This window comes from Mesorhizobium sp. M0047, assembly GCF_040323315.1.
In the GTDB taxonomy this organism is placed as follows: Bacteria; Pseudomonadota; Alphaproteobacteria; order Rhizobiales; family Rhizobiaceae; genus Mesorhizobium.
In genome coordinates this window covers 1-56,563 of record NZ_JAMYUW010000037.1, presented here as the reverse complement: position 1 = coordinate 56,563, position 56,563 = coordinate 1, and the positions used below count along the sequence as shown (strand labels likewise).

The following is a 56,563-nucleotide window of genomic DNA, read 5'->3' as shown; positions in this document are numbered from 1 at the left end:
GAATTGACATTTTCGCGATGATCGCCCTAACCGCTGAATCGCGGCATAAAACAGGCGAATGGCGGATTTTGTTGAGCGGTAGCGGCTTTTGCGGAGACCGATTCCGGTTTTTGCGGGCAGATATGCCGGCCATATGTGGTGAAGGAATACGGCGATGTCCATACAGACGACCATGGAAGACAAGCTCAACAAGGCGTTTTCGCCGGACCGGCTGGTCATCATCAACGAGAGCCATCTCCATGCCGGCCACCATCACCACGGCTCCGACCATCATGGCGCCTATGACGGCACAGGAGAGACGCATTTTCGCGTGCGCGTCGTCTCATCCGCCTTTGCCGGCATGAGCCGCATCGACCGCCATCGCGCCGTCAACGAACTGCTTGCCGACGAGTTGAAGGCCGGCGTGCATGCGCTGGCAATCGAACCGGCGGCGCCCGGCGAAAAGACCCGCTGGTAGCTCGGTTCCGCCGCCCGCTTTTCGCCGCGCTCAGAGCCCACCTCGAACAGAAACGGTCCGGGTTGAGATAGCGCGCTGTCCAGCAATGCGCCGAGCCGTTCGCACGTGGTCTGATCCAGCAGCTAGTCTGACGCACGAGCCTCGATCAGCCGACCGTCGATTTCAGGAATGCCAGCGCGGCCGCGGTCAGCGCGTCGCCGTCCTCGCCGAAATCGCGATTGATCGACATGTGCGTATAGGCGCTGCCGTCGAACAGGGTGACCTCGGTGCCGGTGGCGCGCAGGCGTTCGGCAAAAGTCTTCGAGGCTTCGCCACGGCCTGGCGCTCGCGAATAGGCGATGAAGGTCGGCGGATGCTTGCGGCCGTCGACGTAGCTGGCCAGTGAAAGTGCGGCCCATTGCGAGGGGTCGGAAAAGACCCGAGCATAGGCCCGGACCATGCCGCCATTCCTGGCGAGCGCTGCAAGATCGTAGGCACGGGTGTCATCGAGAAGCAAGGCAGCGACGTCCGGCAACCCGCCGCGCATGCCGCTCAGTGCAATCAGATGACAGCCGGCCGAATGACCCATGCCGACAATGCGCTTGGGGTCGCCGCCATGCTGGGCGATGTTGGCTCTGATATAGGCATAGGCCTTTTCGACGTCACCGGCCTGGGCGGCGACACCGGCCTCAGGCAACATGCGGTAATCGATGGAAACGAAGCAGAAGCCATTGGCCAGCAGGAAAGCCGGCTTGGCGTTGACCTGGCTGCGTTTGCCGAATTGCCAGGTGCCGCCATGGGCGAAGAACACGACCGGCATGCCGGTGGCGTCATCAGGCGCATAGATGTCGAGCTTAGCTGGCCCGTAGTCGAAAGTTCTTGGCACCGGTTGGCGCAAGTGCCACACGGCCGATGCTCCCAATGGCAGCATCGCCGCCACAGAAGCCAGAATGAAGCTTCGTCGATCGATCATCGTGGTCTCCCGACCATGTCGACCAAGAGTGCCAGCGGGCGGCACAAGCGTCCAGTTGAGTATGGCACATGGATCCGGTTCGGCGATCGACCATCGATCCGAACCGCGAATGGGCTCTCAACCTTTTTGGACGCTCATCCGCTGTAGAGGAGACCAGATCGATCAGGCTCATCGAACCCGTATCGGGCCACAGGTCACGCCACACCAAATGCATTGCGCTCGCGGTTCAGTTCACGAAATCAATTTTTGTCCTTGACGCCTCAGCCGACCATCACCACCCTAAGTTGTTGGATACGCATTCCAATCACATCGGGTGCTGTTCGGGTGCTGTTCCGCGCCGATGCCAGGCGCACGTTCTCTCCTTCATGTGATGGGAACCACAACGCACTCCGATAGTTGAATAGATTGAGGAACCATCCGGCAGCCAGAACGGCTTTGAGGGCGGAATATCATGCGCGAGAATCAGTCCGACGTCTTCGACCTGTTTTCGGAGATTTATGCGAACGAGGGCCAGGAGGAAATCAGTCTCCAGCAGTACCTACTTGCCTGCCGGGAGGACAAATCGATGTATGCCTCGGCGCCTGAACGGATGGTCGAGGCAATCGGCGAGCCTAACCTGATCGACACCAGCAAGGACGAGCGACTAGGCCGCATTTTCTCGAACCGCACCGTCAAGATCTATCCATCCTTCTCCGACTTCTACGGCATGGAGGATACGATCGAGCGCATTGCCGGATATTTCCGCTATGCCTCCCAGGGACTCGAGGAGCGCAAACAGATCCTCTACCTCCTCGGCCCTGTCGGCGGCGGCAAATCCTCTCTGGCCGAACGGCTGAAGAGACTGATGGAGGAACGCCCGATCTACACGCTGAAGGCCGGCAACCAGGTCAGTCCGGTTTTCGAATCGCCACTCGGCCTTTTCAATCCCGATCGCATGGGCGACCTGCTGGAAGATAAATACGGGATAGCCCGGCGCCGTCTCAACGGGCTCATCTCACCCTGGGCGGCCAAGCGACTTGACGAATTGTCCGGCGACATTTCGAAATTCAGCGTGGTCAAGTTGAAGCCTTCGCGGCTGCGCCAGGTCGCCATCGCCAAGACGGAGCCTGGCGACGAGAACAATCAGGATGTCTCGGCCCTGGTCGGCAAAGTCGATATCAGGCAACTGGAAAATTTCAGCCAGTCCGATCCGGACGCCTATTCATACAGTGGGGGACTGAACCGAACCACCCAGGGCCTGCTCGAGTTCGTCGAAATGTTCAAGGCGCCCATCAAGGTCCTGCATCCGCTGCTGACCGCGACCCAGGAGGGCAGCTACAACGGTACCGAGAATTTCGGTGCCTTCCCCTATCAAGGCATCATCGTGGCCCATTCCAACGAGTCGGAATGGCAGCAGTTCAAGAACAACAAGAACAACGAGGCTTTCCTCGATCGCATCCTCGTGGTCAAGGTGCCGTATTGTCTGCGGATAACTGAAGAGAAACATATCTACGAAAAGCTGCTGCGGGAGAGTGAATTGGCCAACAGTTCCTGTGCCCCCGAGGTGCTGGACATTCTCAGCCGATTTACCGTCTCGACCCGCTTGGCCAAGCACGACAATTCGCCGCTCTACACCAAGATGCGCGCCTATGACGGCGAGAACCTCAAGGAAATCGACCCCAAGGCGAAACCGGTTCAGGAATATCGCGATGCCGCCGGCGTCGACGAGGGCATGGCCGGCGTCAGCACGCGTTTTGCCTTCAAGATCCTGTCGCAGACCTTCAACTATGACACCGAGGAGGTGGCTGCCGACCCCGTACATCTAATGTACATCCTCGAGGAGGCAATCAAACGCGAACAGTTTCCGAAGGAGACGGAAGCGGACTACCTGGAATTCATCAAGTCCGAGCTGGCGGCGCGGTATGCCGAGTTTATCGGCCACGAAATCCAGAAGGCCTATCTGGAATCGTACAGCGAGTACGGCCAGAACCTTTTCGATCGCTACATCGCCTATGCCGATGCCTGGATCGAGGATCAGGACTATAAGGATCCCGACACCGGTCAAATCCTCAATCGCGAGGTTCTGGACAATGAACTGTCGCAGGTCGAAAAACCGGCCGGCATCGCCAATCCCAAGGACTTCCGCAACGAGGTGGTGAAGTTCACATTGCGCGCCCGTGCAAGAAACCATGGCCGCAACCCGGCTTGGACAAGTTACGAAAAGCTGCGGGAAGTCATCGAGAAGCGCATGTTCGGCCAGGTCGAGGACCTTCTGCCGGTGATCAGCTTCGGCTCCAAGCAGGATAGCGTCACGGAAAAGCGGCACAATGAATTCGTGCAGCGCATGGTCGAGCGCGGCTACACCCAGCGGCAGGTGCGTCGCCTTGTGGACTGGTACATGCGGGTGAACAGGGCGGGTTGAGAGAGCCCGGGTGGTTCCATGCCGATCTTCATCGACCGTCGCCTGAACCCGAAGGACAAGAGCCTCGGCAATCGCCAGCGCTTTCTCAGGCGTGCGCGCGAGGAACTGAAGCGGAGCATACGCGATCAGATCCGCACCGGCAGGATCGCCGACGCCGATGCCGAGCACGCCGTGCCCATGCCGGAGAGCGGCACTGACGAACCGAGTTTCAACAACGCCCGCAACAGCGGCAGGCGCCAGCACATCCTGCCGGGCAACAGGCATTTCTCTCCTGGAGATCTGCTCCCTAAGCCCGGCGGCGGCGGCGCGGGAGGGGCGTCCGCGGGGAATACAGCGTCTGAAGACGACTTTCGTTTCGTGCTGTCGCGTGAAGAGGTGCTCGATCTTTTTTTCGAGGATCTCGAACTCCCAGATATGGTCAAGCTCAACCTCAAGGAGATCCTTGCATTCAAGTCGCGCCGGGCTGGCTTCGCCGCCACCGGCTCACCGACCAACATCAATGTTGTGCGCACCATGCGTAACAGCCACGGCCGCCGCATTGCGCTGAGGCGTCCTAAGCAGGAGGAGTTGGACGCGATCCTCAAGGAAATCGCCGCGCTTGAGTTGGTGCCATCCAGCGTGGCGGCGCGCCAGCGCATTGCGGCATTGAGGGAGGAGCTTGACCGGCTGGAGCGGCGGCGCAGGCGAATTGCCTATGTCGATCCGGTCGACATCCGCTTCAACCGCTTCGATCCCCGACCTGTGCCGAATGCCAATGCCGTCATGTTCTGCCTGATGGATGTGTCCGGCTCGATGGGTGAACGCGAAAAGGATCTGGCAAAGCGCTTCTTCGTACTGCTGCACCTGTTCTTGAAACGGCGCTACGAGCGCATCGAGATCGTCTTCATCCGCCACACGCATCTGGCCCAGGAGGTCGATGAGGAAACATTTTTCTACAACACGCAAAGTGGCGGCACTGTCGTTTCCACCGCGCTGGAGGAAATGCACCGAATTATTGATGCACGTTACCCCGCCCACGAGTGGAACATCTACGCCGCCCAGGCCTCCGACGGCGACAATTTCGGCGGCGATTCCGAGCGATGCATAGCATTGCTCAACGGCAAGCTCATGCGGTTGTGCCAGTATTTTGCCTATGTCGAGATCATCGACGAGCGTGAAGCCCATATCTTCGGCTCGACCGAAAACGGGACATCGCTATGGCGTGCCTATAGCGAAATCGACCTGAAATGGTCGAACTTCCAGATGAGCCGCATCGCCACGCCCGCGGATATCTACCCGGTTTTTCGCCAACTCTTCGGCAGACAGCCGGCTTCCCTCAAGGTTGCATGAGGGGATTCAATGGCCAGACAAGCCGGTAAATCCAGCCTGCTTTTTTCAGGGTCCGATTGGGATTTCAAGACATTGTCGAGGACCTATGACACGATCGAGGCAATCGCGATCGAAGAGCTTCATCTCGACACCTACCCGGTGCAGATGGAGATCATCTCGTCCCAGCAGATGCTCGACGCCTATTCATCGGTCGGCATGCCACTGATGTACCGTCACTGGTCTTTCGGCAAACATTTCCTCCACCACGACCTGCTCTATCGTAAGGGCGGTCGAGGGCTTGCCTATGAACTGGTCATCAATTCCAATCCGTGCATCGTCTATCTGATGGAGGAAAACACCATGGCCCTGCAGGCCTTGGTGACGGCCCATGCTGCGCTCGGGCATAATCATTTCTTCAAGAACAACCAGCTGTTCAAGCAGTGGACGGACGCCGGGGCGATCCTCAACTACCTGGATTTCGCCAAGGGCTACATTGTCCGTTGCGAGGAGCGGCATGGCCTCGCCGCCGTAGAGGCTGTCCTTGATTCCGCCCATGCTCTGATGGCACAGGGCGTGTTCCGCTATCACCGGCCGCCGAAGCTGTCGTCGGAACGGCAGCGTGAAGGACTTCGCGAGCGCCTCGAATACGAAGAGCAAACCTATAATGATCTGTGGCGTACGCTGCCACCGTCGCAGCAAAAGGCTAACGATAAGAGAGAGGACCCGGAGCGGAAGAAATCGCTCAACCTTCCCGAGGAAAACCTGCTTTACTTCCTGGAAAAGAACAGCCTGGTCCTGGAGCCCTGGCAGCGTGAGATCGTCAGGATCGTTCGCGTCATAGCACAATATTTCTACCCACAACGGCAAACGCAGGTGATGAACGAGGGCTGCGCCACTTTCGTCCACTATACGCTGATGAACATGCTGTACGATCGCGGCCAGATCAGTGAAGGCGCCATGCTGGAAATCCTGCGGAATCATTCCAACGTGGTCTTCCAGCCGGCCTACGACGATCCGCGGTTTTCGGGCATCAACCCTTACGCTCTCGGCCTCGATATGATGCAGGACATCAAGCGCATTTCGACCGAACCGACGGCCGAGGACCGCGATTGGTTTCCCGACTTCGCCGGCCGCGGCAACTGGCTAGAGGTCCTGCTCGACGCCTGGGCAGATCACCGCGACGAGTCCTTTATCCGCCAATATCTCAGTCCAAGTTTGATCCGGAAATGGCGGCTCTTCGTGCTCGGCGACGCTGCCGACCAACCGCATTTCGAGGTTGCCTCGATCCACAACGAACGCGGCTATGCCAAGGTCCGCGCCGCGCTTGCCCACAGCTACGAGATCGGAGCAAACCAACCGGACATCCAGGTGATGGATGTCGATCTGCTCGGTGACCGGCATTTGAGACTGCAGCACAAGGTCAATGACGGTATCCTTCTCGAGGAGGCCAGCCGTGACGCCACGCTTCGTCACATCCGCAGGCTTTGGGGTTACGAGGTCAGCTTGGCGGCCGTCGACGCCGAGACGGGCGCGGCGATCCACGAACGCTCGACGAGCCAGATCGCAGAATGAGGCTCCGTCGCGGGCTGGTTCTCATGGCGCCAAAAGTGCTCCGCGGTCCTGGGCGACATGCATGGTCACGGGACTTGAATCGCGTCGCTGTCGTCGTCTTCGTTTCGACGGGACGCGTTTTTAAGCGTCGCCGGCTGGCCTGATCCTCAGCCTGGCAATCCGGTTCTTGTCGCGCTTCATCACGGTGAAGCGCTTGCCGTGGAACGTGAAAGCCTGCTTCTCCTCGGGGATCGATTGCGTCTCGTGGATAACGAGGCCGGCAATGGTGGTCGCTTCCTCATCCGGCAGGTTCCAGTCGAGCGCCCGGTTCAGGTCGCGGATCGGCACCGTGCCATCGACGACGACGGAGCCGTCGGCCTCCTGCTTGACGCCTTGGATGTCGATATCGTGCTCGTCCGCGATCTCGCCGACGATCTCCTCGATGATGTCCTCCAGCGTCACCAGCCCTTCGACTTCGCCATATTCGTCGACGACGACGGCGAAATGCGCCTTGCGGCGCAGGAAGGCATTGAGCTGTTCCTGCAACGTCGTGGTGTCGGGCACGAACCAAGGTTTCGAGGCGATCTTCATCACGTCGATCCTGGAGAAGTCGTTGCCGACTTCGTTCAGGGCGCGCAACAGATCCTTGGCGTGCAGCACGCCGACGATGTTGTCGAGCGAGCCTTTCCACAACGGCATGCGGGTGTGCGGGCTCTGCAGCATCTCGCGCACCACCGCCTCCGGCGCGTTGTCGGCGTTGACCGAGCGCATGTTGGTGCGGTGGACCATGATGTCGGAGACTTCGAGCTCGGCGAGATCGAACAGCCCGCCGACACGATCACGGTCCTCGCGCACCATCTGGCCGTCGCGGCGGAAATCGTCGACCGCGCCGCGCAACTCATCGTGGGTGGAGCGCCGCGGCTCGATGCGCGACAGCTCATAGCCGAAGACGGCAAGCAGGCGCTTGCGCAAGGCAGCGGCCAGCAGGAGGAGGGCGGCAAGGACAGCGGCGACGATCCAGCCCGTCTCATTCATCTCCGAGTGCTTTCCTTCGGGCTCGGATGGTTCTCCCTGAGGAACGACAGAACCTCCGAAGCCGGCACGTCCTTGGCGATGAACGCCTTGCCGATGCCGCGCGTCAGGATGAAGGTCAGCGCGCCGCGCGACACCTTCTTGTCTTGGGTGATGAAGGCAAGCAGGGTTTCGGCGTCCGGCAAATCGCCCGGGATATCGGCCATGCGCCAAGGCAGGCCGACGGTGCGCAGATGCGCCTCGACGCGTGCGGCATCATCGGGACTGGCCAGGTTGAGCCGCGACGAGAACCGATGTGCAAGGGCCATGCCAATGGCGACGCCCTCGCCATGGACGAGGCGGGATCCGTCATACTGGGTGGCGGCTTCCAGTGCGTGGCCGAACGTGTGGCCGAGATTGAGCAGCGCGCGGTCGCCGGTCTCGAACTCGTCGCGCGCGACCACGTCGGCCTTGGCCCGGCAGGCTTCGGCAATGGCCTGCGCCCTCTCCGGTCCGCCGGCAAAAACCTGGCCCCAGTTCTCTTCCAGCCAGGCGAAAAACTCCGGCCGGTCGATGAGCCCATATTTGGCGAGTTCGGCATAGCCGGCGCGGAATTCGCGGATCGGCAGCGTATCGAGCACTCCAGTGTCGGCCAGCACCAGCTTCGGCTGATGGAAAACACCGACAAGGTTCTTGCCGCGCGCACTGTTGATGCCGGTCTTGCCGCCGACGGAGGAATCGACCTGCGCCAGCAGCGAGGTCGGGATCTGCACGAAATTCATGCCGCGGCGCACGATACCGGCGGCAAAGCCGGCAAGGTCGCCGATAACGCCGCCGCCCAAGGCGATGACAATGTCGCCGCGCTCCAGTTTCGCAGCCAGCACGCCGTCGACCACCTCCTCAAGATGGGCAAAGCTCTTGGTCTTCTCGCCGGGCGGCAGCGTGATGACGGCCGGCTCGATACCACCCGTTTCGAGGCCGCCCTTCAGCGCATCGAGATGCGCTGCCGCGACATTGGCGTCGGTGATCACAGCGGCGCGGGTGCCCGGCAGGCGGCGCGAAATCTCCGCGCCGGCGCGTGACAGCAGTCCCGAGCCGATCAGTATGTCATAGGTCCGTTCGCCGAGGCCGACTTGGACAATGACTGGCTGATCCAGGCTCATGATCTGACCTCGCCAGTCGCCGCAGTCTCATCGATGCCGAAATGCCGACACAGCGCCTCCACCACCTCGGTTGCGATGATCTCCTTGCGATCGTCGCGAGTCGGCACCGTGACATCGGATGTCGCATAGACCGGATAGCGCTCGCTCATCAGCCGCTCCAGCACGGCGCGGGGATCGGCACTTTTCAACAGCGGCCGGTTCTGCTTCTTGGAGACGCGGTCCATCAAAAGGTCGAGTTCGGCTTTCAGCCACACCGACACGCCGTGCGCAGCGATCGCCTCGCGCGTATGCGCGTTCATGAAGGCGCCTCCGCCCGTCGAAAGCACTTGTGGGCCATTTTCCAGCACGCGCAGGATGACGCGCTGCTCCAGTGCTCTGAATTCGGTCTCGCCGTAGCGCTCGAACAGCTCCGGAACGGTCATGCGCGAGACGCTTTCGATCTCCTGGTCGCTGTCGATGAAGGGCAGCGACAGCATCGTCGCCACCTTGCGGCCGATCGCCGTCTTGCCGGCGCCCATCAACCCGACAAAGACGATGGAACGGCTGCCCAGCCGACCGAGCAGCACGGCGTGGGTCTCGTCTGGAGGATTTGCTGGCAGCGCGTTCATCGGATGTATCGAGGGCCCTCTTTGCCGGCGTATCGATATGAAAAGCCCGTTTGCGTCAAGCGTGGCGAGCACCTTGAGCCCGATATGAGCTGACGGGGCTGCATCGGAAGTTCCTGACAGGCCTCAGCTTCTTCCTTGAATTGGTCTGATTGGCGTCCCATAAGGGGACAGGGTTTGGAAACGCAGAACAAGAAGACGGGCGAAAATTGATGCCGACACTGTTTCGCTTTGTCGTGATAATAGCGATTCTGGCCGGCATTGCCTATGGTACGATGTTCGCGCTGGTGATGTTCGTGGAGCCCAAGAAGGGTGAAATAAGCGTGCGCATCCCTCCGGAGAAGCTCAATCCCAAGAAAAGTTGAACGACCAGAAAAGTTGAATGAACAGCGCCGCCCGCATCGAAGCCTTTCTGGAAATGATGAGCGCCGAGCGGGGTGCGGCCGAGAACACGCTTTCTTCCTACCGCCGTGACCTCGAAGACGCCTCTGGCGAGATCGATGGCGGGCTCGCCGGCGCGACCGCCGCCGATATCCGCGCCTATCTCGACGACATCGCCGCGCGCGGCTTTGCCGCCACGTCGCAAGCGCGCAAACTGTCAGCGATCCGCCAGTTCTTCAAGTTCCTCTACGCCGAAGGCCTGCGCGGCGATGACCCGACCGGCACGCTGGACAGCCCGAAAAGGCGCCGTCCGCTGCCCAAGACGATGAGCGAGGCCGACACTGGCCGGCTGATCGACCGCGCGGCACTTGAGGCCGGCGATCCCAGTCTCGGCAACGGTGCCCGGTCCGGCAACAGCGAGTGGCTGGCGGCACTGCGGCTGCATGCGCTGGTCGAGGTGCTTTATGCCACCGGCCTGCGCGTTTCCGAGCTGGTCGGTCTGCCGGTGACGGTGGCGCAGCGCGACGACCGCTTCTTCATGGTGCGCGGCAAGGGCGACAAGGAGCGTATGGTCCCGCTCTCGCTCAAGGCGCGTGCGGCGATGAAGACGTGGCTTGCCGCCCGCGCCAAGGTTCCAGCCTTCGCCGACAGTCCGTTCCTGTTTCCCGCTGCGTCCGACAGCGGCTATCTCTCGCGCCAGGTCTTCGCTCGCGACCTGAAGGGGCTGGCGGCAAGAGCCGGCATAGCCTCGGCGAAGATCTCGCCGCATGTACTGCGCCATGCTTTCGCCAGCCACCTCCTGCAGAACGGCGCCGATCTCAGGGCCGTGCAGCAGTTGCTCGGCCATGCCGACATATCGACGACGCAGATTTACACCCATGTGCTGGAAGAGCGGCTGGTGCGGCTGGTCAACGATCATCATCCGCTTGCCGACTAGGCCTCATATCGCTATGTGAGGACGACGTTTCACCGCCCGGAGCCTTGGATTCAAGGCTTCCGACAGCCATTGCCTTCCGATGTACCGGTCCGCTCACGCATGTATAATTACCTCGATTTCGAAAAGCCGGTGCAGGACCTCGAGGGCAAGATCCTCGAGCTGAAGAAGCTCGCCGAGAATGGCGAAGCGGTCGATGTCGGCGACGAGATCAGCCGGCTCGAGAAGCGCTCCCGCGATGCGCTGCGTGACGCTTACAAGGCGCTGACGCCATGGCAGAAGGTGCAGGTCGCGCGCCATCCCGACAGGCCGCATTGCGTCGACTACATCAAGGGCCTGTTCAACGATTTCACGCCGCTGGCCGGCGACCGCAATTTCGGCGAGGACCAGGCGATCGTCGGCGGCTTCGCCCGCTTCCGCGGCGAGCCTGTCGCCATCATCGGCCAGGAAAAGGGTTCCGACACGACCAGCCGCCTGAAGCACAATTTCGGCTCGGTGCGGCCGGAAGGCTACCGCAAGGCGGTGCGGCTGATGGAACTCGCCGACCGGTTCAACATCCCGCTGCTGACGCTGGTCGACACCGCCGGTGCCTATCCCGGCGTCGGCGCCGAGGAGCGCGGCCAGGCGGAAGCCATTGCCCGTTCGACCTCCGCATGCCTTAGGCTCAGGGTGCCGTCGATCTCGGTTGTCATCGGCGAGGGCGGCTCAGGCGGCGCCATCGCCATCGCCACTGCCAATCGCGTCTACATGCTCGAACACTCCATCTATTCGGTGATTTCGCCGGAGGGCGCGGCCTCGATCCTGTGGCGCGACACGACGCGATCCAAGGACGCGGCGACGAACATGAAGATCACCGCGCAGGATCTTCTTGAGCTGAAGATCATCGACGCCATCATTCCCGAGCCGCTTGGCGGCGCGCATCGTGGCGCCGAAACCGTGATCGCCGCGACCGGCGACCTCATCGCCAGGACGATGAAGGAATTTGCCGGCGCCAACACTGATTTCCGCGAGCAGCGCCGCGAGAAATACCTGGCAATGGGCCGCAGCCTTTAGATCATGATCCGGTCCCGGCGCCACAATGTGGCGGCGCGGAGCATTTTCGCCACAAAAATGCCGCTGCATTCGGCTCAATGAGACTGCCGCTGGGGGATGCGTCGGCACTTGCGGTAAGGAATTTGTTAGGGTTAACGGGCTTAGGGTCCGTCCACGTTCAGTGCAGTAGCCGGGCATGAATTGCCCTCGCGCCAGAGAAAAGACGATATCCGCAGCCATGTTCGCCAAGCTTGCCCGCACCGGAATCCTGATAACCGCCCTCGGCGTTGCCGGCTGCAACAATTCGTCGATGAAGGATTTCGCGCCGGAGGCCAACAAGCCGCTGCCCGACAAGATCCTCGCCGACATGAGGGCCAAGGGCATGGTCCGCACCTCGTCGGTGATGGCCCGCATCTTCAAGGAAGAGGGCAAGCTCGAAATCTGGAAGGCCAAGACCAACGGCCGCTATGACATGGTCGCGAGCTACGACATCTGCAAATGGTCGGGCAAGCTCGGGCCGAAATACACCGAAGGCGACCGCCAGGCGCCGGAGGGCTTCTACACGGTGCGTCCGGCGCAGATGAACCCGCGCTCGAACTACCATCTGTCCTTCAACATCGGCTATCCCAACGCCTACGACCGCGCCAATGGCCGCACCGGCTCCAATTTGATGGTGCACGGCGCCTGTTCGTCGTCGGGCTGCTATTCGATGACCGACGCTCAGATCGAGCAGATCTATGCCTTCGGCCGCGACGCTTTCCAGGGCGGCCAGACCGAATTCCAGATCCAGGCGTTTCCGTTCCGCATGACCGCCGCCAACATGGCGCGCTACCGCAACGATCCGAATTACGAATTCTGGAAGATGCTGAAAGTCGGCTACGACAATTTCGAGATCACCAAGGTGCCGCCGAAGGTGGATGTCTGCGAGAAGCGCTATGTCTTCAACCAGGTTGCCGCCGACGGCCAGACATTCGATCCGACCGGTGCCTGCCCGGCGACGACGCAGCCTGATTCGCTGAAAAGCGCCTACAATTCCTACATGAGCACCTACGACGCGGCGTTCAGCGGCGCGGTCAAGGCCAGCGTGCCGGCGCCCAAGCCGACCATTGCTGGCGTCAAGGAAGCCAGCATCGTTTCCGACTGGTCCAAGCGCAGGGCGCGCGGCGAACGCGTGCCGATCGACCCGCCGTCGCTCAACACCGACGGCTCCGTCACCGAGACGACCCGCATGGGCCGTATCGATTCGCCGGCAGGCCGCAAGATGGCCGCACTCGACGCCGAAAAAGCCGCCAAGCAGAAGGCCGAGGAGCAAAGGCTGGCGGCCATAGAGGTGGCCAAGAAAGCCAAGGAAGCCGCCAGGGCGCAGGCTCTGGCTGAAAAGGAGGCCGAGAAGGCCGCCAAGGAAGCGCCTGTCGCCACCGCCACCGTCACACCCCCTTCCGAAGCCGCGCCAGTGGCAGAAACGCAAGCGGCGAGTGCCGACGAGAGCCGGGTGACAAAGCTGAAGAACAAGCTGCTCGGCATGTTCGGCGGCTGATTTCACTCGTGGCTGACCGCGCCGCTGTCTATGACCTCAGGGGGCTGAACTGTCCCCTGCCCGTGCTTAAGGCCAAGAAGCGTCTAGCCGGGATGCAACCGGGCAGCCGGCTTTGGTTAGAGACCACCGACCCGCTCGCCGTCATCGATATTCCGGCATTCTGCTCCGACAACGGCCACCAACTCATCGAAACGTCCGCGGTTTCGGGCGGCCATCGCTTCTTGGTCGAACGCGGCGAGCCGCAATCATAGAGTTCAACGCCCGGCAATTGCCAGCGGGTTGTTTTCCAGCGCCGCGCGGTCGGGTGTATCGATCGACGGCCGGTTGGTGAAGGCGGCGAACAGCCGGCGGATATAGTCTTCAGGCATGTCGAGCGTGATCAACACCAGCCGCATGCCACGCTGGCCATCGGGCCAGCCCGGCAATTGCACCGGCGGATGCAGGATTTTCTGCACACCATGGATAACCAGCGGCCGTGATGGATCCTCGCTGAGTTCGATGACGCCCTTCATGCGCAGCAAATGCTCGCCATGCGTCGAACGCAGCAGGTCGAGAAACATTTCGATGGCCGAAAACGGTACCGGGCCATCATGCACCAGCGAATAGGACCGCACACGCGAATCATGGCGATGGCCGTGATCGCGGCCATGCTCGTGATTATGCCCGTCATGATCATGATGGTGGTCGTGATCGTGCGCCGCTTCGTCGCCGAGCCAGCGCCGAACATCGGCGGATTTGGTGGAGGGATTATAGAGGCCGCAGTCGAACAGCGCCGCCACGCCTGTCCCCGTGTCGCCGGCGTCGAACAATTCGGCGCCCGGATTGATCTGCCGCAGTCGCGCCCGCAGCGTTTCCAGTTCATGCGGATCGGTGACCAAATCGGCTTTGCTGAGCACGATACGATCGGCGACGGCAACCTGCTTGACCGCCTCGACATGGGCATCGAGCGTCGCTTCCCCGTTGACGGCGTCGACCAAAGTGATGACGCCGTCGAGCCGGAAGGCCTGGATCAGCGCCGGGTGCGCCATGATCGACTGCAGCACCGGCGCCGGGTCGGCCAGCCCCGTGGTTTCGACGATGACACGGGCGAGCCGGGCGATGCGGCCGGTCTGTAGCCGGTCGACCAAGTCGGCCAGCGTGTCGACCAGTTCGCCGCGCACCGTGCAGCACAGGCAACCATCGGAAAGCTGGATGATGCCGTCGGAAGACTGCTCAACCAGCAAATGGTCGATCGCCACCTCGCCGAACTCGTTGATGATGACCGCCGTGTCGGCCAGCGCCGGATCCTTCAACAGCCGGTTGAGCAGCGTCGTCTTGCCGGCGCCGAGAAAACCGGTCAGCACCGAGACGGGGATCGGGAAGCCGCTCATTGGTCTCTATCTGTCTGTCTGAGCATGGTCTCTTCCGAAAACGTACCAAGTTTCGCTGTCACGGACCTTCGGTTCGGGATCGGGCTCTAGTTCGCGACCTTGACCGGCTGGTCGCCTTGCGCCGCGGAGCCGGCAATCTTCGGGCCCGGGCCGGCCGGTGCCGGTCTGTCGGGCCGCCAACTCGGAATAGGCACGTCGGCGTAGTCCTGGCCGCCCTGGTCGAGAATAGCTTTCGGCGCTGGACCCGTGGCGCCGCCAAGGCCGACGGCAACCAGCGTCGGCACATGGTCGAGCTTTTTCTGATAGGTCGATTTCGGCACGTTCTTGGCAGCAACTGGCGGCGCTTCGGACTGTTCCTGACGCGCCTTCTTCTTGCAGATCTCGTCATGCATGTCGTTGGGCGAGACCAGATCGCCGTAGGGCGCCAGCGTGGTGACGGTGTCCGAGCCGGCGGCAGGCGTGTCAAATCCCTGGTCCAGCAATCGCGCGGCGGTCTCGGCACGAGTGACCGCCGACTTTTCGCCAAGCACCACCGCGACCAGCGTGCGCCCGTTGCGGGTCGCCGACCCGATCATGTTGAAGCCGGAGGGGCAGACAAAGCCGGTCTTCATGCCGTCGGCGCCGGGATAACGGCCGATCAAGAGATTGTAGTTGGGAATAGCCTTCTTGCCGACGGCAAGTCCTTCTATCGAAAACCAGGACGCATATTCCGGGAACTCGCGCCGGATGGCCATCACCAGGACGGCGAGGTCGCGTGCCGTCGTGTACTGGTCGGGCGAATAGAGCCCGTTAGGATTGACGAAATGCGTGCCGTTCATGCCAAGCCGGGTCGCCTCGGCATTCATCCGATCGGCAAAGGCTGCCTGGGAACCGCCGACATTTTCGCCGACGGCCATGGCGATGTCGTTGGCCGATTTGACCAGCATCATCTTCAGCGCATTGTCGAGCCGCATCACGGACCCTGGCTTGAATCCCATCTTGCTTGGCGGCTCGGAGGCGGAGTGTTTCGTCACCGTGATCGGCGAATCGAGCTGAACCTCGCCGGCCGCGATCGCCCGAAAGGTCACATAGGCGGTCATCAGCTTGCTCAGCGACGCCGGATACCAGCGCTTGAATGCATCCTGATGCTGCAGGATCTTGCCGCTGCCGAGGTCGAACACAACAACCGGATTGGCCAGCGCCGGCCCGACCAGGACCGACAGCGCTATTGTGCCAGCCGAGAATAGCTTGAGGAAATGCCTGTGCCGCATGATCAAATCCGAAATCGCCTCTTGCCGTAGTCGCCCCTGGCTCCGTAAGATTTCGTTACGTGATCGCCAGCATATTGGTCCGACCCTCAAAAACCGGATCGCATTGATGCGGTGCTATTTACCCTATGTGACGCCAAGATGGCAAAGTGCCTGGCGATCACAATTGCAAGCAGCGGACAACACCGCCTGTCCCAACAGCGAGATGGAACCACCATGCCAATCCTGAACCGTGCCGCCGAAATGCAGGACGAAGTTGCCGGCTGGCGCCAGCATCTGCACCAGACGCCAGAACTCAACTTCGACGTCTTCAAGACCGCTGCCTTCGTCACCGAGAAGCTGAAAGCCTTCGGTTGCGACGATGTGGTCACCGGTCTCGGCAAGACCGGCGTCGTTGGCATCATCCGCGGCCGCCAGGGCGAAGGCCCCACCATCGGCCTGCGCGCCGACATGGACGCGCTGCCGCTCAACGAGATATCAGGCAAGCCCTACGCCTCCACCATCCCCGGCAAGATGCATGCCTGCGGCCATGACGGCCACACGGCAATGCTTTTGGGTGCCGCGAAATACCTCGCCGAGACCCGCAACTTCACCGGCTCCGTCGCGCTGATCTTCCAGCCGGCGGAGGAAGGTGGCGGCGGCGGCAACGAGATGGTCAAGGACGGCATGATGGACCGTTTCGACATTTCCAAAGTATTCGGCATGCACAATATGCCAGGCCTGCCTGTCGGGCAGTTCGCCATTCGCCCAGGCCCGATCATGGCCGCAACGGCCGAATTCACCATCACCGTGCGCGGCAAGGGCGGCCATGCGGCGATGCCGCACGGCACGATCGACCCAATCGTAATCACCAGCCAACTGGTCGGCGCCTTGCAGACGATCGCCTCGCGCAGCACCGACCCGGTCGAGGCCGTGGTGGTGTCGGTGACCAAGTTCCACGCCGGCGATGCCTACAACATCATCCCGGAAACCGCCGAAATCGCCGGTACGGTGCGCACCTTGCGCAAGGAAATCGCCAAAAAATCGGAAGAGCGCATCCGAACCATCTGTGCCGGGCTGGCGACCGCCTTTGGGGCCAGGATCGAGGTCGACTACCAGGCAAATTACCCCGTGACTTTCAACCACGCGGAAGAAACGATCTTTGCCAGCGATGTCGCAATCGGTGTCGCCGGTGACGCCTACGTCCACCGCGGCATCCAGCCGGTGATGGGCGGCGAGGATTTCTCCTATATGCTGGAAGCCCGCCCAGGCGCCTTCATCTTCATCGGCAATGGCGACACCGCCGGTCTCCACAACCCCGCCTACGATTTCAATGACGAGGCCATCCCGCACGGCATGAGCTATTGGGTGAAGCTGGCGGAAACGGCGCTGGCCGCTTGATTGTCTTCAGCGCAAACGGCTGGCCGAATTGCATTCGGACAGCCTCTTGGCGAAACGATCCGAAGCGGCTATGTGTCTGGCCGCGTGGTCCCGTAGCTCAGTAGGATAGAGCGGCAGATTCCTAATCTGTAGGTCACAGGTTCGATTCCTGTCGGGATCACCAATTCTTTCAAGGACTTAGCGAGAAACCCGCCGTATTTTTTTGCGAATTTTTTGCGAATTTGGTACGGCGAATTTCTTAGACCTTCAGACTCCTGGCAGGCCTACCCAAGAATCAAGGGCCTAAATCCGTGGCGAAGCGGGGAGGCACGATTGCGGAAGCTGCTATCGCAGTTGTGTGCGTCGAGTTCTGCAAAATGGCGTGGCAGTAGCTGTGACGTCGGCGTGTCCGCGGCGCAGCTCCCGTATTTAGTGGAGCGGCGGACACATGACGGTGCTCAGGCGGCCAATGCTCTCAGGCTCTCCTTCTTGCGCTCTCGCAGATGATCCATGTTGAGCTCCACCCTCGCCCTCTCGCTGGCGATCCTTCGCGTAGCGGCTGAGATCGCGATCACCCGATGAATTACCCGAGACTTTGACTGGCGAGGGCGTAGGTTACCGGTGCAACTGCACCGCGGACGGCAAAATCGGCGAGGCGTTTGCCCATCGACATGGTGAGCACCGTGTCGAAAACAGGCATTCCGCTGTGCGACAAAAAGGCAGCGAACTCGCCATGGTCCATGTGGGTGTCGATCCGCAGGAAAGACCCCGAATGGTCGGCAACGTGCGGCCGGACGATCACCACGGCGTCGGCGTCGCTTTCCGCCACGACCGGCCCCACGACGTGGCCACGTCCGAACGGCCGGCAGAGCGCGAATGCGCTCAGCCTGCCATCCTTGAAAAGACCGTAGCCGGCCGAGTGTGCGAAAAGCCTTTCGATGAGGGCCGCCCGCCTCACGCCAAATCCTGCAGCGTCGAGCGCTATTGCTGCGGGAATGTCCCTGGCTTCCAAAGTCCGGACATCACCTCGAATAGGCCTGTCCGTTGTTTGCAGGCGGGCGATGCCCTGGCAATGATAAACGGTCTTCTCTGGCTGGAAGTCGAGCGAGAGATAGAGTCGCCGTGCCGCCCTGGTCGCATTGAGGCGCAAGTCGCGGCCAACTACCCTGTCGAAGACCCGCTTCATCAGCCATTGCCCCGCCCCCAGCGTCTGGAGCCGCGGCGAGGTGATGACCATGCCCACGGTTGCGAAGTCGGTGCCGTGCGCGAACCACATGGCCGAGCCGAGAACCCGGCCGATCTCGTCGAGTGCCACGAACCCCTCTCCCGATTGGCGCAAGAACTGCCAATCCTCGGCGCGATGCGGCCATCCCACGGAGAGCGATAGCGCGTGCAAGCGATCCAACTCAACGCCTTGGATGTCGTCGATCCGCATCGAGAAGGTATCGATTTTCAAGCTCTCGGAAGGCTTCAAGTCCATGCCCCTGAAAGATTACCACGCCAGAGCGGCCACTCTCTGCCGCCACGCTAAACGAGCAGACCGGTAAGATTTGCTCAAATGCCGCGCAGCAACGCAAGATTCAACTGAAACATTTCAGCTTTCAGCACGCAATCGCGAAAGAATGCGCATCCTCTCTGGAAATCTAGCAGCATATGGTCGACGGCACCGATCCCGGCGAACCCGAAACGCTTTGAGGGCTGGAATGGACGTCTTCGACATCCTCGATCGTCTCGTCGCCTTTCCATCGGTCGCCGGCAAGCCGAACGCCGATATTGCCGGCTGGATCGAGGCCTATCTCGCGCAGCACAGCACGCGGGTCACTTTGCTGCCGGGACCGGAAGGCGATCGTTCCAATCTTTTCGCGACGATCGGCCCCGCCGATGTCCCGGGCCACATCCTGTCCGGCCATATGGACGTTGTTCCCGCCAGCGAGCCGCAATGGAGTTCGGCGCCTTTTGCGCTGCGCAAGGAGGGCGAACGGCTCTACGGACGTGGCACCACGGACATGAAGGGGTTTCTTGCCGCGGCACTCGCGGCCGTGCCCATGCTGGCGGGGCTGCGCCTCGCCAGGCCAATCCACCTCGCCTTCTCCTATGACGAGGAGGTGGGATGCCGCGGCGTGCCACACCTGATAGCCCGGCTTCCCGAGCTTTGCGCAAAACCACTCGGCGTCATCGTCGGCGAGCCGAGCGGCATGCGCGCCGTGCGCGGCCACAAGGGCAAGGCGGCCGCCCGTATAACCATCAAAGGGCGCCCCGGCCATTCTTCACGGCCTGATCTTGGGCTCAACGCCATTCATGCGATGTCCGAAGCGCTGACCGCGACTGTGAACGAAGCCGAGCGGCTGACGCACGGCCCGTTCAACTCCGCCTTCGAGCCGGCCTACTCCTCGTTGCAAGCGGGCGTGGTGGCGGGCGGACATCAGGTCAACATCATCCCCGACACCTGCACGCTGGACCTGGAGGCACGCGCCATACCTGGCGTCGACCCGGCAAGCCTGCTGGCGCCTGTAAGAGCGCGCGCAGAGGCCCTTGCGGCCAATGGCTTTCGCATCGAGTGGACACCGATGAGCGCCTATCCGGCGCTGTCGCTGCCGCAGGATGCGCCACTTGCGGGACTGCTGCGCGAATTGACCGGTGAGGTGCCGCTCGCCGCCGTCAGCTACGGCACAGAGGCCGGACTCTACCAGGCCGCGGGGTTCGAGGCGATCATCTGCGGCCCCGGCGACATAGACCGCGCCCACAAGCCGGACGAATACATTCTCGCCAGCGAACTCGCCGCCTGCCAGCGATTGATCGAGACACTGGGCGCCCGTTGCGCGACGTGAAGGGGCAGCCGGAATGACATTCCTGTTCAATTCGGATGCGCCCCGCGGGGCGATCTTCGCCGATGTCTTCGCGAGAGACCTGCCGGACGTCCCCTTCGCGACCAATGCCGCAACGGTCGATCCCGAGGCCGTGCGGTACCTGATCAGCTGGACCGTCCCGGACAAGCTCGCCCGCTACAGGAACCTGGAAATCCTGTTTTCCATCGGCGCCGGCGTCGATCAGTTTCGCCTCGATGCGGTGCCTGCGAACGTGAAGATCGTGCGCATGATGGAGGAAGGCATCGTGCGCATGATGCAGGAGTATGTAACGCTGGCCGTGCTTGCGCTGCATCGCAACCTGCCGGCCTATCTGGCGCAGCAGCGCGCCGGCGCATGGCACGATATCGCGCAACTTCAGGCCGGGTCACGCCGGCTCGGCGTGCTCGGCCTCGGGCACCTTGGCCAAGCCGTCCTCGACCGATTGAAGCCCTTCGGGTTCCCACTTGCCGGATGGAGCCGCTCGCCGCGGCAGATCGAGGGCGTGACCTGTTATCATGGCGAGCCTGGGCTGGAACAGATGCTCGCGGCCAGCGACATACTGGTCTGCCTGCTGCCGCTGACCGAGGAGACGCGGGGTTTCCTCGATGCCGACCTGTTTGCGAAGCTGCCCAAGGGGGCGGCGCTCGTCCACGCTGGCCGGGGGCCGCAGCTCGACCACGAGGCGCTTCTCGCCGCGCTCGACCGCGGCCAACTCTCGGCGGCGATGATCGACGTCACAGATCCCGAACCACTGCCGGCGGGCCATCCGTTCTGGTCGCATCCGAAGATCATTCTGACCCCGCATATCGCCAGCGTCACCCAGCCCGCCGGCGCCGCACAGGCCGTTGTCGAAAACATCAGGCGTTACCGCGCCGGTCTTGACCCCATCGGGCTCGTCGACCGGTCGCGCGGCTATTGAAGTTCAACATGAAAGGCCATCCCTTGTCCCTGCTCAAGACCGTCGATACCAGTCCTGCCTTCCAGCCGCGCGAATCCGGGGCGCTGCCCGAACGGCTGATTTCCGGCAACCCGGCCTTCAAGACCTGGGCGCAGGACGTCGCCAAGGGCGATCTCGTCCACACCGGCGTCTGGGAAGCGACGCCTGGGGAAACGCGCGCGATCAAGGGCGACACTTTCGAGTTCTGCCACATCCTCGCCGGCGTGATCGAAATCACGCCGGACGGCGGCAAGCCGGAGACCTACCGCGCCGGCGACAGCTTCGTGATGAAACCTGGCTTCACCGGGATTTGGAAGACCATCGAAACGGTGCGCAAGATCTACGCAACTGTAGGGTAACGGGAGCTGGCGAAGCGCCGGCCCTCCGCAACAGATTTTGCCGTCTGTCATCGCCGGCGCACAACAATCATCCGCGACCGATCGTCGAACGGTGCATGCTGCGCTCCTGCCTGCGCTAGGCTCCCGCGGAACATTCCAGAGTGGGTGCCATGGGCCTGAGCTTCGACCCGGATGCCGTTTCGCTTCCCGTTGGCCATTTCATCGGGGGAGAGCTGATCGCGGCCGAGGATGCGATCGAGATGCGCCGGCCGTCCGACGGCAAGGTGTATGCCGCCTGCCCAGTGGCCGGCGTCGATATTGTCGACCGTGCCGTGGAAAGCGCCAAGGCGGCGCTGAAGTCCAGCAACTGGGGTAGTGTTCGCCCGCGCGAACGGACGAAGGCACTCCAGACCTGGGCCGACCTGATCGAGGCGGAAGCCCAAACGCTGGCCAGGATCGAGGCGCTGTGCTCCACCCGGCCCATCGGCCAACTCGTTGCCGGCGACATCGCTGTCACCGCCGAGCAGATCCGCTTCTTTGCCGAATTCGCAGACAAGGAAGGCAGCGAGCTCGTACCGACCGACGACGCCAGTCTGGGCATGATCATGAGCGAGCCCTATGGCGTGGTCGGCGCGATCACGCCCTGGAATTTTCCCATCTCGATGGCGGGATGGAAGCTTGCGCCCGCATTGGCCGCGGGCAATGCGGTCATCCTCAAGCCGTCGGAAATGACGCCTTATTCGGCGGTCTTTATGGCGCAACTCGCCGTTAGAGCGGGCCTGCCGGCAGGACTCGTGAACGTGGTGCTGGGGGACGGTCCGACGACAGGCACGGCGCTGACCGGCCATCCCGAGATCGCCAAGATCTCCTTCACCGGCTCGACCCGCGCCGGATCGGCAATCATGGAGAATGTCGCCCGCACCGGCGTCAAGCCGATGACGCTGGAACTCGGCGGCAAGAGCCCGCAGATCGTTTTTGCCGATGCCGATCTGGACAAGGCCGCAATGGCCATCGCCGGCAGCGTCACCTTCAATGCCGGTCAGGCCTGCGTGGCCGGCACGCGCCTGATCGTCGAGAGGACCGTGGCCGCCAATTTGACGGCCGCCATCCTGGAGCGGATGAAAGCTGTGCGGCCCGGCCCGACCTGGGACGAGGCGACACAGTATTCGCCTGTCATCTCGGAGCGGCAGCGGGCGCGTATCGACGGCATCGTCAAGGCCGCGGTCGAGGCAGGCGCCGAATGCCTGACCGGCGGCAACGTCATTGACAATCCCGGCTATTTCTATGAGCCGACGCTGATCGCAAATGTCGACCACCCCAATCCGGCGATCGTCGAGGAGATCTTCGGCCCGGTCCTGACCATCCAGACCTTCGAGACCGAGGAGGAGGCGCTGGCGCTATCCACCCATCCAACCTACGGGCTGGCTTCCGGCCTGTTCACCTCCGACCTGTCCCGTACGATCCGCTTCGCGCGCAAGCTCGAAGCCGGCACTGTCTGGGTCAACCGCTACAGCCGCTCGCGCGACCATATCCTGCCGACCGGCGGCTACAAGCGCTCCGGCATCGGCAAGGATCTCGGCCGCGAGGCCTATCACGCCAACCGCAGGACCAAGAGCGTCCTGATCAGCCTGTAGAGAGATGTCGATGAAGTCCTATTCGATCGCCCTGATCCCCGGTGACGGCATCGGCAGCGATGTGACCGCCGCCGCCTGGACGGTGCTGGAGACCGCAGCCAAACGCGCGGGCTTTGCCTTGACCGGAACCGAATTCCCGTGGTCCTGCAAATTCTTCAAGGAAACCGGCCGTATGATGCCCGAGGACGGCATCGAGACCTTGCGCGGCTTCGACGCCATTCTTCTCGGCGCCGTCGGCTGGCCGGCGGAGGTGCCGGATTCCGTTTCGCTGCACGGTCTCCTGCTGCCGATTCGCAAGGCGTTCGTGCAATATGCAAACATCCGGCCGCACCGCCTGCTGCCGGGCGTGACCGGCCCGCTGCGCACTGAAAACTTCGACATATTGTGCATCCGCGAGAACACCGAAGGCGAATATTCCGGTGCCGGCGGGCGCGTGCATCAAGGCACGCCGGACGAGGTCGCCGTGGAGACCTCGATCTTCACCCGCGCCGGCGTCGAGCGCATCCTGCGCTTCGGCTTCGAGCAGGCGCGGTCGCGTCGGGGCAAGGTGGCCTCGGTCACGAAGTCCAACGCGCAGAAATACTCGATGGTGTTCTGGGACGAGATCACGCGAAAGGTGGCTGCGGACTATCCTGATGTCGAAGTCACCAGCTATCATGTCGATGCGCTCGCAGCGCGCATGATCATGGCGCCGGAGAGCCTCGACGTGGTCGTCGCCTCCAACCTCTTCGGCGACATCCTGACCGATATCGGCGCGGCGATCCAGGGCGGGCTCGGCTACGCCGCCTCGGCCAACATCAATCCCGGCCGCTCGGCGCCGTCCATGTTCGAGCCGGTACACGGCTCGGCGCCCGACATCGCCCATCTCGGCATCGCCAATCCGATAGCCGCCATCTGGTCCGGCGCCATGATGCTCGATCATCTCGGTGAAAAGACTGCGGCCGACCGCGTTGTGAAAGCGGTCGAAGCCGCAACCGCCAGGGGCATAGGCACCATCCCCGGCAAGGACCGGACGGAGGCCATTACGGCCGCCATCGTCGCTTCCCTCACCTGATTGCAAGGTCGTTTTTCGATGAAAAACCTGAAGGACAAAAGTCTCTTCCGCGAAGCCGGCCTGATTGGCGGCCAGTGGGTCGCAGCCGGCTCCGGCAGGACGGTCGACGTCATCGATCCGGCGGCCCAGGCGGCGATCGGCACGGTGCCCGACATGGCCGGTCCGGACGCCCGCGCGGCCATAGAGGCCGCGGCTTCCGCCTATCGCGATTGGAGAAAGAAAACCAACGCCGAGCGCGCAGTCCTCCTGGAGGCCTGGCATGGGCTGATGCTGGCGCACCTGGACGATCTGGCGTTGATCCTGACGACTGAACAGGGCAAGCCGCTGGACGAGGCCAGGGGCGAGATCCGTTACGGCGCTTCTTTCGTCAAATGGTTCGCGGAGGAGGCGCGCCGCATCAATGGCCACACAATCCCCTCGCCCACGTCCGACCGCCGCATCATCGTCCTGAAGGAACCGGTAGGCGTTTGCGGTATCATCACACCATGGAACTTTCCCAATGCGATGATCACCCGCAAGGTCGCGCCGGCGCTGGCCGCCGGCTGCACGGTGGTCATCAAGCCGTCAGAGTTCACGCCCTATTCGGCGCTGGCGCTCGGCGTGCTTGCCGAGCGCGCCGGCATCCCCGCCGGTGTCATCAACATCGTCACCGGCATGCCCACAGAGATCGGCAACGAGATCATGGCGAACGAGGCCGTGCGCAAGATCTCCTTCACCGGCTCGACGCGTGTCGGTTCGCTGCTGATGCGCGGTGCGGCCGATAGCGTGAAGCGGCTCAGCCTCGAACTCGGCGGCAACGCGCCCTTCATCGTCTTCGACGACGCCGACCTCGATCTCGCCATCGAGGGCGCGCTGGTCTCCAAGTTCCGCAATGGCGGCCAGACCTGCGTCTGCGCCAATCGCATCCTCGTCCAGGCCGGTGTCTATGAAGCCTTCGCCGAGAGGCTTTCCGCCCGCGTCAACGCCATGACGGTGGGACCGGGCACGCAGCCCGGCGTCGCTATCGGGCCGATGATCAACATGGCGGCGGTCGAGAAGATCAACCGCCATGTCGAGGACGCGCTCGCCAAAGGTGCTGCGATCATCACCGCGAGGCCGGCGTTGCCCGACGGCCCTCAGTATGTCGCGCCGCTGGTGCTGACCGGCGCCACAAAAGAGATGCAGCTTGCCGGTGAGGAAACGTTCGGCCCGGTCGCGCCACTTTTCCGCTTCGAGACGGAAGAGGAAGCGATCACGCTGGCCAACGGAACGCCCTACGGGCTTGCTTCCTACTTCTACACCGAAAACCTCAAACGCGCCTGGCGCGTCGGCGAGGCGCTGGAGTTCGGCATGGTGGGGCTCAACACCGGCTCCGTGTCGATGGAAGTGGCCCCCTTCGGCGGCGTCAAGCAGTCCGGCCTCGGGCGTGAAGGGGCGCAGGCCGGCATCGAGGAATATCTCGAGATGAAGAGCTTCCACATCGGTGGGCTGGGCTGAGGCAATTTGGCTGAAGCCCCGGATCGACGATCACTGAATCCGGTCGAGCATTTTGTAGTAGAGGCCGACCATCGGCAGGAACCAGGGCTTGCCGGAATAGCCGGGAATGGACAGCCACTCGAGCCCCTTCAGCGGATTGCGGTCCTCGCGGCCGAGCATGGCATCGGCCATGATCATGCCAAGATGCGTGGACAGCTGCGCGCCGTGGCCGGAATAGCCCATCGCGTACCAGACGCCGTCATGGTAACCGGCCCGCGGAAAGCGGTCCTTGGTCATGTCGACCAGCCCACCCCAGCAATAGTCGATCTCGACCTTGGCGAGCTGCGGAAAGATCGCCGCGAGGCCTGCCCGCAAGATCTGTCCGCTCCTGGCATCGGAGCGCTGGTCCGATGTCGCAGAGAAGCGTGCGCGGCCGCCGAAGATCAGGCGCTTGTCAGGCGAGAGCCGGAAGTAGTTGCCGATGTTCATCGAGGTCACGCATGTCCTGTTGCCCGGCATCGTCGCGGCGATCTCGGCGTCGCTCAGCGGGCGCGTGGCGATGATGAAGCTGCCAACGGAGATGATCCTGCGGCGGAAATAATCGAAATTGGGTGTGGTGTAGGCGCCGGTCGCCACCAGCACATTGTCGGCGCTGATCTGGCCTCGGGAAGTGGTCAGCTCATGCCGCTTGCCAGCCTGCTTGCGGTCGGTCACCGCCGCATTCTCGTGGATGGCGGCGCCGTGGCGGGCGGCTGCAGTGGCAAGACCCGCCACATAGCGGCCCATATGCATCATGGCGCTCTTCTTCGACAGCATCGCGCCGTGGAAGGGCGAAGCGATCTCGGACTTGAGATCAGCCGCCGACAGCAGCGCCGTATCCGGATCCACCTCGGCATGGAGGGCTTCGAAGTTGCGGGCGATCGCATCAAAATGCTGCGGCTTGGAGGCGAGCTTCAGCTTGCCGGCGCGGCGGAAATTGCAATCGATGCCTTCCTCCGCGACCAGCGCCTCTATGGTGTCGACGGAATCGTCCAGTGCCCGGTAAAGCGCGATTGCGCGATCCTTGCCGAGTTCCGCCTTGGCGGAGAGGTAGCTGTGGGCGAGGCCGTTGTTGAGGTGCCCGCCGTTGCGCCCGGATGCGCCCCAGCCCACCCGCTCCGCCTCCAGCACGATCACCTTCGCGCCGGCCTTTGCCAGTCGGTGTGCGGCGGCAAGGCCGGTGAAGCCGCCGCCGATGATGGCGGCATCGTAGTGTCCCTCGACCGGGCCTTGCGCCCCGCCGGAAAAGACTGGGGCGGTGTCGTGCCAGTAGGAGACGAACTTCATTGGCAATCCGCCTGTTTCAGAGACCGACCACGCCTGCAAGACCCGAAATGTCCGATATCTCGACATAGCCATAGTACGGGTTGGCCGGTTCGTGGCCACGGTTGACCCATACCTTGTTTTTGATGCCGAGATCATGTGCCGACATCAGGTCGTAGCGGAACGAAGACGAGCAGTGAAGAACATCCTGCGGGCCGCAGCCCAGCCTGTCGAACATGTATTCGAAGGCCTTGAAACGGGGCTTGTAGGCCTGCGCTTGCTCAGCCGTGTAGACGGCATGGAACGGCGCACCGAGCTTATCGACATTGGACATGATCTGCGCATCCATCGCATTGGACAGGATGACCAGCGGAATCTCCCTGGCGACCTTCGCCAGGCCGGCCGGAACGTCGGCGTGAGGCCCCCAGGTCGGGACGCGCTCGTAGACCATCCTCGCGTCGTCGGCGTTGAAGGCAACACCGTTGCGCTTGCAGGTGCGCTCGAGCGCGTTGTGGATGACGTCGGCATACGGCTTCCAGTCGCCCATGATCTCGTCAAGCCGATAGGCCGAGAAGTTCTTGATGAACTCCTGCATGCGCGGTTCGTCGAGGCGGCTGCCGTAGAGGTCGCGCGCCGCTTCCGCCATCTGAAAAAAGGTCAACGTGCCATAGCAATCGAAGGTAATGTATTTGGGCCTGAAGGAAGCCATGTTCGTCGATCTCCGGTGGAAATACATCCGTGCAGGGATGTATTTCATCATAGGACGGCAGCCGGCGATCCACCTGACCGAAATCGCCCTCACGAAAGCAGAAAGTTCCGTATCCGCCATCTGGTTTGGCACGCTGTAGCATCTGGCTTGCCGATCGCGGCGCCGCGATCGGCGTGAAGCGCCTCCGCCGCGGACTGCGCCAGCACAAGATGCGGCACACCCCTCGCGCTACGGCGAAAGATACCGCCGAAGCCAGAGCCTTCAGATGATCTGAGGCGCGCCGATGGCCGAGACTTGGGCACTAGACGGAAGGATGCCTCATGCAGCAGGGCGACATCGAACTCCAGGCCTTCGGGCCCGACCATATCGAGGGAGCCGTAATGCTTTCTCGCCAGGAGAATTGGCCGCATCGCGCGCAGGATTGGCAGATGGCGCTGCAGCTCTCGAACGGTGCGGTCGCGCTTGACCATCAGGGCCGCGTCACCGGAACCATCCTGGTAACGCCCTACGGCACGGATTGCGCCATGATCAACATGGTGATCGTCGACAGGAATGTGCGGGGCAAGGGGGTCGGGCGCCGGCTCATGGAACAGGCCTTCGCCCTTGCCGAGGACCGCCCGCTACGGCTCGTCGCGACAGCGGACGGCATGCCTCTCTATGAAAAGCTCGGCTTCGTGCCGTCCGGTACGATCCGGCAACATCAGGGCAGCGTTGCCAGGCTTGGCGCGCCCGATGGCGTGGAAGCCGCAGGCATCGCCGATCTCCCGGAAATCAAGGCGCTGGACCGCGACGCCTACGGCGCCGACCGTGAAGCTTTGATCGATGCGCTGGCCGAGCGCGGGCAATTCGCCGTCATCCGCCGCGATGGCGCCATCGAGGCCTATGCCGCGATCCGCCCGTTCGGACGCGGCGAGGTGATCGGTCCGGTCATCGCGGGAAGCGCGGAGGCCGCCAAAGACCTGATCGGCTTCTTCGCCACGTCGCGTCTCGGCGCCTTCCTGCGCGTGGATACCGGCAGCGGGACCGGCATAGCCGGCTGGCTCGAGGAAATCGGCCTCGCCCATGTCGGCGGCGGCGTGGCCATGGACCGTCCGCCGAAGAATGACGTGGAACACGCCAGGCCAAAAGTTTACGCCCTCGCCAACCAGGCGCTAGGCTAGCCGGAGAACAACAATGCTCGCCAATTCCCTGATCGAACTCGATCGCGCTCATCTCATCCATCCGGTCTCTTCATACCGTGGTCATAAGGCGCTTGGCGTACGTGTGCTGAAATCAGCGAAGGGAGCGACCGTGACCGATGCCTCCGGCCGGCAGCTTCTCGACGGCTTCGCGGGGCTGTGGTGCGTCAATGCCGGCTACGGCCACGACAGCATCGTCGAGGCGGCGGCCAGGCAGATGCGCGAGCTTCCCTACGCCACCGCCTATTTCGACCTCGGTTCGGAGCCGGCCATTCGGCTCGCCTCGGAGCTGGCCGAGCGCGCGCCAGGCGACCTCAATCACGTCTTTTTCACGCTTGGCGGGTCGGACGCGGTCGACAGCACGATCCGTTTCGTCCGCTACTACTGGAATGCCAGGGGCGAGCCGCAACGCGACCAGTTCATTTCCATCGAGCAGGGTTATCACGGGTCGTCGGTGGTTGGCGCGGGCCTGACCGCCCTGCCTACCTTTCACGCCGGTTTTGGCATTCCCTTCGAATGGCAGCACAAGGTCCCCTCCCCCTATCCCTATCGCAACCCGGTGGGTGACAACGGGAGCGCGATCATCGCCGCATCGCTCGGCGCGCTGAAGGCGAAGATCGAGGCGATCGGTCCTGAGCGGGTTGCCGCCTTCTACGCCGAGCCGATCCAAGGTTCGGGCGGAGTAATCGTCCCGCCGAAAGGCTGGATCAAGGCGATGCGCGAGCTCTGCCGCGAGTATGGCATCCTGTTTATCGCCGACGAGGTCATCACTGGGTTCGGCCGCACCGGACCCCTGTTCGCCTGCACGGACGAAGAGATCATTCCCGACTTCATGACGACCGCGAAGGGGTTGACCTCGGGTTATGTTCCGATGGGCGCGGTATTCATGTCCGATCATGTCTATGACGTCATCGCCGATGCCGCGGGCAGCGCGACGGTCGGACATGGCTACACCTATTCCGCCCATCCCGTCAGCGCCGCAGTCGCACTCGAAGTCTTGAAACTCTACGAAGACGGCCTTCTGGAGAATGGTATCAAGGCCGGCGCCCGCCTGATGGCTGGACTGGCAAGCCTGAGCGACCATCCGTTGGTCGGCGAGGTACGCGGCCGCGGCATGCTTGCCGCGATCGAACTGGTGGTCGACAAACAGAAGAAGACACCGCTTCCGGCGTCGGCCATGCCGGCGCGGCGCATCTTCGACAGGGCCTGGGACAACGGCCTCATCATCCGTGCCTTTGCGCATGGGGTTCTCGGCTATGCACCGCCGCTCTGCTGCACCGACAGCGACATCGATGCGATCATCGAGCGCACGCGCCGGACCCTCGACCAGACGCTGGCCGATCCCGATGTCCGCCACGTGATGGCATGAAGGCGGCGAAATATGTCGTGTCTCGAAATATCGCCGGGGCAGACGATTTCGCAATTTTGTGCCGCCTCCTCACGCCTTTTCGGCGAATCCAGCGCGGGGGAAGTGCCAGACTGCTCATAAGACAAGGCCAGAAGGCCCGAATTTCAGAGCCTTCGAAAAAGACCGACGCCCCGGACAGCACGGAATTATGTTCTGTTCAACACATGCAATTCGGCCGCGCGCAGAGGAGAGCCAGGTTTGGCCAGGGACTTTAGCGAGTTCAAATACATGACCTTCGATGTCGTCGGCACGCTGATCGACTTCGAAGGCGGTATAACAACCTGCCTAGCCGCGATTGCCGCCGAAGCCGGCGTTTCCATCGATGGCGAAGCCGCACTGGCCTTGTATCGGCAGGCCCGCTACATGCCTGGTGCCGGGCTATTCCCCGACGATCTCGCACGTGTGTACATGCTCATTGCGCGGCGGCTCGGCCTGCCCGCCGAGGAAAAATATGGCGTACGGCTGCGGGATTCCGCCAGCATTTGGACAGGTTTCCCAGACAGCGCCGCAGCATTGGCGGACCTTGCGAAATCGCACAGATTGATCGCCATGACCAACGCCCGGCGCTGGGCGCTAGATCATTTTGAGAAACAACTGGGATCGCCCTTCTTCGCCACCTTCACGGCCGACGATACGGGCACGGAGAAACCAGACCCAGCATTTTTCCGGAAGGTCTTCGATTTCGTGGCCTCCAGGGGCGACAGCAAGGATGACATCCTGCATGTCGCGCAAAGCCAATATCACGATATCGGCATATCTCGCGCGCTTGGCTTGACCAATTGCTGGATCGAGCGTCGGCATGCCCAGAAGGGCTATGGCGGCACGATCGAGCCAGAGCGCTTCACCGTGCCCGACTACCACTTCACCTTGATGGCCGCGTTGGCGGCGGCCGTGCGGGAAAGCCTGAAGGAACGAAGCTGAGCCCAACCCCGGAAAAGCCGCAGCAAGACGAGCGAACCGGAAAAACAAACAGAAAGGGGAATGATATGACCGATAAGATCACGAACTGGACCGGTGCAGACGATGCCATGGTCGAAAACGCCATTCGGCGGGGCGCGAGCCGCCGCGAACTCCTCAAGATGTTGCTGGCCGGTGGAGCCGCGATTGCCGCGGGTAGCCTGGTGCTCGGCCGCGCCACGAATGCCGTCGCCGCCACGCCGGCTTCCGGCGGCAGTTTCAAGGCCGCCGGCTGGTCGTCCTCGACCGCCGACACGCTCGATCCGGCGAAGGCATCGCTCTCTACCGACTATGTCCGCTGCTGCTCGCTCTACAACCGCCTTACTTTCCTCGACAAGGACGGCGTCACGCAGATGGAACTGGCTGAAAGCTTCGACAGCAAGGACGCCAAGACCTGGACCGTGAAGCTGCGCAAGGGCGTCACCTTCCACGACGGCAAGGACCTCACTGCACAAGACGTTATCTACTCGCTGAAGCGCCATCTCGACAAATCGGTTGGCTCCAAGGTCGCCAAGATCGCCGCGCAGATGACTGGCTTCAAGGCGGTCGACAAATCGACCGTCGAAATCGCGCTTGCCGACCCGAATGCCGACCTCCCGACGATCCTGGCGCTGCATCACTTCATGATCGTCCAGGATGGCACCACCGACTTCTCCAAGGGCAACGGCACCGGCGCCTTCGTGCTGCAAACGTTCGAACCGGGCGTGCGGTCGGTCGTCACCAAGAACAAGAATTACTGGAAGTCGGGCAAGCCCTATCTCGACTCGTTCGAATTCATCGCCATCAGCGACGACAGCGCCCGCGTCAACGCTCTGCTTTCCGGTGACATCAACTTCGCCGCCTCGATCAATCCGCGCGCGATGAAGCTCATCGGCGGCCAGCAGGGCTTCGAATTGTCGAAGACGACCTCGGGCAACTACACGGACCTCAACATTCGGCTCGACATGGATCCGGGCAATAAGGCCGACTTCGTGGCCGGCATGAAATACCTCGTCAACCGCGAGCAGATCGTCAAATCGGCATTGCGCGGCCTTGGCGAAGTCGGCAACGACCAGCCCGTCTCGCCGGCGAACATCTTCCACAATGCCGACCTCAAGCCGAAGGCTTTCGACCCGGACAAGGCCAAGTTCCACTTCAAGAAGTCGGGCCTGCTCGGCCAGTCCATCCCAGTGGTCGCCTCCGATGCCGCGACCTCGTCCATCGACATGGCGACGATCATCCAGGCCGCCGGCGCGGACATCGGCATGAAGCTGGACGTCCAGCGCGTACCGTCCGACGGCTATTGGGACAATTATTGGCTCAAGGCGCCGATCCATTTCGGCAACATCAATCCACGCCCGACGCCGGACATTCTGTTCTCGCTCCTCTACGCCTCCAACGCGCCTTGGAACGAAAGCCAGTACAAGTCCGAGAAGTTCGACAAGCTGATGATCGAGGCGCGCGGCTCGCTCGACCAGGCCAAGCGCAAGGAAATCTACGGCCAGATGCAGACCATGGTCTCCGAGGAGGCCGGCACCATCATCCCGGCCTACATTTCCAACGTCGATGCCCTCTCCAGCAAGGTGAAGGGTTTGGAGGCGAACCCGCTCGGTGGCATGATGGGCTACGCAATGGCGGAATATCTCTGGCTTGAAGCCTGAGACGCGCCAGCCGGGGACCGGCCAACTGGTCCCCGGCACCACTTGCGCAACATGGCTTGGCCGAACGCAACCGCAGGAGCGCTTCCATGACATCTGGGGTTTTCAACCTCGTGCTGAAGCGGCTGGCAATCGCGGTCGTTACACTTCTGATCGTTCTGTTCGCCGTTTTTTTCGCCACCAGCATGCTGCCCGGTGACACCGCGTCGATCCTGCTTGGCCAGGCGGCTACCCCCGAGGCGGTTGCCGGCTTGCGCGAGGCCATGCATCTAAACGATCCGGCAATCCTGCGCTTCCTGCGCTGGCTTCTCGGCCTGTTGCACGGCGATCTCGGCACCTCCTACGCCAATGAAATGCCTGTCGCGGCGCTGATCGGCGGGCGCTTCGTCAACACCATGGAGCTTGCCGGCATCACCACGCTGCTCTCGGTACCGCTGGCGCTGACGCTGGGGATCACCTCTGCCATGTTGCGCGGTTCCCTCTACGACCGCACCGTCACTGTCCTTTCGATCGGCGTCATCTCCGTGCCGGAATTCATGGTCGCGACCCTCGCGGTCCTGCTTTTCGCCGTTTATCTCAAATGGCTGCCGGCGCTGTCCTCGGTCAACGAGGCGCATTCGCTGACCGACCTCGCACGCATCTATGCGATGCCGGTGATCACGCTGACCTTCGTCATCTCCGCTCAGATGATCCGCATGACCCGCGCCGCCGTGCTCGAAACGCTCTCCACCCCCTATGTCGAGATGGCGCTTCTCAAAGGCGCCTCGCGCAGCCGCATGGTGCTCAAGCACGCGCTTCCCAATGCACTCGGGCCGATCGTCAACGCGGTTGCGCTATCACTGTCTTATCTGGTCGGCGGCGTCATCATCGTGGAGACGATCTTCAACTATCCCGGCATCGCCAAGCTTATGGTCGATGCGGTCGCGACCCGCGACCTGCCGCTGATCCAGAGCTGCGCGACGATCTTCTGCCTCGGCTACCTCTTGCTCATCACGGTTGCCGACATCATCGCCATCATGTCCAACCCGAGGCTGAGGTGACGATGGCGCGCGCGGCAGCTTCCCGACGGTCCTTCCTAGGCCATAGCTACAATCTCGTGGGCGTCGTGGCCTCGCTGGTCATCGTGGCGTGGACACTGATCGCCATCTTCGCGCCTTCCATCACTCCCCATTCAATCGGCGACATCGTCGACGACGATTATTTCGGCCCGATGCGTCAGGGCCTGTGGCTCGGCTCAGACTATCTGGGACGCGACATGCTCTCGCGGGTGCTGATGGGCGCGCGCTACACCGTCGGCATATCGCTCGCCGCCGTCGTCATCGCCTGCTTCTCGGGCGTGGTACTGGGGATGATCGCGGCCGTCACCGGCGGATGGTTCGACAGCTGTCTCAGCCGCTTCCTCGACGCGATGAACTCCATCCCCAGCAAGCTGTTTGGCCTTGTGGTCGTCGCCGCGGTCGGCTCGTCGATCCCGGCGCTGATCATGACGCTCGCCGTCATCTATATCCCCGGCGCCTACCGTTTCGCGCGGGCGCTCGCCGTCAACATCAACACCATGGACTTCATGACTGTCGCTCGCGTCCGTGGCGAAAGCACCTTCTATCTCATCGGATCCGAAATCCTGCCCAACATCATCCGCCCGGTGCTGGCCGACTTCGGCCTGCGTTTCGTCTTCATCGTGCTCTTGCTCTCCGGCCTGTCCTTCCTCGGCCTCGGCCTGCAGCCGCCGCTCGCTGACTGGGGCGCGCTGGTGCGCGAGAACATCGGCGGCCTGCCCTTCGCGGCGCCCGCCGTCATCGTTCCGTCGCTGGCGATCGCCAGCCTCACCATCAGCGTCAACCTGCTGATCGACAACCTGCCGCAGAAGATCAGGGACAGGGACGCATGACCAATCTCGTCGAGGTCAGGAACTTGCAGATCGAGGCGACGACCGATGCCGGACGCGTCGTCGAAATCATCAAGGGCGTCAGCCTCGACATCGCCGATGGCGAAATCGTCGCCCTGATCGGCGAGAGCGGCTCCGGCAAGACGACGGTGGCGCTTTCGCTCATGGGCTATGCGCGACCTGGCTGCCGCATCACTGGCGGCGACATCAATGTCAACGGCAAGAACTTGGCGGCACTTTCCGAAAAGGAACGCGCCAGGTTGCGCGGCACCGTCATTGCCTACGTTCCGCAAAGTGCCGCGGCTTCCTTCAACCCCTCGTCCACCATTATGGAGCAGGTGATCGAGGTTACGCGCATCCACGGACTGATGTCCCCCGAGCAGGCGCGAAAGCGCGCGGTTAAACTGTTCAGGGCCTTGTCGCTGCCGGATCCGGACGGAATCGGCGCGCGTTATCCGCACCAGGTTTCGGGCGGGCAATTGCAGCGGCTGTCTGCGGCCATGGCGCTCATCGGCGATCCCAAGCTGATGATCTTCGACGAGCCGACGACGGCTCTCGATGTGACGACACAGATCGACGTGCTAAAGGCCTTCAAGTCGGTCATGCGGGCGGGCGGGATAGCGGGTGTCTACGTTTCGCACGACCTCGCTGTCGTCGCCCAGATCGCCGACCGCATTGTTGTGCTCAAGGGTGGCGAGGTGCAGGAGACCGGCACCACGGCTCAGATTCTTACGGCTGCCCAGCATCCCTATACGCGCGAACTGTTGGCTGCCTTCGAACCGAAGCCGCGGCAAGCGCATGCGGACGCGGAAGCCGCCGTGAAGCCGTTGCTACGCATCGACAATGTGACGGCAGGTTATGGCGCGGTGCGCGATGACGGACTGCCGCTCATCCGCGCTGTCGATTCCGTCAGCCTGGTTGTCGAGAAGGGACGCAACCTTGGCATCATCGGCGAATCCGGCTGCGGAAAATCGACGCTCGCGCGCGTCATCGCCGGCATCCATCCGGCGGCGGCCGGCGACATCGTTTTCGACGGCAAGCAACTGGAGCGCGCCTCCGGGAAACGCAGCCAGGACCAGTTGCGCGAGATGCAGATCGTGTTCCAGTATGCCGATACCGCGCTCAATCCGGCCAAGGCTGTGGAGGACATCATCTCCCGGCCGCTGGCCTTCTATCACCGGCTGGACAGGCAGGCGCGCTCGAAGCGCGTCGATGAACTTCTCGACATGGTCCGCCTGCCCAGGACGCTACGCTACCGTCGCCCGTCGGAGCTCTCGGGCGGCCAGAAGCAGCGCGTGAACTTCGCGCGCGCCCTGGCGGCCGGACCCAAGCTCATCATCTGCGACGAGATCACCTCGGCGCTCGACACCGTGGTGGCGGCCGCCGTAATCGAACTGCTCAAGGAGTTGCAGCGCGAGTTGGGCCTTTCCTACATTTTCATCAGCCACGACCTCTCGGTCGTCGAAGCGATCTGCGACGAAATCATGGTTATGTACAATGGCGAACGGGTGGAGCAGATCACGCCCGACAAGCTGAAGGCGCCCACCCACCCCTATTCCAAGCTTTTGTTCTCCTCCGTGCCTAAGCTCGATCCGACGTGGCTCGACGGCCTCGTCCGCGACCCCGAGTTGGTCAGCCAGTACGGCCATCGCTGACGAAACGGCAGCCTTACCTAGGAAACAGGCTGGGCAACGGTATATGCGCCTTGACGATGGGAGACTTCAGCACCACGAAGCTGAAATACTTGTCGATGCCGATATCCATGTCGGTCAGCCGCTCCATGATCGTCTGATACTCACCGATGCCGGCGGCCACGAACTTCATCAGATAGTCGTAGCCGCCCGACACGAGGTGGCACTCAATGACCTGGTCGATCTTCTCCACCACCGCGAGAAAGCGGGCAAAGTCCACCTGGCGATGGTTCTTCAAGGTGATTTCGGTGAACACGGTCAGCGTCTGGCCAAGCTTGCCGATATTGACCTGCGCGGAATAGCCTTCGATGTAGCCTTCCGACTGCAGTTTCTTGACCCGCATCAGGCACGGGCTCGGCGACAGATGCACCAGATCAGCCAGTTCCACATTGGTGATGCGGCCGTTCTTCTGCAATTCGTGTAGAATCTTGATATCGATCCGATCCAGTTTCACGCTCGTCTCCGCAGAACGCACGCCACAGCACAAAATGCTGCCTTGCTCATAGGCATTGACACTACCACAGCCCGCTGGCCTGTCCATCCAAGCGGACAGCGCTTTGAAACGCATCGGCTCCCGATTTCGACCGAGCTGCCGGAATAAAATTCTGCTTCGGCTTCAACTGCGGCAGCGGCTGCCTGCGCAACACGGTAGATTGGCACTTCAAGGCAGAGAGACCATGCGCGCACCATTGCAGCAAATCGAGACATCTGGCGACCTGCCACAGACCGCGGACGCGGTGGTGATCGGCGGCGGCATCGTCGGTGTCTTCGCGGCCTATTACCTGGCACGGCGCGGCATGAAGGTCGCGCTTGTCGAAAAGGGACGCATCGGCGCCGAGCAGTCCTCCAGGAATTGGGGATGGTGCCGGCAGCAGAACCGCGACGCCCGCGAGTTGCCTATGGCGACCCGCAGCCTCGATCTGTGGGACAGTTTTGCAGCGGAAACCGGCTTTCGCCGCTGCGGTCTGCTCTATCTCAGCAATGACGAGGCGGAACTGGCCGGCTGGGCGCGCTGGCGTGACTTCGCCAGGACGGCCGGCGTCACCACGCACATGCTCGACGGCGCCGGAGCCAGCGAGCGAGGCCGCGCCACGGGCCGGACCTGGAAGGGCGGCGTCTTCTCGCCGACCGACGGCACCGCCGATCCATCGCGGGCCACGCCCGCGGTCGCCCGGGCCATCCTCGAGCTTGGGAGCTCCGTGCACCAGAATTGCGCCGCGCGCGGTGTCGAGACCGAGGGCGGACGCCTGAGCGGCGTGGTCACCGAAAGTGGAACGATCCGGACCAAGGTGGCGGTGCTGGCCGGCGGCGCCTGGGCCTCCTCCTTCTGCCATCAATTCGGTTTCCGTTTTCCACAGGCGTCGATCCGTTCCTCCATCCTGTCCGTATCGCCCGGCGCGGAGGGTCTGCCGGATGCGCTGCACACGGCGAATATCTCGGCCACGCGTCGTAGCGATGGCGGCTACACGCTCGCCATAAGCGGACGCGGGCGCGTGGACGTGACGCCGCAGCAGTTGCGCTTCTCGCCGCAATTCCTGCCCATGTTCCTGAAGCGCTGGCGCAGCCTCGCGCCTGGCGGCCTGCAAGGCATGCGCTCCGGCCACGAAACGCTCCGACGCTGGCGGCTCGACCGGCCGACGCCGATGGAGCGGATGCGTATTCTCGATCCGGCTCCGAACCAGGCGACCATCCGCCTGACCCACGCGCGAGCGCTCGAGCTGCTGCCGGCGCTGCGCCGGACCAGGATCAGCGCGGCCTGGGCCGGCTACATCGACAGCACGCCGGACGGCGTGCCTGCCATCGGCGAGATCGATACAGTTCCGGGTTTCTTCCTGGCTGCCGGGTTCTCTGGGCATGGCTTCGGCATCGGACCCGGCGCCGGGCATCTCGTCGCCGATCTGATGACCGGCTCCAAACCGATCGTCGATCCGCAATCCTATGATCCCAGGCGCTTCGACATTTCGGCCTGGGGGAAGGTTGCCGATTTCTAAACTTGATACAGGCAGACATCCCAGGACGGCACGGATCGCATCAGCCGTCCCGCAGAAAGGCGCCGATAGGCGCCGGGCGGACAGGCGCTTGCCCGCGGAACCGGCCGACAGCGCCAGGCGTGCAGCCGGTCTGCGCCGCGATAAGTTCGACACCGGCCAACTGACAATAGCGCCCCTGGCATCGCCCCATGCCGATGCGCGATAGCGACTTCACCCTGTTGGCCTCGCCCCCGCCGAAATCCACACCCTGACGTACGGCTCCGGCAGTCACGTTTTCGCAGCGGCAGACGACCGCGTCGTCGGGGAGTGCCCGCACCATCGCCGCCGGCCAAGGAAAGGCGCGAGCCAGGCCGCAGGCGAAGCGCTCGAGCCGCGAGAGCTTGCGCAGATCGCCCGCCGTGGAGGGCGCTGGCAATCCAAGATCAGCAAGGCATGCCGCCGCAGCCAGACGCCCCGCGATCTCCGCGCCGTCCGCTCCCAAAAGACGAACCCCATCGCCTGCTAGGTAGACGCCCCTGCCGGCACGCCCCATCCGGTCGGTCTTTGGCAGCCATTGCCGCCACCGCTCATCATAGGTGAAAGCGCATCCCGCCAGGTCGGCCAGATGCGTCTCCGCCCGTAAGTGCCAGCCCATGCCTATCGTGTCGCATGGAGTGAGACGCTGCCTTCCGCCGGCGTCGCGCCAGCGCATCGCTGTGACACCCTTCCCGTCGGCATCAATCCGTTCGAGCGTCACGCCCGCATGGTAGCGGCCGCCGAGCCTCGCCCGCAGGACCAGACCGCGCAGCGCGACGACCGGCCGGGCGGCAAGGTCCCAGAGCCCCCGCATTTGCTGGTGCCAGGAAGAGGTATCCAATACTGCCGCCACATTCGCTCCAGCCTTGACAAGCTGAGTGCCGACCAGCGTTAGCAAAGGCCCCGATCCGATCAGGACGATCCGCTGCCCCAGCGCCACGCCCTGCGCCTTGAGCGCGATCTGCACCGCGCCAAGGCTGTAGACGCCGGCACTCTGCCAGCCCGGGACCGGAGCGACACGGTCGGAGGCGCCGGTCGCAAAGATCAGGCGATCGTGGAAGATCACCTGCACGCCGCCCTCCCCCAGCACTTGCAGCCGACCTTCCTGCACTGCGATGACCGAGCTTCCAGCGCAATGGGTGAGCCGCCCCTCCTCGGCCAGTCGGTTGAAGAGCGCATGCAATGCGCGCGCCTTCGCCGCCTCCGACCCGTAGAGCTGCTCCGGCGTGCGGACGAACCCTTCAGGTGGGCGACGATAGATCTGGCCGCCGGCGCGCTGCCCTTCATCGATCACCACCGGATGGAGGCCCGCATCGACAAGCGCCGCCGCCGCCCTTATGCCGGCAGGGCCAGCGCCCACGATTACGATCCGCGGCAACGGGGCCTCACTCACGGCCAACTCTGCGGCGGCGTGGTGCGCAACCGCATGCCTTCGGCGATCAGGGTTGTGCACGCCCGCAGGCGCGGCCCCTCCTCCTGCCATATCCAGCAATCCTGGCAGGCTCCCATCAGGCAGAAGCCGGCGCGCGGCTCGGGTCCGAACTCGGACATTCGCAAGGCGTGTCCTGGCGCCAGCATCGCGGTCAACACAGTATCGCCCGCGAGAGCACTATCGGTCTGCCCGTCGAGAAAGAAATGCACCGCCGCCCGGTCGCGCTCTGCCAGCCGGACGATACGGCCGGCGGTGATCATTCCGCGGCCTCTTGCACCGGACGAGGACGGGGCAGTTCGGGGAACCGTTCGCAGACCGCATCGAACGCCGCCTGGACGCCTTCAGGCCCGGAGCGCCCCTTCATGCGACGGAAGATCTCCGTCTTGGCGAAGAACCGCCAATGGATCGGCAGGTCCCTTAATATGGCGGTGAGCCGATCATAGGCCGCCGGAGTCCACTGCGCTTCGTAGCCTTCCCGCTCCGTACCGAAATGAAAATGGCCAGCGGACGGCTTGTGCCCCGCGCGCAGCCTCGCGGTCGCCTGCTCGTCGACCTCGCCATCGCGAATGACGACGCCATAGTCGCGCTCGGCAACAATCGGTGACACATAGCCGCGCCGCACATCCTGCGCGACCCGCCAGGCCTCGCGTTGATGCGGATCGCCGCGCCCGCCGCCTCCGGCGGAGCGGATCTCGAGCACGTCGCCGGGCTGCAGAACCGCGGTGTCGATGTTGCCCAGCCGCCGCTCGTGCTCGGTCCCTGGATTGACGACCATGTCCGACAGGCCGGCGGCCTTGCCGCCCAGCACGCCCCAGGGACGGAAGAAGCTGCGGTCGCGGTTACGCGCCGTGATCCTGGAGTCGGGAGCAAAGACGCGGAAGGCCATCTCGGTCGCCAGCCCGCCGCGCCAGCGGCCCGCCCCGCCGCTGTCCTTGGCGAGCCCGTATTTCACGAATTCGACCGGGGTCTCGGTCTCCGTGATCTCGATCGGCGTGTTCTTGAGATAGGCGGCATCGGCGCCCGATCCGTTGGTCCCGTCGCGATGCGGCATCGCCCCGCCGCCGCCCACCACCGGATTCACCGCTGTGATGATGGTCCGGTAGGTGCGCTCGTCCGTGGTCATGACGTTGACTATGCAGTTGTTGCCGGCCGGCGCCGCGGGCAGGCGCTCCGGCAGTGCCTGCGAGAAGGCGCCGAAGATGACCGACCGCAGCCGGGCGCAGGTCAGCGAGCGCATGCCGACAGCCGCGGGGTGTATCGGATTCAGCACCGACCCCGTGGGTGCGATGCAGGTGAACGGCCGCGTCAGACCCGTGTTGAGCAGGATCTTCGGATTGAGCGTGTAGAGCACGTAGTAGACACCCACCAAAAGCATGGTGTGTCGCGGGTCGCCGCCCGAAGGCACGTTGAGCGAGGAGCCGAGCTGCGGATCGGAGCCGGTGAAGTCGAGCACCGCCTCATCACCCTTGATCGTCAGTGTCAGCTTCAGCCGGCACGGATTGGCCTCGACGGAATCCTCGTCGGCATAGTCGCAGAATTCCCATGTGCCGTCGGGCATTGAGCGCAGCACGTCGCGCGCCTGCGCCTCCGCATGATCGAGAAGAGCCGCAACGCCTTCAACGAAGCCGGCCTTGCCGAACTTCCTCACCATTGCCTGGACCTTGCGCTCGCCGGTGTTGAGCGCGCCGACCAGCGCCTTGATGTCGCCGATGTTGAGATCTGGCTTGCGCACATTGGTGCTCATGATCCGCTGGATCGTCTCATCGAAGACCCCTTCCCGCACCAGCTTCATCGGCGGAAAGCGGATACCCTCCTGATGAATTTCGGTCAGCGCGCGGCTGAGCGAGGCCGGCACCGCGCCGCCCATGTCGGTATTGTGGATGTGCCCTCCCGTCCAGGCGACGATCTCGCCATCGACGAAGACGGGCTTCCACAAATGGGTGTCGGGCGCGTGCGTGGCGACGTGGCCTGAATAGGGATCGTTGGTGAAGGCAACGTCACCCGGCCGGTAGTCGCCGACCATCGCGATAGCGCGGTGATAGGAAAGCCCCGGATACCAGGTAGCGCCAAGCTCCATCGGCACGGCGAAGGTCGCTCCCGAACGATCCATCAGCATGACCGTAAAATCCTGCGTCTCCTTGACGAAGGCGGAGTGCGCTGTGCGGTGCAGCGTATGAGCCATGTTTTCAGCCGCCGCGCGGGCATGGTTCGCGAGAACCTGAAGGTTTGTCCGATCAAACATGGCCTCACTCCGCGAAGGTCAACAGAAGGTTGAGATAGCGGTCGACCCGTGCATGCGCTCCTGCGGGAATGGCGAAAGTGGTGTCTTCCTGAACGACCACGGCAGGTCCGTCGAATGTGCTGCCCGACACGAGAGCCTGGCGGTCGTGGAGATCGACGGTTTCGACGCTCGCACCGGTGTAGACCGGGAGACGGCGCGCCGGGGTGGCCGCAACGTCCACCTCTTCGGTCTCCGGAAGCGAGAGTTTCGGCCCGGCGCCTATGGCAGACAGCCTGATATCCACAAGCTCGATCTCGCCGTCCGGATCGTGGAAATCGTAAAGCCGCTGGTGGGTAAGATGGAAGGCCTGCTCGATAGCGGCTACGTCGCCGTCTGCCAGCCATTGCGGCGAAAGGACGACTTCGATCTCATAGCTTTGGCCGAAGTAGCGCATGTCGCAGGAGATAGTGAGTTCCGCTGCCGAGTCGTGCCCCTGCGCCGCAAGCCAGCCGCGCCCCTCATGCGCGAGCGCCTCGAACGCCTCGCCAATTGCGGGGAGCGTAGCGCCCGACAATGGGGTGAAGACCGTGCGGATGAAGTCGCCGCGCAGATCCGCCACCAGACCGCCCAACGCCGATACCACGCCGGGACGGCGCGGCGCCATGACGCGCTTCATGCCGAGCTCGCGGGCAAGAAAGGCGCCGAGCATCGGGCCGCCGCCGCCGAAAGGCATCAGCGTGAAATCGCGCAAATCGACGCCGGCGCGCGAAGCAAGCTTCTCGACCTCGACGAACATCTCCGACACCGCGATGTCGAGGATTGCCTGCGCGGTCTGCTCAATGGGGCGGCCGAGGCGGGCGGCAAGCTCGCCGACCGCGCGATGGGCCAGGCCGGTATCGATTCTGAGCTGGCCATAGGCCATCTCGCTGTGACCAAGCCATCCGCACACCACCATCGCGTCCGTCACCGTCGGCCGCTCGCCGCCACGGCCGTAGCACGCGGGTCCTGGCGTCGAACCCGCCGATTCCGGTCCGACCCGCAGCACCCCCTGCGCATCGACACTGGCGATAGAACCGCCGCCGATACCGATCGAGCTCACCGACACGGAGGGGATATGGAGCGGAAATTCGCCGATCAGCTCGCCTGTCCCGAATTGCGGCTCGCCGTCGATGATGAGAGCGAAGTCGGCCGAGGTCCCGCCAATGTCGAGGGTAAGGATCTTGTCCTCTCCGGCCTGACGCGCCAGCCACGAGGCGCCGATGACGCCGGAGGCAGTTCCCGACAGCAGCATGTTCACGCAGGCGCGCTTGCCTTCGGCAGCGTTCATTAGCCCACCGTTCGACTTAGTCAGCATGGGGCGGGCCGGCACGCCATGGTCCTTCAGCCGCTCTTCCAGCGCCGTCAAATAGCCCGAGACGCGCGGATGGACATAGCCGTTGAGGATGGCGGTCGAGGTACGCTCATATTCACGGATGACCGGCCAGACCTCGGCCGAGGAGAAGACGAAGAGCTCCGGCGCAAGACGCGCGATCGCCGCCTTCACCGAGGCTTCCTGAGCGGCGTTGCGCCAGGCATGGAGGAAGGACACGATGATACCTTGCGCCCCGTTTTCCTTCGCCACTGCCACCGCCGTTTTTACCGCCGCCATGTCCGGCGCCTGGGATTCGCTGCCATCGGCACGCATGCGGGCCGGAATGCCGAAAACCATGTCGCGCGAGATCAGCGGCTCCGGCCGCGAGCAGAAGAGCGAATACATGTCCGGCATTCGCAGCCGCGCCAGCTCGATGACGTCCTCGAAGCCGGCATTGGTGAACAGCGCGAGCGATGCGCCCTTGCGCTGGATGATGGTGTTGATGCCAACGGTCGTACCGTGCACGAAGCGCGTCATGCGGGTCGGATCAAAGCCTTCGCGTTCGGCAAGAAGCGTGAGGCCCGTCATCAGCTCGGCACCGGGATCTTCCGGCGTCGTCAGCACTTTCAGCGACGCTACCCGTCCGGAACGGGCTTCCAGCGCGCAGAAATCGATGAATGTCCCGCCAATATCGACGCCGATCTTCCAGTCGGCTTCGTTTTGCACCTCATCCACCGCGATGGCACCATCCATGATGCGTCCCTTCCTGTCTGCCATCCAAAGCTGACACGACAGGATGGCGAGGTCCAAGACGTATGACGACGAACGATATAAGTCTTGCTTATGCCCTTGCCTTGTCACCGCCCAGCACGAGGGAGCAGGCCACACGGATTTGGTCGCGCATCATCTCATCGGCCCGCGAAAGAGCCCGCGTGCGCGACGTCAGCAGCGCGATCGGAAACTCTGGGCCTGCCGCGAGCGGCCGGACGGCAAGCCCGGCAAACTGGTGCCATGGCAGCAGCGCGTCGACGAGCGCGATGCCTAGACCGGCCTGGACGAAGCCGACTGCCGAAATGGAGACGTCGATCTCAAGCGACGGCGAAAGCACCACACCTTGTGCGCGCGCGGCATGGGCCAACTCGTCGGCGGGGCGGGTGTTTCCGCGATAGGATATCAAGTCCTCGCTGGCGAGATCGGCGAGCGTCAGCTCGGTTTTGACGGCCAATGCATGCCCGGCGGGCAGCAGGCAGGCGAAGCCGACGCTGCCGATCACTTCGGCCTCGATGTCCGGAGGCAGGCGGTCGTCCATGGCCACGCCGAGGCTGACGTCGCCGGCACGCAGCATGTCGATGATCGCGGCTATCGGAGCCATATGAGACCGCAGCAGTATCTCTGGATGCTGCGCCCGGAATCCGGTGAAAGCGCGCGGCAATATCGCCATGGCGGGCGGCGGCGAGGCCGCGACCCGCACCAGCCCGGTCCGGCCAAGACGCAGGTCGGTAGTCTTGCGGCGCAAACCCTCCAGCCCCGCCGACAGCCTTTCGGCATCGCCGAATATCTCAAGTGCCTCGGGCGTCGGCCGCAGCCGGCCCTTGACGCGCTCGAACAACGTGAAGCCGAGTTCATCCTCGGTGTGGATGACGATCTGGCTCAAGGCGGGCTGGGAGATGTTCAGCATCCGGGCGGCGGCAGTCACGGTGCCCGCGCGCATGACGGCGATGAACACTTCAAGCTGCCGGGCCCGCATTGCCACTCCATAGGTAAAGCTTATGGCTTCTGTCCAAACGCATCTTTGACGCAACACCGCGGCGCGAACAAGATGGGCACGTCCAAGGACTAGCCGCTCTGCACTGGGAAACGACTATGGATGTGATCGTGCTGGGCGGCGGGCTTATGGGAACGGCTTCGGCCTATTTCCTTGCTAGGCGTGGCGCGCGCGTGACGCTGGTCGAGCGCAACCGGATCGGCACCGGAGCGACAGTCGCCTCCTTCGGCAACATCCGGCGCACGGGGCGCCATCTGTCCCAGCTTCCACTCGCCCACCGCTCGCTCAGGTTGTGGGGCGAGGCCGAAAGAATGCTTGGCCGTGACGTGGAATTTCGCGCCACCGGTCACATCCGGTTGATCTTCGATGAAGGAAGCCTTGCCGACATGCGGGCCTATGCGCAAGCCGCGCGACCGTGGGGGCTCGAGCTGGAGGAACTCCGCCCACGCGAGATTAGCGCGCGCTTTCCCGGACTCGGTCCCGAGGCGATCGCGGCGTCGTTCTCGCCGCAAGATGGCAGCGCCAATCCGCGGCTGATCGCGCCGGCCTTCGCCGAAGCTGCACGCAAGCTCGGCGCCGAAATCGTCGAGGAAGCCGAGGTGGACAAGATCACGTACACGGGCTGCGGTTTCCTTGTCGCCAGTTCGAAAGGTGCATTCGCCGCCGACTGCTTGCTCAACACTGCCGGAGCCTGGGGCGCGCGCATTGCCGCACAGTTCGGCGAAGAGGTACCGATCGACGCCCGCGGTCCGCAGATGGGTGTTACCGAGCCGCTGCCCCATCGGATTCTGCCGGTGGTGGGCATCTGGACGCGCAACAAGGAGCATGGCGCCTATCTGCGCCAGGTCGAGCGGGGTAACATCGTCTTCGGCGGCGCGGCCGAAAGAGTGTCGGTGAGCCTTGATCCAGGCCATGCGGTCGCCGATCCCATGCGCCTTCCGTTGCAATTGCGCGCCGTCGCGCGGCTGCTGCCGGCAATCGCCCGGGTCGCAGTCATCCGCACATGGTCCGGCTGCGAGGGCTATATCAGGGACATGCTGCCGGTCATGGGGCGCTCGGCGACGACGCCGGGCCTGTTCCACGCCTTCGGCTTCAGCGGACACGGCTTCCAGCTCGGCCCGGGCGTGGGCGACGCCATGGCCGAACTCATCACGACCGACCGTTGCGAAACGCCGCTCGGCGATTTCAGGGTCGATCGATTCAACCAAGGTATCTGAAGCTGCGGCGAAAAGCTTCAGTCCGCGTCACACCCGAGAAGGCACGGAACGTCAGGCTCAATCATGGCGCCGGATGAACTGTGCTTTGGGCAAATGCTGCCGCCGGCAACGTCTGCGGTTGCCTTGCCTTCTCCAGCCTTCGCTTCGCACCTCAGACTAAGATTAGATTGTCAGCCGGTTTCAGTTGCCTTGCTCGGTTCAACCTTAAGCCCGTGCGCCGGTCGGCTTGGCATCTCAGCCATCCTCTTCGCGCTTTATCGACTGAGAATTTTCAATAGCAGAGTAAAACACGCAATCTGGTTTCTCTATAGAATTTGTAGAATGACTACTCTGTCGTCGTTGTCGTGACTGCGACTGACTTTTTCCAAGAGCCGACAGGACCGAACCATTATGCCCAAGAATATCGGCCAGTTCCTCCCTACGCCGGCAGGCCATCGGCCAGTTTGAGTACTCCCCAACCAACGCTCAATTCGCCTGGAGATTACCATGACAAATCCCGATCTCACCAATGCAGCCGCACTGGAAGTGGACGTCACGCCACTCACAGCACGTGTCGGTGCAGAGATCCGCAACGTACATCTATCCGGTGACCTGCCACATGCGGTCGTGGTGGCAATCAATCAGCTTCTCCTGCGCCATAAGGTCGTGTTCTTCCGCGACCAGGGGCACCTTGACGATGCCGAGCAGGAGCGTTTTGCCCGACAGCTCGGCGACCTCGTTCCGCATCCGACGCAAGGGCCTGTGGTCGGCACAGCGTCGATCCTCGAGCTTGACTCCAGCCGCGGTGGCGGGCGCGCCGACCAGTGGCATACCGACGTCACCTTCGTTGACGCCTATCCCAAGTTCTCGGTCTTGCGCGGCGTGGTTATTCCGTCGGCTGGTGGCGACACGATCTGGTCAAACACGGCCACAGCTTATGAGAGTTTGCCGCCAACGCTGAAGCGTTTCGCGGACGATCTTTGGGCCGTTCACAGCAATGCCTATGACTACGCCGCGGTGAGACCCCGGGCGACCGAAGCCGAAACAAAACACTTCGATGAGGTGTTTACTTCCACGATTTACGAGACCGAGCATCCCGTTGTCCGGGTGCATCCGGAGACCGGGGAGCGCACCCTCCTTCTGGGCAATTTCGTGCAGCGGTTCGTTGGCTTGTCCAGAAGCGACTTCCACAGGGTCTACGAGTTGTTCCAATCCTACGTTACCGCCCCTGAAAACACCGTCCGCTGGCGTTGGCGAGCGGGGGACGTGGCGATCTGGGACAACCGCGCGACGCAGCACTACGCCGTCAATGACTACGGCGATCAGCGCCGGGTCGTGCGCCGCGCCACTGTCGACGGCGACGTGCCCGTTGCAGTCGACGGACGGCGCAGCGTCAGCCGTACGAAATCAGCCAAGCCGGCGAGGATCAAGGCCGCCTGAGCAGAGCGAACCTCCTTCAACTCCCTGCGACAAGAGGAACTGACGATGCGCAGAAAGATCAAGCTTGGCGCCTTCCTGCCTGGTGGCGGACAGCATATTGCCGCCTGGCGCCATCCCGACGCGCCGGCCGACGGCGCCACGAGCTTCGAATTCCATAAGCAGCTTGCTTTGACCGCCGAGCGCGGCCTGTTCGACGCTTATTTCCTCGCCGACAATCTGACGGTTGGGCTCGGCGCCCGCGAGGGCGGCAATGCCAAGATCGCCGGTTTCGAACCAGTGACGCTGTTTGCAGCCCTAGCGCCGCTCACCACGCATCTCGGCTTCATCGCCACCGCGTCCACCACCTATGAGGAGCCCTATACACTGGCGCGCAAATTCGCGTCGCTTGATCTGTTGTCCAACGGCCGTGCCGGCTGGAATGTGGTGACCTCGGCCGGCGACGAGACCGCCCAGAACTTCAACCGCGATGTCCAGCCCAACCATGCCGACCGCTATGCCCGAGCGCGTGAACATGTCGAGACCGTCAAGGCGCTGTGGGACAGCTGGGAGGACGACGCCTTCATCCGCGACAAGCGGTCGGGCCGCTTCTACGACAAGGACAAGCTGCACGACGTCAATCACAAGGGCGCGCATTTCAGCGTCAAGGGTCCGCTCAACGTGCCGCGCCCTGTGCAGGGGCATCCGGTGGTGGTGCAGGCCGGGCAGTCCGAGGATGGGCGCGGGCTGGCCGCGCATTCGGCCGAGGTGATCTTCACCGCTCATCAAAAGCTCGAGACGGCACAAGAGTTTTACCGCGACATCAAGGCGCGCGTGGCGGCTGTCGGCCGCGATCCCGACCAGGTGCTGATCATGCCTGGCGTGGCACCCTTCGTCGGCCGTACCGAGGGAGAAGCCCGCGCCAAATATGAGCAGTTGAATGGTCTCATCCTGCCCGAGGACGGCGTCGCCCTGCTCAACGCGCTGGCCGGTCAGACGCTCGACATCACCGGCTATCCGCTCGACGGACCGCTGCCGGTAGCCAAGGAAACTGAAGGCATGAAGAGCCGTCAGGCGCTGATCCGCCAGATTGCCGACGAGCACAACTTCACGATCCGCCAGCTCTACCAGTGGGTGGCGACGGCGCGAGGCCACTACACAGTCATCGGCAGCGCCACCCAGGTGGCCGATCAACTGGAAGAATGGTTCACCAATGAGGCGGCCGATGGCTTCAACATCCTGCCGCCGTGGCTGCCGGGTGCGCTCGACGATTTTGTCGATTTGGTGATTCCGGAGCTGCAGCGCCGCGGCCTGTTCCGCACCGCCTATGAAGGGCGGACGCTGCGCGAGAACCTTGGCCTCCGACGTCCCGAAAACCCGTGGACATCAGCTCGCTCGACCGTGCTGGCCGCCGAATAACCCTCTGAAGCGAAGGGCAAGACGATGACTTTGCAGAACGTCGAACAGCCGACCGTCATCGGCACGCACGGACACCGGACCAACATCGGTATCGATTTGCTGCGCCTCGGCAATTTGACCGCAGGCCGCTTCCTGTCACGTTACGGCGTCCTCGTGGGGTTTCTGGTGCTGTGGCAGGTGGCGAGCAGCGCCGGGTGGGTGAATGCCGCTGTGCTGCCGCCCATCGACATGATCGCTGCCGCTCTGTGGAAAGGGCTCGCTGGCGGCGCCTTGCTCGGCGACATCGCCATCAGCCTGCAGCGTGCCGGCATTGCCTTCGCAGCAGCCGTCGCGGTCGCCATTCCGCTCGGCCTGTTCATGGGCCAGGTGCGCGCGGTCGAGACCGCGCTCGACCCGATACTGCAGCTGTTCCGGCAGACCTCGGCACTGGCGCTCTATCCTGTGTTCATCCTGCTGCTCGGGCTGGGCGAAACCTCCAAGATTTTTGTCATCTTCTGGGCGACACTGTTTCCGCTGCTGCTCAACACCACCAGCGGCGTCAAGGAAGTCGATCCGAAGCTGCTCGAGATGGCGCGTGTCTACGGCGCGACGCGGCTCACCGTGTTCCGCCGCGTCGTTCTGCCCGGCGCCGTGCCGTCGATCTTCGTTGGACTGAGGCTCAGCGCCACCACGGCACTGCTGCTGTTGATCGCCTCCGAAATGATCGGTGCCAACAAGGGGATCGGCTTCCAGGTGATGAACGCGCAGTACAATTTCCAGATCCCGCTGATGTTCGCGGCGATCGTCATCCTCGCCAGCCTCGGCCTGATCGCCAACCAGGTTCTGGTTATCCTGCAGCGGCGGCTGTGCCGCTGGAGCAATCCCGTCAACTGAGCAGCCCCTCCTCTCATCCTAGGAAAGACCGGATCATGAAAATCACGCGCCGTTCCCTGCTTGCAAGCGCTCCCGTTGCCGCCGGCATCATCGCCGCCGGCCTGCCCCGCTTCGCTTTTGCGCAAGCCGCAGCCGTCAAATTCCGCTACCTCGCCAGCCGCGGCAGCATCTCCCCGCATGAGCTCGCCGACGAGCTCGGCTACTACAAGGACCTCGGTGTCGAGTTGGAGAATGTCGGCTACGCCACCGGCGGCCCGGAATCGTTGTTTGCACTTTCCTCCGGCAGCGTCGATCTCGGTTCGGCAGCCACGGCCGCTGTGATCAACTCGATCTCCGGCGGCAACGACTTCGTCGCCGCCTATCCGAGCAACGGCATCAACAAGGATGTGAAAAGCGTCTTTTACGTGCTTGCGGACAGCCCGATCAAATCGATCTCCGATATTGCCGGCAAGACCATCTCGGTAAACACACTCGGCGCCCATCTCGACTATACGGTACGCGAAGCACTGCACAGCGTCGGTCTGCCGCCTGATGCCGCCAACCTCGTCGTCGTGCCTGGTCCACAGCTCGAGCAGACCTTACGCTCGCATCAGGTCGATATTGCTGGGCTAGGCTACTGGCAGGCAACTTTCGCCGGCGCGCTGGTTGCCAATGGCGGCGTGCGCGGCGTGTTCAACGATACGGACGTGTTGGGCGAACTCGCCGGCGGCTTCGTCGTGCTGCGGCGCGACTTCATCGCCGCCAACCCGGCAGCTGCCCGTCACTTCGTCGAACAGTCTGCCCGCGCCGCCGATTGGTCGAGGCAGAACCCGGACGAAGCGCGCAAGGTGCTCGCCAGCATCCTCGACAAGCGCGGCGAAAATGGCGACCTGGCGCGTTACTGGACCGGCTTTGGTCTGCGCGAAGGGGCACAAGCGACCGACCGCGACATCGACTTCTGGGTCAGCGTACTGGAGCGGGACGGCCGCCTGGCCAAGGGCAATCTGAAGGCCGCCGACATTCTGTATCGGCGCGGCGAAACCAAGACGAACTGACGGCTGAGATGGACTGGGGACTGAAATGACTGGCACCAACCGCGGCGGCGAGGTCTCGATCCGCGACTTGTCGAAATCATTCACACTCGGCGGACGTCAGCTTGCCGTTCTGCGTACGCTCAACCTCGATGTCCGTTCCGGCGAATGCCTGGTCATCGTCGGCGCCAGCGGGTCGGGCAAGACCACGCTGCTGCGCATCCTTGCCGGGCTGGAGGCCGCCGACAGTGGCCGTGTCGCGATCGACGGCAAGCCGGTCGACGGTGTCGGCGCCGAGCGGGCGGTGATCTTCCAGGAACCGCGCCTGCTTCCCTGGTTGACCGTACTCGGCAATGTGGCCTTCGGTCTCGAGGTGCGGGGCGTCGCGAAGGCGGACGCCGAGGAGAAGGCCCGCTTCTACATCGCGCTCGTCGGTCTCGCCGAATTCGCCGACGCCTTTCCCCGGCAGCTTTCCGGCGGCATGGCCCAGCGCGTCGGCATTGCCCGGGCGTTGACGGTGCAGCCCGAGATCCTGCTGCTCGACGAGCCGCTAGGCGCTCTCGATGCCATGACCAAGATCGGCATGCAAGAAGAACTGGCTCGCATCTGGAGCGAGGAGAACGTCACCATGGTCATGGTCACCCATGATCTGGAAGAGGCGATCTATCTTGCCGACCGGGTGTTGATCCTGCCCAAGGAGAAAGGCGGTGCGGCGCGGTTGATCGACGTCGACCTGCCACGTCCGCGCGACCGCAGCGAAACCAGGTTCGTGCGCTATCGTGAGGAATTGTTGCGTGAGTTCGGCCTGCATTGACCAAGGCCCCTTACAGAGTACAAGATTCACACAGTGCCCTCGGCAGTGACTGATCTTTGACAGACGTCCCACAGTGCCAATTGTGCAGGCGCGTTTTCGCGGTGATCGACGGCCGCACCACGGTGCCGGAGCATGGCGATCGCGACATGCCGGTCTGGGGGCGCCAATTCCTTCCTGGCGATACCAGGAAATACGGCCAAAACGGTGGAGAAATCGTCACCACGGAACGTATCCATGGGTTGGCTGGTTATGTCCAGACGCTGCAGCACTAGCGCGCTGATGCGGGACGCCGGCGCGCAACACCGGCACAAAGGAGGCAGACATGATCGTTGAAGACCAGCAAGCCGCTGTCGCTTTTCTGCTCGATCCTGCTTCATATGACACGGCCGGGTCGGTCGAGGCGATCGAAACTCATATCTCGCTTATTTTTCTGGTCGGCCAACGCGCCTACAAGATGAAACGCGCGGTCAAGTTGCCATATGTCGATTTCTCGACACCGACGCTCAGGCTGGCCGCTTGTGAGAAAGAGGTGGAACTCAACTCGAAGACCGCACCCGGCCTCTATCTGGGTGTGCGTCGCATCACACGCGAGGCCGACGGCGAACTTGCGTTCGATGGCGCCGGCCGAATGGTCGACGCGGCGATCGAGATGGTCCGCCTCGATCAGTCGAAGCTTCTCGATCAGATGGCAACTGGCGGAGAATTGTCGCCGGCGCTGATGACCGCGGTTGCCCGCATGATCGTCAGCTACCACCGCACCGCCCCGACGATCCACGATGGCAGCGGCTCATCCAATCTTTCGGGCGTGCTGGACATCAATGAGGCCGGCTTTGCGACCAGCCACGTTTTCACAAAAGTGGAGATCGAGACCTTTGCCGAGGCCTTCCGCACCGCCCTCGCCCGCCATGCCGGATTGCTCGACCGCCGGGAAGCAGCCGGCAAGATCCGCAGGTGCCATGGTGACCTGCACCTGCGCAACATCTGTCTTTTCAATGGCGAACCCCGCCTCTTCGATTGCATCGAATTCAACGACCAGATCGCCAGCATAGATATACTCTACGATCTAGCCTTCTTGTTGATGGACCTCTGGCACCGTGGCTTTCCGGACTTCGCCAATCTGGTGATGAACCGCTATCTCGACGAGGCTGACGACGAGGATGGCTTCATCCTCCTGCCCTTTTTCATGGCCGTTCGAGCCGCGGTGCGCGCGCATGTCACCGCAACGCAGGTCGAGGAAGGCAGCGCCGATTCCGAAAAACTGATTGCCGAGGCCAGATCTTATTTCGAACTCGCTCGAACTTGCTCGTACGCGGGCCTCCAAGGCTGATCGCAATCGGTGGCCTCAGCGGTTCGGGCAAGACGACCATTGCAGAGGCGCTCGCCGCCCATGTCGGTGCGCCGCCCGGTGCCCGCATCGTCGAAAGCGACCGCGTCCGCAAGGCCATGCACGGAGTGCCGGCCGAAACCAGGCTGCCGGATAGAGCCTATCGACCAGAAGTCTCCGACCGCGTCTACCGCGAAATGGCATGGCGGGCCGGCCTGATCCTTGCGGAGGGTGGATCGGTTGTCGCTGATGCCGTGTTTGACAGGCCCGCCGATCGTGAACTTATCGAGAAGGCGGCACGTGACAGGGGCGTGGCTGTCGCCGGATTCTGGCTGGAAGCGGATCCGCTTGTTCTCTGGCAACGGGTCAGCGAGCGCAAAGGGGGTCCCTCCGACGCCACCATAGATATCCTCTCGCGACAGTTACGGAGAAATGGCACTCAATCCACCTGGCGCAAGGTCGGCGCTGATCGGAAGCCTGCCGATATCGTCGCGGAGTTGAGGAGGTTCTCCGATGGCGATGCCTCCGAAACCCTGCGCACAGCCTCCTGACGGGAAGGTGTTGGACAAGAGGTCGCGCGAGGCGTCCGAACTGCCCGCGGATGCCCATGTTCATCGATATATGCATGACGCCGCGGGTCATGGCTTTGACGAATCGCTTGTCGTTGAAATGCAGTTCCCGACCGTCCCAGCCCTCGGGATTGAACCTGGGGCAGCAGCCGCTGGTGTTGACGCCGGCGTCGTACTGAGCATTCGTCTGCATTGCCTGTCCTCAATTGAACCGCCATCCGACGGGCAATGATCCCGGCCATCATTGATCTCCGTCAACATCGATGCGCATGCCTTGTCGCTGCGGTTGGCCAGGCCGTCGCTGAAGGGGCAGAGCCTGTTGCCGCTTCCCGGAGGAGTGCTCCCCGGTGAGCAGATCGGCGATCGGGCCGGTGTTTCACGGATTGCCAGCCCCGCGATCCATCCTCCAAATCGTCATCAGTATTGCTCAAGTACAGCTGCCAATCCCTGCCATTGACGACGATCATTACGAATTGATCCTGATCAAAGCGGAAATGCCCCAGGGGTTTCTAATCGAAATCATGTCGACGTAGGAGGTGACATCATGGAAATCTCTTTTCGCGATCTTATGACGGTGTTCCACGGTATGGGTTTTGGGGCGCTTTTTATGCTGGCGTTTTCGGCAGCGCTGGCCGAGCTCTATCGAATGTCCGCGCCTGGAGCCGCGTCGGTCCCAACCATCAGAGAACACAATCTGCTTTTGCTTTACCTCTCGGTGATGGTCGTCCTTGCCTGGGGTGCGGTACTGTCGGGTGCTTACATTGTATACCCATGGTACCGGGCGGTCGTGCCCGAAGGGGTTACCGATCTGGCCGATTACCCGAAGTTCCTGCTGACCTCCAGCCCGAAGACGTCCGCATGGCACAGCTTGGGCATGGAGTGGAAGGAACACGTGGCTTGGCTTGCCCCAATTGCCATGACCATGGTCGCCTATGTCTTTGCTAAATACGGGCCGGCTTTGGCAAAGCAGAAGCAAATCCGCACCGCCGTCATCGGCTTTGCCGTCGTTGCTTTCGTTGCGACAGGAGTCGCGGGAGCCTTTGGAGCGTTTCTCAACAAGTACGCTCCGGTGCGTGGTGGCGCAATGATCGAGATCATCGCTGGTGAACAGGAGGGCCAATAGTCATGGCCAATATCACGCCTATCAGGACTAAAGAGGTTCCCAATGGTCCAGGTGCGGCCGCCATCCTGGCCGCCGGAATTGGATCTGCCGCGATGGGGATATTCGCCTTGGCCGGCGATGCGTTTACATCACTCAATCACTTCTTCACGTTCTACAAGCCAACCGGTGGCCTGTCCGGCGTCTCGACCAGCGCGGTCGTCGTCTGGTTGGTTGCCTGGTTTATCCTTTCGCGCAGGTGGCGCGAAAAGAACGTGGAAATGGTAAAAGTCGTCTCTGTTTCCTTCGCCTTGTTGGCGGTGGGTGTATTGCTGACGTTTCCGCCTGTCATGGACCTGATCCAGGGCAAGTAGAAAGAAACGCACCTGAATTGGCGCGCATTTGGTCCGTCGAAAGCGGGCCAAGTTCGCGCGAAGTTCGAGCGCTTTACCGCGCTATTCCGGCCGCGGCCTAGGTAGTTTCCCGTAGGGATATAACCGAATTTCACGATCTCTCGATTCGCGCGATTGCTGTGTCACCGATCAAGCCGGGAGAAACAGCCATGCACGCCTATGCGACCTCCAGAATTTTGGTGCCGTCACGGCTCGCCATGCCAAGGCTGGCGGAGACCGTTGAAGCTACAGCGCTGCAGCCACTCAGCTTCTATCCCGCCGGCGCGGAAATCTACGGCCAGGGCGAGACGGCCGGGGCTTTCTACCAGGTGGAGTTCGGCGCTGTCCGTATCTATCGCCTGCTTGCCGATGGCCGCCGGCAAATCAGCGCCTTTCACCTGGCTGGAGAGACATTCGGCTTTGAGGCCGGCACGACGCATCATTTCTTCGCCGAAGCGATCAACGCCACCAGTGTTCGGGTTTTCCGGACTGCCTCGGGCGTGGACATATCCCGCCAGCTGCTGCCGTTGGCACTTGAGGGCCTGACGAGAGCGCAGGAACACCTGTTGGTCCTCGGGCGCCAGAATGCCATTGAACGCATCGCTGCATTCCTGGTCGATATGGCGGAGCGGCAAGGCGGATTGCAGCAGGTCGAGCTGCCGATGTCGCGCATGGACATCGGCGACTACCTGGGCCTTACCATCGAGACCGTGTCACGCGTCTTCACCCGACTGAAGGACAAGGGCGTCATCCGCCTGCTCAGCCTGCGCAGCATCGAAATCGTCAGGCAGGACGCATTGCAGATCATGAGTGAATGAGGGCGGTCTTGCGGGCATGATTGTAGACGGCGCGCAGCGTTGGCATGCACCCATTGGCGATGTAGGCACCATTCTGCTTGACTAGTGCCGTGCGGTCACGAGGGAAGGATCACTGCTCGGCTTGGAAAGCAATTCGTCCGGCCAATCGGCCATCCGCTCGACACGATTCCAATAGTTATCGAGGGTCCAGTAAAGAACCGCCATAATTTTTTGCCAGATTAGGTCCATTGGAGAGGGTAACGCCATCACGCCTCATGCGAGCATGTGACGATCGACGGGCCTCAAATTTGAGAGAGAATCCTCGCTTGCGCTGGCATCTCAGCATTCGTCTTCTGCATTGGCTAACCGTGATCGCGCTCGCGGCGCAGATCGCCATTGCCTTCGGACCGATGAACGGGCCGGGGATGGCGACCATGAACTGGCTTCCGCTCCACATGTCGATCGGCGTGACGATCCTTGCCATCATTGTTCTCAGGCTTTGCTGGCGCATCTTCACCCAACCCCCTGTCAGGCACACCT

General features: G+C 62.8%; 52 protein-coding genes, 1 tRNA gene and 2 pseudogenes. 39 read left to right on the top strand and 16 right to left on the bottom strand.

The window, feature by feature from the left end:
* Positions 1-154 precede the first annotated feature (154 nt).
* Positions 155-457: a BolA family protein gene (locus tag NKJ89_RS27225; RefSeq protein WP_023757265.1), complete on the top strand. Its 303-nt coding sequence runs from the start codon at positions 155-157 to the stop codon at positions 455-457.
* Between the two features lie 145 nt (positions 458-602).
* Here the strand turns inward: NKJ89_RS27225 and NKJ89_RS27220 are convergent, their stop codons facing one another.
* On the bottom strand, positions 603-1,409 hold the full coding sequence (locus NKJ89_RS27220) for an alpha/beta hydrolase (RefSeq protein ID WP_352607135.1): 807 nt from the start codon (positions 1,407-1,409) through the stop codon (positions 603-605).
* 451 nt (positions 1,410-1,860) lie between these two features.
* Here NKJ89_RS27220 and NKJ89_RS27215 point away from each other — a divergent pair, with 451 nt between their 5' ends.
* The 3 genes from NKJ89_RS27215 to NKJ89_RS27205 are packed head-to-tail and all read left to right on the top strand — an operon-like array spanning position 1,861 to position 6,690.
* Positions 1,861-3,810 carry a PrkA family serine protein kinase gene (locus tag NKJ89_RS27215; protein WP_023757267.1) on the top strand — a complete coding sequence of 650 codons (1,950 nt, stop codon included), beginning with the start codon at positions 1,861-1,863 and terminating at the stop codon, positions 3,808-3,810.
* 18 nt (positions 3,811-3,828) lie between these two features.
* Positions 3,829-5,139 carry a YeaH/YhbH family protein gene (locus tag NKJ89_RS27210; RefSeq protein ID WP_352486365.1) on the top strand — a complete coding sequence of 437 codons (1,311 nt, stop codon included), beginning with the start codon at positions 3,829-3,831 and terminating at the stop codon, positions 5,137-5,139.
* A 9-nt stretch (positions 5,140-5,148) separates the two neighbouring features.
* Complete coding sequence (locus NKJ89_RS27205; RefSeq protein WP_023757269.1) at positions 5,149-6,690, top strand: SpoVR family protein; 1,542 nt, start codon at positions 5,149-5,151, stop codon at positions 6,688-6,690.
* Positions 6,691-6,810: 120 nt separating this feature from the next.
* Here the strand turns inward: NKJ89_RS27205 and NKJ89_RS27200 are convergent, their stop codons facing one another.
* From NKJ89_RS27200 to NKJ89_RS27190, 3 genes are read right to left on the bottom strand one after another with little or no spacing between them, the layout of a single operon-like run.
* Entirely contained in the window at positions 6,811-7,704 is an 894-nt protein-coding gene (locus NKJ89_RS27200; RefSeq protein ID WP_352607133.1) for an HlyC/CorC family transporter, read from the bottom strand.
* Positions 7,701-8,843 carry a 3-dehydroquinate synthase gene (gene aroB / locus NKJ89_RS27195; protein WP_352607131.1) on the bottom strand — a complete coding sequence of 381 codons (1,143 nt, stop codon included), beginning with the start codon at positions 8,841-8,843 and terminating at the stop codon, positions 7,701-7,703. The genes NKJ89_RS27200 and aroB overlap by 4 nt, the downstream gene beginning before the upstream one ends.
* Positions 8,840-9,451, bottom strand: coding sequence for a shikimate kinase (locus tag NKJ89_RS27190; protein WP_023757272.1), 612 nt, complete (start codon positions 9,449-9,451; stop codon positions 8,840-8,842). Before NKJ89_RS27190 ends, aroB begins: the two co-directional genes overlap by 4 nt.
* 209 nt (positions 9,452-9,660) lie before the next feature.
* Here NKJ89_RS27190 and NKJ89_RS27185 point away from each other — a divergent pair, with 209 nt between their 5' ends.
* From NKJ89_RS27185 to NKJ89_RS27165, 5 genes are all read left to right on the top strand, one after another.
* Positions 9,661-9,813 carry a hypothetical protein gene (locus NKJ89_RS27185; RefSeq protein ID WP_023757273.1) on the top strand — a complete coding sequence of 51 codons (153 nt, stop codon included), beginning with the start codon at positions 9,661-9,663 and terminating at the stop codon, positions 9,811-9,813.
* Between the two features lie 17 nt (positions 9,814-9,830).
* Positions 9,831-10,766, top strand: coding sequence for a site-specific tyrosine recombinase XerD (locus NKJ89_RS27180; protein WP_352607129.1), 936 nt, complete (start codon positions 9,831-9,833; stop codon positions 10,764-10,766).
* A 99-nt stretch (positions 10,767-10,865) separates the two neighbouring features.
* On the top strand, positions 10,866-11,816 hold the full coding sequence (locus tag NKJ89_RS27175) for an acetyl-CoA carboxylase carboxyltransferase subunit alpha (RefSeq protein WP_352607127.1): 951 nt from the start codon (positions 10,866-10,868) through the stop codon (positions 11,814-11,816).
* 217 nt (positions 11,817-12,033) lie between these two features.
* Positions 12,034-13,332, top strand: a complete 1,299-nt coding sequence (locus NKJ89_RS27170) for a L,D-transpeptidase family protein (RefSeq protein ID WP_023757276.1) — start codon at positions 12,034-12,036, stop codon at positions 13,330-13,332.
* 8 nt (positions 13,333-13,340) lie between these two features.
* Positions 13,341-13,583: a sulfurtransferase TusA family protein gene (locus NKJ89_RS27165; protein ID WP_023757277.1), complete on the top strand. Its 243-nt coding sequence runs from the start codon at positions 13,341-13,343 to the stop codon at positions 13,581-13,583.
* Positions 13,584-13,586: 3 nt separating this feature from the next.
* Here NKJ89_RS27165 and NKJ89_RS27160 read toward each other — a convergent pair whose 3' ends face one another.
* The gene (locus tag NKJ89_RS27160; RefSeq protein WP_352607125.1) at positions 13,587-14,702 is read right to left on the bottom strand and encodes a CobW family GTP-binding protein; all 1,116 of its coding nucleotides are present in this window, start codon (positions 14,700-14,702) and stop codon (positions 13,587-13,589) included.
* Between the two features lie 86 nt (positions 14,703-14,788).
* Complete coding sequence (locus NKJ89_RS27155; RefSeq protein ID WP_352607123.1) at positions 14,789-15,952, bottom strand: D-alanyl-D-alanine carboxypeptidase family protein; 1,164 nt, start codon at positions 15,950-15,952, stop codon at positions 14,789-14,791.
* Between the two features lie 213 nt (positions 15,953-16,165).
* Between NKJ89_RS27155 and NKJ89_RS27150 the strand changes: the two genes are divergently transcribed.
* Complete coding sequence (locus tag NKJ89_RS27150) at positions 16,166-17,329, top strand: M20 aminoacylase family protein (RefSeq protein ID WP_023757280.1); 1,164 nt, start codon at positions 16,166-16,168, stop codon at positions 17,327-17,329.
* Between the two features lie 86 nt (positions 17,330-17,415).
* A tRNA-Arg gene (locus tag NKJ89_RS27145) sits at positions 17,416-17,492 on the top strand.
* A gap of 399 nt (positions 17,493-17,891) precedes the next feature.
* Here NKJ89_RS27145 and NKJ89_RS27140 read toward each other — a convergent pair.
* The gene (locus tag NKJ89_RS27140) at positions 17,892-18,788 is read right to left on the bottom strand and encodes a GNAT family N-acetyltransferase (RefSeq protein WP_352607121.1); all 897 of its coding nucleotides are present in this window, start codon (positions 18,786-18,788) and stop codon (positions 17,892-17,894) included.
* Between the two features lie 223 nt (positions 18,789-19,011).
* Here NKJ89_RS27140 and argE point away from each other — a divergent pair, with 223 nt between their 5' ends.
* From argE to NKJ89_RS27110, 6 genes are all read left to right on the top strand, one after another.
* Entirely contained in the window at positions 19,012-20,136 is a 1,125-nt protein-coding gene (argE, locus tag NKJ89_RS27135) for an acetylornithine deacetylase (protein WP_352607119.1), read from the top strand.
* A 13-nt stretch (positions 20,137-20,149) separates the two neighbouring features.
* Positions 20,150-21,073: a 2-hydroxyacid dehydrogenase gene (locus NKJ89_RS27130; RefSeq protein ID WP_352607117.1), complete on the top strand. Its 924-nt coding sequence runs from the start codon at positions 20,150-20,152 to the stop codon at positions 21,071-21,073.
* A 23-nt stretch (positions 21,074-21,096) separates the two neighbouring features.
* A complete protein-coding gene (locus NKJ89_RS27125; protein WP_352607157.1) occupies positions 21,097-21,450 on the top strand; it encodes a cupin domain-containing protein in 354 nt (117 codons plus the stop codon).
* A gap of 149 nt (positions 21,451-21,599) precedes the next feature.
* The gene (locus NKJ89_RS27120; protein ID WP_352607115.1) at positions 21,600-23,063 is read left to right on the top strand and encodes an aldehyde dehydrogenase family protein; all 1,464 of its coding nucleotides are present in this window, start codon (positions 21,600-21,602) and stop codon (positions 23,061-23,063) included.
* A gap of 10 nt (positions 23,064-23,073) precedes the next feature.
* Positions 23,074-24,117, top strand: a complete 1,044-nt coding sequence (locus NKJ89_RS27115; protein ID WP_352607113.1) for a tartrate dehydrogenase — start codon at positions 23,074-23,076, stop codon at positions 24,115-24,117.
* A gap of 18 nt (positions 24,118-24,135) precedes the next feature.
* A complete protein-coding gene (locus NKJ89_RS27110) occupies positions 24,136-25,593 on the top strand; it encodes an NAD-dependent succinate-semialdehyde dehydrogenase (RefSeq protein WP_352607111.1) in 1,458 nt (485 codons plus the stop codon).
* Between the two features lie 30 nt (positions 25,594-25,623).
* Here NKJ89_RS27110 and NKJ89_RS27105 read toward each other — a convergent pair whose 3' ends face one another.
* The gene (locus NKJ89_RS27105; RefSeq protein WP_352607109.1) at positions 25,624-26,898 is read right to left on the bottom strand and encodes an NAD(P)/FAD-dependent oxidoreductase; all 1,275 of its coding nucleotides are present in this window, start codon (positions 26,896-26,898) and stop codon (positions 25,624-25,626) included.
* 16 nt (positions 26,899-26,914) lie between these two features.
* A complete protein-coding gene (locus NKJ89_RS27100) occupies positions 26,915-27,583 on the bottom strand; it encodes a haloacid dehalogenase type II (protein ID WP_352607107.1) in 669 nt (222 codons plus the stop codon).
* On the opposite strand from NKJ89_RS27100, the gene NKJ89_RS27095 reads away from it, so the two are divergent.
* From NKJ89_RS27095 to NKJ89_RS27060, 8 genes are all read left to right on the top strand, one after another.
* A complete protein-coding gene (locus NKJ89_RS27095) occupies positions 27,582-27,722 on the top strand; it encodes a hypothetical protein (protein WP_352607105.1) in 141 nt (46 codons plus the stop codon). The genes NKJ89_RS27100 and NKJ89_RS27095 overlap by 2 nt on opposite strands.
* A 181-nt stretch (positions 27,723-27,903) precedes the next feature.
* Positions 27,904-28,743 (top strand): GNAT family N-acetyltransferase, encoded by an 840-nt coding sequence (locus NKJ89_RS27090; protein WP_352607103.1) that lies wholly within the window; start codon positions 27,904-27,906, stop codon positions 28,741-28,743.
* Positions 28,744-28,756: 13 nt separating this feature from the next.
* Positions 28,757-30,130, top strand: a complete 1,374-nt coding sequence (locus NKJ89_RS27085; RefSeq protein ID WP_352607101.1) for an aspartate aminotransferase family protein — start codon at positions 28,757-28,759, stop codon at positions 30,128-30,130.
* Positions 30,131-30,397: 267 nt separating this feature from the next.
* Positions 30,398-31,090: an HAD-IA family hydrolase gene (locus NKJ89_RS27080; protein ID WP_502898136.1), complete on the top strand. Its 693-nt coding sequence runs from the start codon at positions 30,398-30,400 to the stop codon at positions 31,088-31,090.
* A 65-nt stretch (positions 31,091-31,155) separates the two neighbouring features.
* Complete coding sequence (locus NKJ89_RS27075) at positions 31,156-32,766, top strand: ABC transporter substrate-binding protein (RefSeq protein ID WP_352607098.1); 1,611 nt, start codon at positions 31,156-31,158, stop codon at positions 32,764-32,766.
* Between the two features lie 86 nt (positions 32,767-32,852).
* On the top strand, positions 32,853-33,803 hold the full coding sequence (locus NKJ89_RS27070; RefSeq protein WP_352607096.1) for an ABC transporter permease: 951 nt from the start codon (positions 32,853-32,855) through the stop codon (positions 33,801-33,803).
* A gap of 2 nt (positions 33,804-33,805) precedes the next feature.
* Positions 33,806-34,651, top strand: coding sequence for an ABC transporter permease (locus NKJ89_RS27065; RefSeq protein ID WP_352607094.1), 846 nt, complete (start codon positions 33,806-33,808; stop codon positions 34,649-34,651).
* Entirely contained in the window at positions 34,648-36,303 is a 1,656-nt protein-coding gene (locus NKJ89_RS27060; protein ID WP_352607092.1) for an ABC transporter ATP-binding protein, read from the top strand. The genes NKJ89_RS27065 and NKJ89_RS27060 overlap by 4 nt, the downstream gene beginning before the upstream one ends.
* A 13-nt stretch (positions 36,304-36,316) precedes the next feature.
* Here NKJ89_RS27060 and NKJ89_RS27055 read toward each other — a convergent pair whose 3' ends face one another.
* Positions 36,317-36,793, bottom strand: coding sequence for an Lrp/AsnC family transcriptional regulator (locus NKJ89_RS27055; protein WP_352607090.1), 477 nt, complete (start codon positions 36,791-36,793; stop codon positions 36,317-36,319).
* A 223-nt stretch (positions 36,794-37,016) separates the two neighbouring features.
* Here NKJ89_RS27055 and NKJ89_RS27050 point away from each other — a divergent pair, with 223 nt between their 5' ends.
* Positions 37,017-38,330 carry an NAD(P)/FAD-dependent oxidoreductase gene (locus NKJ89_RS27050; protein WP_352607088.1) on the top strand — a complete coding sequence of 438 codons (1,314 nt, stop codon included), beginning with the start codon at positions 37,017-37,019 and terminating at the stop codon, positions 38,328-38,330.
* Between the two features lie 40 nt (positions 38,331-38,370).
* Here the strand turns inward: NKJ89_RS27050 and NKJ89_RS27045 are convergent, their stop codons facing one another.
* The 5 genes from NKJ89_RS27045 to NKJ89_RS27025 all read right to left on the bottom strand — a co-directional run bounded on the left by NKJ89_RS27045 (position 38,371) and on the right by NKJ89_RS27025 (position 45,096).
* Positions 38,371-39,738, bottom strand: coding sequence for an FAD/NAD(P)-dependent oxidoreductase (locus NKJ89_RS27045; protein WP_352607086.1), 1,368 nt, complete (start codon positions 39,736-39,738; stop codon positions 38,371-38,373).
* Positions 39,735-40,037, bottom strand: coding sequence for a (2Fe-2S)-binding protein (locus NKJ89_RS27040; protein ID WP_352607084.1), 303 nt, complete (start codon positions 40,035-40,037; stop codon positions 39,735-39,737). The genes NKJ89_RS27045 and NKJ89_RS27040 overlap by 4 nt, the downstream gene beginning before the upstream one ends.
* On the bottom strand, positions 40,034-42,019 hold the full coding sequence (locus NKJ89_RS27035; RefSeq protein ID WP_352607082.1) for a hydantoinase B/oxoprolinase family protein: 1,986 nt from the start codon (positions 42,017-42,019) through the stop codon (positions 40,034-40,036). Before NKJ89_RS27035 ends, NKJ89_RS27040 begins: the two co-directional genes overlap by 4 nt.
* A gap of 4 nt (positions 42,020-42,023) precedes the next feature.
* Entirely contained in the window at positions 42,024-44,102 is a 2,079-nt protein-coding gene (locus tag NKJ89_RS27030) for a hydantoinase/oxoprolinase family protein (protein WP_352607080.1), read from the bottom strand.
* A gap of 88 nt (positions 44,103-44,190) precedes the next feature.
* Positions 44,191-45,096: a LysR substrate-binding domain-containing protein gene (locus NKJ89_RS27025; RefSeq protein ID WP_352607078.1), complete on the bottom strand. Its 906-nt coding sequence runs from the start codon at positions 45,094-45,096 to the stop codon at positions 44,191-44,193.
* Positions 45,097-45,212: 116 nt separating this feature from the next.
* Between NKJ89_RS27025 and NKJ89_RS27020 the strand changes: the two genes are divergently transcribed.
* The 8 genes and pseudogenes from NKJ89_RS27020 to NKJ89_RS26985 all read left to right on the top strand — a co-directional run bounded on the left by NKJ89_RS27020 (position 45,213) and on the right by NKJ89_RS26985 (position 53,717).
* On the top strand, positions 45,213-46,331 hold the full coding sequence (locus NKJ89_RS27020; RefSeq protein WP_352607076.1) for an NAD(P)/FAD-dependent oxidoreductase: 1,119 nt from the start codon (positions 45,213-45,215) through the stop codon (positions 46,329-46,331).
* Between the two features lie 486 nt (positions 46,332-46,817).
* A complete protein-coding gene (locus NKJ89_RS27015; RefSeq protein WP_352607074.1) occupies positions 46,818-47,750 on the top strand; it encodes a TauD/TfdA dioxygenase family protein in 933 nt (310 codons plus the stop codon).
* Between the two features lie 45 nt (positions 47,751-47,795).
* Positions 47,796-49,145, top strand: coding sequence for an LLM class flavin-dependent oxidoreductase (locus NKJ89_RS27010; protein ID WP_352607072.1), 1,350 nt, complete (start codon positions 47,796-47,798; stop codon positions 49,143-49,145).
* A 24-nt stretch (positions 49,146-49,169) separates the two neighbouring features.
* Positions 49,170-50,018, top strand: a complete 849-nt coding sequence (locus NKJ89_RS27005; RefSeq protein ID WP_023757308.1) for an ABC transporter permease — start codon at positions 49,170-49,172, stop codon at positions 50,016-50,018.
* 35 nt (positions 50,019-50,053) lie between these two features.
* Positions 50,054-51,052 (top strand): ABC transporter substrate-binding protein, encoded by a 999-nt coding sequence (locus NKJ89_RS27000; RefSeq protein ID WP_352607070.1) that lies wholly within the window; start codon positions 50,054-50,056, stop codon positions 51,050-51,052.
* Positions 51,053-51,077: 25 nt separating this feature from the next.
* On the top strand, positions 51,078-51,842 hold the full coding sequence (locus NKJ89_RS26995) for an ABC transporter ATP-binding protein (RefSeq protein ID WP_352607068.1): 765 nt from the start codon (positions 51,078-51,080) through the stop codon (positions 51,840-51,842).
* 80 nt (positions 51,843-51,922) lie between these two features.
* Entirely contained in the window at positions 51,923-52,114 is a 192-nt protein-coding gene (locus NKJ89_RS26990; protein ID WP_023757311.1) for a hypothetical protein, read from the top strand.
* 50 nt (positions 52,115-52,164) lie between these two features.
* A pseudogene (locus tag NKJ89_RS26985) lies at positions 52,165-53,717 on the top strand (bifunctional aminoglycoside phosphotransferase/ATP-binding protein).
* A gap of 61 nt (positions 53,718-53,778) precedes the next feature.
* Here NKJ89_RS26985 and NKJ89_RS26980 read toward each other — a convergent pair.
* Positions 53,779-53,928 (bottom strand): annotated as a pseudogene (locus NKJ89_RS26980) (hydrolase); the annotation flags it as partial.
* Positions 53,929-54,082: 154 nt separating this feature from the next.
* On the opposite strand from NKJ89_RS26980, the gene NKJ89_RS26975 reads away from it, so the two are divergent.
* The 5 genes from NKJ89_RS26975 to NKJ89_RS26955 all read left to right on the top strand — a co-directional run.
* Positions 54,083-54,268, top strand: a complete 186-nt coding sequence (locus NKJ89_RS26975) for a hypothetical protein (RefSeq protein WP_352607067.1) — start codon at positions 54,083-54,085, stop codon at positions 54,266-54,268.
* Positions 54,269-54,279: 11 nt separating this feature from the next.
* Positions 54,280-54,858 (top strand): hypothetical protein, encoded by a 579-nt coding sequence (locus tag NKJ89_RS26970; protein ID WP_023757314.1) that lies wholly within the window; start codon positions 54,280-54,282, stop codon positions 54,856-54,858.
* A 2-nt stretch (positions 54,859-54,860) separates the two neighbouring features.
* Complete coding sequence (locus tag NKJ89_RS26965; RefSeq protein WP_352607065.1) at positions 54,861-55,208, top strand: hypothetical protein; 348 nt, start codon at positions 54,861-54,863, stop codon at positions 55,206-55,208.
* A 188-nt stretch (positions 55,209-55,396) separates the two neighbouring features.
* Positions 55,397-56,044: a helix-turn-helix domain-containing protein gene (locus NKJ89_RS26960; RefSeq protein ID WP_352607063.1), complete on the top strand. Its 648-nt coding sequence runs from the start codon at positions 55,397-55,399 to the stop codon at positions 56,042-56,044.
* A 305-nt stretch (positions 56,045-56,349) separates the two neighbouring features.
* The coding region (locus tag NKJ89_RS26955) for a cytochrome b/b6 domain-containing protein (protein WP_352607061.1) at positions 56,350-56,563 on the top strand (214 nt) is incomplete at its 3' end.

What these genes read in the sequence shown, in the direction of transcription:
- NKJ89_RS27225 (WP_023757265.1), top strand. Translation starts at nt 155, where the DNA reads ATGTCCATACAGACGACCATGGAAGACAAGCTCAACAAGGCGTTTTCG.
- NKJ89_RS27220 (WP_352607135.1), bottom strand. Translation starts at nt 1,409, where the DNA reads ATGATCGATCGACGAAGCTTCATTCTGGCTTCTGTGGCGGCGATGCTG.
- NKJ89_RS27215 (WP_023757267.1), top strand. Translation starts at nt 1,861, where the DNA reads ATGCGCGAGAATCAGTCCGACGTCTTCGACCTGTTTTCGGAGATTTAT.
- NKJ89_RS27210 (WP_352486365.1), top strand. Translation starts at nt 3,829, where the DNA reads ATGCCGATCTTCATCGACCGTCGCCTGAACCCGAAGGACAAGAGCCTC.
- NKJ89_RS27205 (WP_023757269.1), top strand. Translation starts at nt 5,149, where the DNA reads ATGGCCAGACAAGCCGGTAAATCCAGCCTGCTTTTTTCAGGGTCCGAT.
- NKJ89_RS27200 (WP_352607133.1), bottom strand. Translation starts at nt 7,704, where the DNA reads ATGAATGAGACGGGCTGGATCGTCGCCGCTGTCCTTGCCGCCCTCCTC.
- aroB (WP_352607131.1), bottom strand. Translation starts at nt 8,843, where the DNA reads ATGAGCCTGGATCAGCCAGTCATTGTCCAAGTCGGCCTCGGCGAACGG.
- NKJ89_RS27190 (WP_023757272.1), bottom strand. Translation starts at nt 9,451, where the DNA reads ATGAACGCGCTGCCAGCAAATCCTCCAGACGAGACCCACGCCGTGCTG.
- NKJ89_RS27185 (WP_023757273.1), top strand. Translation starts at nt 9,661, where the DNA reads ATGCCGACACTGTTTCGCTTTGTCGTGATAATAGCGATTCTGGCCGGC.
- NKJ89_RS27180 (WP_352607129.1), top strand. Translation starts at nt 9,831, where the DNA reads ATGAACAGCGCCGCCCGCATCGAAGCCTTTCTGGAAATGATGAGCGCC.
- NKJ89_RS27175 (WP_352607127.1), top strand. Translation starts at nt 10,866, where the DNA reads ATGTATAATTACCTCGATTTCGAAAAGCCGGTGCAGGACCTCGAGGGC.
- NKJ89_RS27170 (WP_023757276.1), top strand. Translation starts at nt 12,034, where the DNA reads ATGTTCGCCAAGCTTGCCCGCACCGGAATCCTGATAACCGCCCTCGGC.
- NKJ89_RS27160 (WP_352607125.1), bottom strand. Translation starts at nt 14,702, where the DNA reads ATGAGCGGCTTCCCGATCCCCGTCTCGGTGCTGACCGGTTTTCTCGGC.
- NKJ89_RS27155 (WP_352607123.1), bottom strand. Translation starts at nt 15,952, where the DNA reads ATGCGGCACAGGCATTTCCTCAAGCTATTCTCGGCTGGCACAATAGCG.
- NKJ89_RS27150 (WP_023757280.1), top strand. Translation starts at nt 16,166, where the DNA reads ATGCCAATCCTGAACCGTGCCGCCGAAATGCAGGACGAAGTTGCCGGC.
- NKJ89_RS27140 (WP_352607121.1), bottom strand. Translation starts at nt 18,788, where the DNA reads ATGGACTTGAAGCCTTCCGAGAGCTTGAAAATCGATACCTTCTCGATG.
- argE (WP_352607119.1), top strand. Translation starts at nt 19,012, where the DNA reads ATGGACGTCTTCGACATCCTCGATCGTCTCGTCGCCTTTCCATCGGTC.
- NKJ89_RS27130 (WP_352607117.1), top strand. Translation starts at nt 20,150, where the DNA reads ATGACATTCCTGTTCAATTCGGATGCGCCCCGCGGGGCGATCTTCGCC.
- NKJ89_RS27120 (WP_352607115.1), top strand. Translation starts at nt 21,600, where the DNA reads ATGGGCCTGAGCTTCGACCCGGATGCCGTTTCGCTTCCCGTTGGCCAT.
- NKJ89_RS27115 (WP_352607113.1), top strand. Translation starts at nt 23,074, where the DNA reads ATGAAGTCCTATTCGATCGCCCTGATCCCCGGTGACGGCATCGGCAGC.
- NKJ89_RS27110 (WP_352607111.1), top strand. Translation starts at nt 24,136, where the DNA reads ATGAAAAACCTGAAGGACAAAAGTCTCTTCCGCGAAGCCGGCCTGATT.
- NKJ89_RS27105 (WP_352607109.1), bottom strand. Translation starts at nt 26,898, where the DNA reads ATGAAGTTCGTCTCCTACTGGCACGACACCGCCCCAGTCTTTTCCGGC.
- NKJ89_RS27095 (WP_352607105.1), top strand. Translation starts at nt 27,582, where the DNA reads ATGTTCGTCGATCTCCGGTGGAAATACATCCGTGCAGGGATGTATTTC.
- NKJ89_RS27100 (WP_352607107.1), bottom strand. Translation starts at nt 27,583, where the DNA reads ATGGCTTCCTTCAGGCCCAAATACATTACCTTCGATTGCTATGGCACG.
- NKJ89_RS27090 (WP_352607103.1), top strand. Translation starts at nt 27,904, where the DNA reads ATGCAGCAGGGCGACATCGAACTCCAGGCCTTCGGGCCCGACCATATC.
- NKJ89_RS27085 (WP_352607101.1), top strand. Translation starts at nt 28,757, where the DNA reads ATGCTCGCCAATTCCCTGATCGAACTCGATCGCGCTCATCTCATCCAT.
- NKJ89_RS27080 (WP_502898136.1), top strand. Translation starts at nt 30,398, where the DNA reads ATGACCTTCGATGTCGTCGGCACGCTGATCGACTTCGAAGGCGGTATA.
- NKJ89_RS27075 (WP_352607098.1), top strand. Translation starts at nt 31,156, where the DNA reads ATGACCGATAAGATCACGAACTGGACCGGTGCAGACGATGCCATGGTC.
- NKJ89_RS27070 (WP_352607096.1), top strand. Translation starts at nt 32,853, where the DNA reads ATGACATCTGGGGTTTTCAACCTCGTGCTGAAGCGGCTGGCAATCGCG.
- NKJ89_RS27065 (WP_352607094.1), top strand. Translation starts at nt 33,806, where the DNA reads ATGGCGCGCGCGGCAGCTTCCCGACGGTCCTTCCTAGGCCATAGCTAC.
- NKJ89_RS27060 (WP_352607092.1), top strand. Translation starts at nt 34,648, where the DNA reads ATGACCAATCTCGTCGAGGTCAGGAACTTGCAGATCGAGGCGACGACC.
- NKJ89_RS27050 (WP_352607088.1), top strand. Translation starts at nt 37,017, where the DNA reads ATGCGCGCACCATTGCAGCAAATCGAGACATCTGGCGACCTGCCACAG.
- NKJ89_RS27040 (WP_352607084.1), bottom strand. Translation starts at nt 40,037, where the DNA reads ATGATCACCGCCGGCCGTATCGTCCGGCTGGCAGAGCGCGACCGGGCG.
- NKJ89_RS27035 (WP_352607082.1), bottom strand. Translation starts at nt 42,019, where the DNA reads ATGTTTGATCGGACAAACCTTCAGGTTCTCGCGAACCATGCCCGCGCG.
- NKJ89_RS27030 (WP_352607080.1), bottom strand. Translation starts at nt 44,102, where the DNA reads ATGGATGGTGCCATCGCGGTGGATGAGGTGCAAAACGAAGCCGACTGG.
- NKJ89_RS27025 (WP_352607078.1), bottom strand. Translation starts at nt 45,096, where the DNA reads ATGCGGGCCCGGCAGCTTGAAGTGTTCATCGCCGTCATGCGCGCGGGC.
- NKJ89_RS27020 (WP_352607076.1), top strand. Translation starts at nt 45,213, where the DNA reads ATGGATGTGATCGTGCTGGGCGGCGGGCTTATGGGAACGGCTTCGGCC.
- NKJ89_RS27015 (WP_352607074.1), top strand. Translation starts at nt 46,818, where the DNA reads ATGACAAATCCCGATCTCACCAATGCAGCCGCACTGGAAGTGGACGTC.
- NKJ89_RS27010 (WP_352607072.1), top strand. Translation starts at nt 47,796, where the DNA reads ATGCGCAGAAAGATCAAGCTTGGCGCCTTCCTGCCTGGTGGCGGACAG.
- NKJ89_RS27005 (WP_023757308.1), top strand. Translation starts at nt 49,170, where the DNA reads ATGACTTTGCAGAACGTCGAACAGCCGACCGTCATCGGCACGCACGGA.
- NKJ89_RS27000 (WP_352607070.1), top strand. Translation starts at nt 50,054, where the DNA reads ATGAAAATCACGCGCCGTTCCCTGCTTGCAAGCGCTCCCGTTGCCGCC.
- NKJ89_RS26995 (WP_352607068.1), top strand. Translation starts at nt 51,078, where the DNA reads ATGACTGGCACCAACCGCGGCGGCGAGGTCTCGATCCGCGACTTGTCG.
- NKJ89_RS26970 (WP_023757314.1), top strand. Translation starts at nt 54,280, where the DNA reads ATGGAAATCTCTTTTCGCGATCTTATGACGGTGTTCCACGGTATGGGT.
- NKJ89_RS26965 (WP_352607065.1), top strand. Translation starts at nt 54,861, where the DNA reads ATGGCCAATATCACGCCTATCAGGACTAAAGAGGTTCCCAATGGTCCA.
- NKJ89_RS26960 (WP_352607063.1), top strand. Translation starts at nt 55,397, where the DNA reads ATGCACGCCTATGCGACCTCCAGAATTTTGGTGCCGTCACGGCTCGCC.